General features: G+C 63.6%; 39 protein-coding genes and 1 pseudogene (1 of these 40 running past the window's edge). 26 read left to right on the forward strand and 14 right to left on the reverse strand.

What is annotated here, in order from left to right; genetic code table 11:
- The 9 genes from ACW5W4_RS13400 to ACW5W4_RS13440 all read left to right on the forward strand — a co-directional run.
- Window positions 1-962, forward strand: the 3' portion of a protein-coding gene (locus ACW5W4_RS13400) for a type II secretion system F family protein (protein WP_456689711.1). It extends 262 nt beyond the left edge of the window; 962 of the gene's 1,224 nt are visible here — the last part of the coding sequence; its start codon lies beyond the left edge, outside the window; it ends in the stop codon at window positions 960-962.
- A 247-nt stretch (window positions 963-1,209) separates the two neighbouring features.
- Window positions 1,210-1,680 carry a hypothetical protein gene (locus tag ACW5W4_RS13405; protein ID WP_456689712.1) on the forward strand — a complete coding sequence of 157 codons (471 nt, stop codon included), beginning with the start codon at window positions 1,210-1,212 and terminating at the stop codon, window positions 1,678-1,680.
- A 79-nt stretch (window positions 1,681-1,759) separates the two neighbouring features.
- Entirely contained in the window at window positions 1,760-2,428 is a 669-nt protein-coding gene (locus tag ACW5W4_RS13410; protein ID WP_456689713.1) for a type II secretion system protein, read from the forward strand.
- Between the two features lie 27 nt (window positions 2,429-2,455).
- Complete coding sequence (locus ACW5W4_RS13415; protein ID WP_456689714.1) at window positions 2,456-2,914, forward strand: prepilin-type N-terminal cleavage/methylation domain-containing protein; 459 nt, start codon at window positions 2,456-2,458, stop codon at window positions 2,912-2,914.
- Between the two features lie 62 nt (window positions 2,915-2,976).
- Complete coding sequence (locus ACW5W4_RS13420) at window positions 2,977-3,456, forward strand: pilus assembly FimT family protein (protein ID WP_456689715.1); 480 nt, start codon at window positions 2,977-2,979, stop codon at window positions 3,454-3,456.
- Window positions 3,443-4,075, forward strand: coding sequence for a type IV pilus modification PilV family protein (locus tag ACW5W4_RS13425; RefSeq protein WP_456689716.1), 633 nt, complete (start codon window positions 3,443-3,445; stop codon window positions 4,073-4,075). Before ACW5W4_RS13420 ends, ACW5W4_RS13425 begins: the two co-directional genes overlap by 14 nt.
- On the forward strand, window positions 4,075-4,971 hold the full coding sequence (locus ACW5W4_RS13430) for a PilW family protein (RefSeq protein WP_456689717.1): 897 nt from the start codon (window positions 4,075-4,077) through the stop codon (window positions 4,969-4,971). Before ACW5W4_RS13425 ends, ACW5W4_RS13430 begins: the two co-directional genes overlap by 1 nt.
- The gene (locus tag ACW5W4_RS13435) at window positions 4,961-5,422 is read left to right on the forward strand and encodes an MSHA biogenesis protein MshP (protein WP_234888187.1); all 462 of its coding nucleotides are present in this window, start codon (window positions 4,961-4,963) and stop codon (window positions 5,420-5,422) included. Before ACW5W4_RS13430 ends, ACW5W4_RS13435 begins: the two co-directional genes overlap by 11 nt.
- A gap of 25 nt (window positions 5,423-5,447) precedes the next feature.
- Window positions 5,448-9,443, forward strand: a complete 3,996-nt coding sequence (locus ACW5W4_RS13440) for a DUF6701 domain-containing protein (protein ID WP_456689718.1) — start codon at window positions 5,448-5,450, stop codon at window positions 9,441-9,443.
- A 613-nt stretch (window positions 9,444-10,056) separates the two neighbouring features.
- On the opposite strand, the gene ACW5W4_RS13445 is transcribed toward ACW5W4_RS13440, so the two are convergent.
- A complete protein-coding gene (locus ACW5W4_RS13445) occupies window positions 10,057-10,380 on the reverse strand; it encodes a hypothetical protein (protein ID WP_456689719.1) in 324 nt (107 codons plus the stop codon).
- On the opposite strand from ACW5W4_RS13445, the gene ACW5W4_RS13450 reads away from it, so the two are divergent.
- The 9 genes from ACW5W4_RS13450 (at window position 10,375) to tldD (ending at window position 24,533) form a co-directional block, all read left to right on the forward strand.
- Window positions 10,375-13,473, forward strand: a complete 3,099-nt coding sequence (locus ACW5W4_RS13450; RefSeq protein ID WP_456689720.1) for a DUF6701 domain-containing protein — start codon at window positions 10,375-10,377, stop codon at window positions 13,471-13,473. The two genes, ACW5W4_RS13445 and ACW5W4_RS13450, sit on opposite strands and share 6 nt — an antisense overlap.
- Window positions 13,474-13,669: 196 nt before the next feature.
- Window positions 13,670-14,710, forward strand: coding sequence for a rod shape-determining protein (locus tag ACW5W4_RS13455; RefSeq protein WP_005308111.1), 1,041 nt, complete (start codon window positions 13,670-13,672; stop codon window positions 14,708-14,710).
- 41 nt (window positions 14,711-14,751) lie between these two features.
- A complete protein-coding gene (gene mreC / locus ACW5W4_RS13460; protein WP_456689721.1) occupies window positions 14,752-15,645 on the forward strand; it encodes a rod shape-determining protein MreC in 894 nt (297 codons plus the stop codon).
- Entirely contained in the window at window positions 15,645-16,130 is a 486-nt protein-coding gene (gene mreD, locus ACW5W4_RS13465) for a rod shape-determining protein MreD (RefSeq protein ID WP_427262448.1), read from the forward strand. The genes mreC and mreD overlap by 1 nt, the downstream gene beginning before the upstream one ends.
- Before the next feature lie 2 nt (window positions 16,131-16,132).
- Window positions 16,133-16,720 carry a Maf family protein gene (locus ACW5W4_RS13470; protein WP_456689722.1) on the forward strand — a complete coding sequence of 196 codons (588 nt, stop codon included), beginning with the start codon at window positions 16,133-16,135 and terminating at the stop codon, window positions 16,718-16,720.
- An 85-nt stretch (window positions 16,721-16,805) separates the two neighbouring features.
- The gene (rng, locus tag ACW5W4_RS13475) at window positions 16,806-18,275 is read left to right on the forward strand and encodes a ribonuclease G (RefSeq protein WP_042001162.1); all 1,470 of its coding nucleotides are present in this window, start codon (window positions 16,806-16,808) and stop codon (window positions 18,273-18,275) included.
- Entirely contained in the window at window positions 18,275-22,174 is a 3,900-nt protein-coding gene (locus tag ACW5W4_RS13480) for a YhdP family protein (protein WP_456689723.1), read from the forward strand. Before rng ends, ACW5W4_RS13480 begins: the two co-directional genes overlap by 1 nt.
- A 33-nt stretch (window positions 22,175-22,207) precedes the next feature.
- Window positions 22,208-23,014: a carbon-nitrogen hydrolase family protein gene (locus ACW5W4_RS13485; protein WP_456689724.1), complete on the forward strand. Its 807-nt coding sequence runs from the start codon at window positions 22,208-22,210 to the stop codon at window positions 23,012-23,014.
- A gap of 70 nt (window positions 23,015-23,084) precedes the next feature.
- Complete coding sequence (gene tldD / locus ACW5W4_RS13490) at window positions 23,085-24,533, forward strand: metalloprotease TldD (protein WP_456689725.1); 1,449 nt, start codon at window positions 23,085-23,087, stop codon at window positions 24,531-24,533.
- 144 nt (window positions 24,534-24,677) lie between these two features.
- Here the strand turns inward: tldD and ACW5W4_RS13495 are convergent, their stop codons facing one another.
- The 3 genes from ACW5W4_RS13495 to ACW5W4_RS13505 form a co-directional block, all read right to left on the reverse strand.
- On the reverse strand, window positions 24,678-24,881 hold the full coding sequence (locus ACW5W4_RS13495) for a hypothetical protein (RefSeq protein ID WP_427262453.1): 204 nt from the start codon (window positions 24,879-24,881) through the stop codon (window positions 24,678-24,680).
- A gap of 159 nt (window positions 24,882-25,040) precedes the next feature.
- Complete coding sequence (locus ACW5W4_RS13500) at window positions 25,041-25,757, reverse strand: MarC family NAAT transporter (RefSeq protein ID WP_456689726.1); 717 nt, start codon at window positions 25,755-25,757, stop codon at window positions 25,041-25,043.
- A gap of 197 nt (window positions 25,758-25,954) precedes the next feature.
- Entirely contained in the window at window positions 25,955-27,271 is a 1,317-nt protein-coding gene (locus ACW5W4_RS13505; protein WP_456689727.1) for an MFS transporter, read from the reverse strand.
- A 152-nt stretch (window positions 27,272-27,423) separates the two neighbouring features.
- Here ACW5W4_RS13505 and ACW5W4_RS13510 point away from each other — a divergent pair, with 152 nt between their 5' ends.
- Window positions 27,424-28,140, forward strand: a complete 717-nt coding sequence (locus tag ACW5W4_RS13510) for a Dph6-related ATP pyrophosphatase (RefSeq protein WP_456689728.1) — start codon at window positions 27,424-27,426, stop codon at window positions 28,138-28,140.
- 93 nt (window positions 28,141-28,233) lie between these two features.
- On the opposite strand, the gene ypfJ is transcribed toward ACW5W4_RS13510, so the two are convergent.
- Both ypfJ and ACW5W4_RS13520 read right to left on the reverse strand, forming a co-directional pair.
- Window positions 28,234-29,094 (reverse strand): KPN_02809 family neutral zinc metallopeptidase, encoded by an 861-nt coding sequence (ypfJ, locus tag ACW5W4_RS13515; protein WP_427262456.1) that lies wholly within the window; start codon window positions 29,092-29,094, stop codon window positions 28,234-28,236.
- Between the two features lie 79 nt (window positions 29,095-29,173).
- The gene (locus ACW5W4_RS13520) at window positions 29,174-29,458 is read right to left on the reverse strand and encodes a hypothetical protein (RefSeq protein ID WP_456689729.1); all 285 of its coding nucleotides are present in this window, start codon (window positions 29,456-29,458) and stop codon (window positions 29,174-29,176) included.
- Between the two features lie 146 nt (window positions 29,459-29,604).
- Between ACW5W4_RS13520 and ACW5W4_RS13525 the strand changes: the two genes are divergently transcribed.
- Window positions 29,605-30,126: a GNAT family N-acetyltransferase gene (locus ACW5W4_RS13525; RefSeq protein ID WP_456689730.1), complete on the forward strand. Its 522-nt coding sequence runs from the start codon at window positions 29,605-29,607 to the stop codon at window positions 30,124-30,126.
- 117 nt (window positions 30,127-30,243) lie between these two features.
- Here ACW5W4_RS13525 and ACW5W4_RS13530 read toward each other — a convergent pair whose 3' ends face one another.
- Window positions 30,244-30,420, reverse strand: a complete 177-nt coding sequence (locus ACW5W4_RS13530; RefSeq protein WP_084205547.1) for a hypothetical protein — start codon at window positions 30,418-30,420, stop codon at window positions 30,244-30,246.
- A gap of 494 nt (window positions 30,421-30,914) precedes the next feature.
- Between ACW5W4_RS13530 and ACW5W4_RS13535 the strand changes: the two genes are divergently transcribed.
- The gene (locus tag ACW5W4_RS13535) at window positions 30,915-31,385 is read left to right on the forward strand and encodes an Lrp/AsnC family transcriptional regulator (RefSeq protein ID WP_042001133.1); all 471 of its coding nucleotides are present in this window, start codon (window positions 30,915-30,917) and stop codon (window positions 31,383-31,385) included.
- A gap of 210 nt (window positions 31,386-31,595) precedes the next feature.
- On the opposite strand, the pseudogene ACW5W4_RS13540 reads toward ACW5W4_RS13535, so the two are convergent.
- A pseudogene (locus ACW5W4_RS13540) lies at window positions 31,596-33,557 on the reverse strand (LTA synthase family protein); the annotation flags it as partial.
- Window positions 33,558-33,815: 258 nt separating this feature from the next.
- On the opposite strand from ACW5W4_RS13540, the gene ACW5W4_RS13545 reads away from it, so the two are divergent.
- Both ACW5W4_RS13545 and ACW5W4_RS13550 read left to right on the forward strand, forming a co-directional pair.
- Entirely contained in the window at window positions 33,816-34,088 is a 273-nt protein-coding gene (locus ACW5W4_RS13545; RefSeq protein ID WP_456689731.1) for a DUF2442 domain-containing protein, read from the forward strand.
- Between the two features lie 124 nt (window positions 34,089-34,212).
- Window positions 34,213-35,823 carry an alpha-amylase family glycosyl hydrolase gene (locus ACW5W4_RS13550; protein WP_456689732.1) on the forward strand — a complete coding sequence of 537 codons (1,611 nt, stop codon included), beginning with the start codon at window positions 34,213-34,215 and terminating at the stop codon, window positions 35,821-35,823.
- A gap of 59 nt (window positions 35,824-35,882) precedes the next feature.
- On the opposite strand, the gene ACW5W4_RS13555 is transcribed toward ACW5W4_RS13550, so the two are convergent.
- Window positions 35,883-37,256 (reverse strand): PepSY-associated TM helix domain-containing protein, encoded by a 1,374-nt coding sequence (locus tag ACW5W4_RS13555; protein ID WP_456689733.1) that lies wholly within the window; start codon window positions 37,254-37,256, stop codon window positions 35,883-35,885.
- Between the two features lie 234 nt (window positions 37,257-37,490).
- On the opposite strand from ACW5W4_RS13555, the gene ACW5W4_RS13560 reads away from it, so the two are divergent.
- Window positions 37,491-37,874 (forward strand): hypothetical protein, encoded by a 384-nt coding sequence (locus ACW5W4_RS13560; RefSeq protein WP_456689739.1) that lies wholly within the window; start codon window positions 37,491-37,493, stop codon window positions 37,872-37,874.
- Window positions 37,875-37,980: 106 nt separating this feature from the next.
- Here the strand turns inward: ACW5W4_RS13560 and ACW5W4_RS13565 are convergent, their stop codons facing one another.
- From ACW5W4_RS13565 to ACW5W4_RS13585, 5 genes are all read right to left on the reverse strand, one after another.
- Complete coding sequence (locus ACW5W4_RS13565; RefSeq protein WP_456689734.1) at window positions 37,981-38,271, reverse strand: YkgJ family cysteine cluster protein; 291 nt, start codon at window positions 38,269-38,271, stop codon at window positions 37,981-37,983.
- Between the two features lie 90 nt (window positions 38,272-38,361).
- Window positions 38,362-39,741 carry an ATP-dependent RNA helicase DbpA gene (gene dbpA / locus ACW5W4_RS13570; RefSeq protein ID WP_456689735.1) on the reverse strand — a complete coding sequence of 460 codons (1,380 nt, stop codon included), beginning with the start codon at window positions 39,739-39,741 and terminating at the stop codon, window positions 38,362-38,364.
- Between the two features lie 192 nt (window positions 39,742-39,933).
- Complete coding sequence (locus ACW5W4_RS13575) at window positions 39,934-43,404, reverse strand: beta strand repeat-containing protein (RefSeq protein WP_456689736.1); 3,471 nt, start codon at window positions 43,402-43,404, stop codon at window positions 39,934-39,936.
- Window positions 43,405-43,986: 582 nt separating this feature from the next.
- Window positions 43,987-44,478 (reverse strand): metal-dependent hydrolase, encoded by a 492-nt coding sequence (locus ACW5W4_RS13580; protein WP_408793469.1) that lies wholly within the window; start codon window positions 44,476-44,478, stop codon window positions 43,987-43,989.
- A 323-nt stretch (window positions 44,479-44,801) separates the two neighbouring features.
- On the reverse strand, window positions 44,802-45,254 hold the full coding sequence (locus ACW5W4_RS13585; RefSeq protein WP_456689737.1) for a YaiI/YqxD family protein: 453 nt from the start codon (window positions 45,252-45,254) through the stop codon (window positions 44,802-44,804).
- A 130-nt stretch (window positions 45,255-45,384) separates the two neighbouring features.
- On the opposite strand from ACW5W4_RS13585, the gene zntB reads away from it, so the two are divergent.
- Complete coding sequence (gene zntB, locus ACW5W4_RS13590; RefSeq protein ID WP_427262467.1) at window positions 45,385-46,350, forward strand: zinc transporter ZntB; 966 nt, start codon at window positions 45,385-45,387, stop codon at window positions 46,348-46,350.
- 2 nt (window positions 46,351-46,352) lie between these two features.
- A complete protein-coding gene (locus ACW5W4_RS13595; protein WP_042001105.1) occupies window positions 46,353-46,871 on the forward strand; it encodes a mechanosensitive ion channel domain-containing protein in 519 nt (172 codons plus the stop codon).
- Window positions 46,872-47,000 lie beyond the last annotated feature (129 nt).

Here is a 47,000-nt window from a genome sequence, read left to right on the forward strand (position 1 = left end):
TCGCCGGGCTGGAGGAGAGTGCCCACAGCAAGGCGCTCAAGCGGGCCCTGCACCAGCTGGGGGAGGATCTGGGCAATGGTCGGCCGCTGTCGAGCGCCATGCAGAACCATCCCAAGGTATTCAGCAGCCTGTTTATCGCCATCATCCACGTCGGGGAGAACACGGGTCAGCTGGAAGAGGCCTTCCTGCAGCTCGCCAACTACTTCGATCTGGAGCTGGAGACCCGCAAGCGGATCAAGGCCGCCATGCGCTATCCCCTCTTCGTGATGGTCGCCATCGGTATTGCCATGGTGATCCTCAACATCATGGTGATCCCCGTCTTCGCCAACATGTTCGCCAAGTTTGGGGTGGAACTGCCTCTGGCCACCCGGATCCTGCTCGCCACCTCCCACTTCTTCGTCCACTACTGGTGGCTGCTGCTGGCCGGGCTGGTGGCTGGGGCGCTGGGCTGGCGCCACTGGGTGCGTACCCCTGGCGGCCAGTTGCGCTGGCACAGATGGCAGCTGAGGCTGCCCATCGTCGGATCCATCATAGATAGATCCCTGCTGGCGCGTTTCGCCCGCAGCTTCTCCATGATGCTCAGGGCCGGGGTTCCCCTCAACCAGGCGCTGACCCTGGTGGCCGAGGCGGTGGACAATGCCTACATGAGCGAGCGGATCCGCGAGATGCGCGGCGGCATAGAGCGCGGCGAGAGCCTGCAGCGTACCGCCGGCGCCAGTACCCTGTTTACCCCTCTGGTGATGCAGATGATCGCCGTGGGGGAGGAGACGGGTCAGGTGGACGAGCTGTTGCACGAGGCGGCCCAGTATTACGAGCGGGAGGTGGATTACGACCTCAAGAGCCTCACCGCCCGCATCGAACCCATCCTGATCGGCATAGTGGCGGTCATGGTGCTGGTGCTGGCGCTGGGTATATTCACCCCCATGTGGGACATGATGAGCGCGGTACGAGGTGGCCGGTGAGCCACGACAGGACAGGGCATCTTCACCCTCTCGCCATGGCGGGACAGGATGGGCGCGGTAAGAGGTGGCCGGTGAGCGGCTGCGGCAATCGGGATGGGCATCTTCACTCTCTCGCCATGGCGGGACAGGATGAGGGCGCTGCGAGGTGGCCGGTGAGCCACGATAGGATAGGGCATTTTCACCCTCTCGCCATGGCGGGACAGGATAAGCGCGCTGCGGGGTGGCCGGTGAGCAAGGGGACCGGACCATGAGCCGCCAGGGAGAGCAGGATGCTCGCTGGCTGTCGGGTTACCGGTTGCTGGCCGCCATCCTGGTATTGCTGGTGCTTGTTGCCACCCTGGTGGGCGGTTACGGCCACCAGCGTGAACAGGCGCTGGGCACCCAGCTGACCCTGATGGGGCAGCAGTTCGCCGAACGGGTGCAGCGCCTCCATGGTCGCTGGCTCGACGAGCGCAGGCCGGACCTGCTCCATGCCGAGGGGCTGGGCTGGCAGTTTGACGAGCGGGGCTGGCCCCTCGGCGTGGTGCCTCTGACCACGCCATCTCGCAACTGCCAGCAGTTGTGGCAAGGCATCATGGGGGAGGTGCAGCCGGGTCGTCTGCCACTGCAATTTTGGGGAAGACTGGATGGCTGCCTCATCGGCAGCGAGACGCACTGGCTGCACTATCGCTTCGCCGATGGGTCGGTTCGCCCCTGGCATGATGAGGCGCCACCTTAATGGCAGCTTGATGATTAGCATGGAACCGCATGATTTTATTATCTTTACATGAAACAATATCGCTTCTGATGGAGGAGCCATGACATATCACAAGCCCAGAGTATTCACCACAGGCCCGAGCCTGCCGCGAGGCGCCGCGGGCTTCTCGCTGATCGAGCTGGTCATCGTCATCGTCATCCTGGGCATATTGGCGGCGACCGCCTTGCCGCGCTTTCTCGATGTCACCAACGAGGCGAAAAAAGCGAGTGTGGAAGGGGTATCGGGCGGTTATGCTACGGCCGTTTCTTTGGTGCGGGCCCAGTGGGAGGCCGAGGGGCGGGCCAAGCAGGATGCGCGCAACACCGTGCTCTATGACGGTACCCGCTTCTACCTGACCACCCCCACCGACAGCCAGGTAGCCAATGGGGAGCTCTCTCCCGGCTATCCCATGGACACGGGAAACGGGGCGACCGACGTCGACCCGGCCAATCTGACGGCTGAACGCTGTCTGCGAATTTGGGACGGATTATTGCAAAATCCCCCCAAGGCTACCGCCAGCTTCAGCGAGGTGCGCGGTAGTGGTAATGACCTGAAATACTATGCCACCGTATCCAGCAACGGCCTCGACTCCGTCTGCCGCTACTACCTGGTCAATAGTCTGAGTAAGGGCAGTGATGGGCAGTACCAGGACCCGCAAGGGAGCACGGACGCATACATGAGTTTCAGTTACCGACCGGCCTCCGGTCAGGTGACCACCAATATCAACTGATTTCATTATCCAAAGAGGGCAGTAAACATGAAGAAGCAAGCGGGTTTTACCCTGATCGAACTGGTTATCGTGATCATCATCCTGGGTATTCTGGCGGTCACCGCCGCACCCAAGTTCCTGAATCTGCAGGATGATGCTCGTACCGCCACCCTGAAAGGCGTGGAGGGCTCCCTGAACTCCGCCGGCGCCATGGTGTACAGCAAAGCCGTTATCGCGGGCAAGGATACTGCCGAAACTGAAAGTCTGGATATTGGCAATGGCGTCAGTGTGGCTATCGCCTATGGCTACCCCCAGGCAACCGAGGCGGATCTCAAGAAGGTGCTCGAGCTGAGCACGGATGACTGGAGCTTCGGTGCTGAAGCATCCGGCAGCATCCAGATCTTCCCGGCCGGCATTTCCTCTGCCACCGCCTCTAACTGCTTCGTCACCTATACCCAGGCGGCCTCGGGCTCTCTGCCGACCTCCGAAGTCACTGCCTGTAAGTAATTTCGATCCTTATCCCAGAGAGAGAGGGGCTGCCCTCTCTCTTTTTTCAGGAGTGCTGCGCCATGACGGCACAAGATGATGGTTTTACCCTGATTGAACTGGTCATAGTGATCCTGTTGCTCGGGATTCTGGCCGCCTTTGCCGTGCCCAAGTGGCTGGGCAAAGGCGGCTTTGAAACCCATACCCTGCGGGATGAGTTGGTGACCCGGCTGCGGCTGGTGCAGACCATGAACATGCACGAAGGGGTGGGTCGCTGCACCCAGCTGGTGGTGGAGGCCAACCGTTTCGCTCACCTGACCCAGACCGGGGACTGTGCTGCCACTGGGGGGATCGATGGCTGGCATCCAGACGCGCTGCGTCAGGGACGGGTCGTGACCGCCACTGGCGGTATCCAGCTCTCTCCCCTGGTCCTGACCTTTGATGAGTCGACGGGTCGCCCTTTGGGTGATTGTGCTGGCGGCTGCGACCTTGCGGTGAGCGGTGGCAGCGAGATTGCCCGGCTGCGCATTGAGGCGGAAGGATATGTTCATGCCCTCCGTTAAGCGCGCCCGGGGCTTCACCCTGATCGAACTGATTGTCGGCATAGTGCTGCTGTCGGTGGCGCTGACCGGGATCCTCGGCCTGCTGATCAACCAGGCCCCCCGCGCCGTGGATCCGGTGCAGCAGGTGCGCGCCGCCCAGCTGGCCCAGCGGCTGCTCGGGGAGATACTGCAAAAATCCTTCGATGAATACTCGGATCACAACGGCGGCCGCTACCGCTGCGGTGAGACAGTCGATGGGCAGTTTTATGGGGATTGCAGCTGTCCTCGCAATACACCCTCTTGTATCCAAAAACCACCAGAGTCAGCTATTGCCGGCTGGCAAGCAACCTATTATGGCCCCGATGGTGAGCCAGCCCCCTATGCCTACAACGACGTGGACGATTTCGATACCGCGGGCAACTGGGTGGCGGCCAATACATTTACCCGGCAGGGGAACCTGATCAGGGATGAGGAGTATCGCAACTACCGGGTGAAGATTGCGGTGACCGGCGTCGATTTTCAGGATGGCACTTTCCAGATCTGCGCTGCGCCCTGCTCAATAGGCAAGCGGATCGATCTGCAGGTGATGCTGCCGGATGAGACCGTGCTCGACTTCAGCGTCTATCGGGGGAACTACTGATGGGCAAGCCGATAGCCGTCCATCGCGCCGCCCCTGGATCCCGCGCGCTCGGTGCCAACCCGGTTCGTGCCTGCGGTTTTACCCTGGTGGAGCTGGTGATGGTGATCCTGCTGCTCGGGGTCATGGCCACCTTCGCCAGCCAGTTTATCGGCATCGGCACCCAGATCTACGGGGATGCCAGCCGCCGGGAGCAGCTGATGAGCGATGCCCGCTTCGCCCTGGAGCGGCTCAATCGCGAGGTGCGCGACGCCGTGCCCGGCTCGCTGCGTATCGAGGACGAGGCATATAACGCCCTGGATCAGGGCAGCTGTCTGCGCTTCTGGCCCATCGCCACCGCCAGCCGTTATCTTGCCCTTAACCTCGCCGTGTCAGACAGCGCATCGACACTGGCCCTGGTGATGGCGACGCCGGCCTCGGCGGCCAACCCACTGGGTGTCGATGAGAATGCCGTCAAGGCAGGGGATAAATTGGTGGTGTTTCCTGTGCCTGTGTCCAACACGGCTGAGCCCTTGCTGGAGGGGTGCGACTATGGCCGCTGCGTCGTGCAAGTGACGCAGGTGATGACCCCCCCCGTATCCGGCGCGCAGACCATCCACTACGACGGCCCGGGGCTGGATGGTTTCTCCCCCGCCAGCCGCGTCTATTTTGCCCGTGAGCAGGTGCGCTACTGCGTGACGGGCACCACCCTGACCCGGGCCAGCACCATCATCGGCGGGTCGCTGCCCGACCCGGGTGAGGGCGTATTGATGGCGGAGCATCTCCGTCCTCACTCCTATTACTTCTATCGGGAGGAGGGGGCCTTCAACGAGAGCGAGGTGGGGCTGCGACTGGAGGTGGAGCGCGGCGGTGAGCGGGTGCTCTTCAACCACACGCTGGAGCAGCTCAATGTCCCCTAGATCCCCGCGCGTCATGGCGCCCCAGGGCGGCAGTGCCATCATGGTCGCCCTGTTTGTCATCGTCATCATGGGGCTGCTCGCCGCCGCCATGGGACGCTTCCTGCTCGACAGCAGCGAGAAGAATACGGTGGAGGTGCGTGGCGTGCGGGCCCTGATGGCGGCCCAGAGCGCCGTCGAAATCGGGCTCTATCGCCTCTATCCCAACGGCCACTGGCAGGGGCAGAGCTGCAGCGATCTCAGCCTGGATCTCCCCGCCGATGCGCTGGGATTGGCGGGTTGCCGAGCCAGCCTGGGTTGTACAGAGGTGATCGTCGACCACAATGCTCGTACCACCAAGGGGTGGCGACTGACGGGTATCGGTCAGTGCGGGGATGACAGCGGCGGCGCCTCCCCCGATTTTGCGGTCAGCCGCAGCGTGATGGCGGAGGCCTTCGATGGCACCACGCCGTGAGACCCCTTGCAAGGAGCCCGCATTCATGACGTCAAGACAGCCTCTTTGGGGTCCCATGCTGTTCACCATGCTGCTGGGTGCGGCCTCGGTACAGGCGGCCGATCAGTGCACAGCCGCCTTTCTCTTCCCGGTGCAGAGTCACGCCACTCCCGGTGTGCTGAGCATGAGCAACGAGAGCAAGATCATCAGCTCGACGGTGGGAACCAGCTATCCCTTTCTCAGCAAGAACATCCAGTCGAACGCCAACTGCAACAGCGGCGGCTCTTGGGACGGGGGCACCTGGGTCTCCAACTGCAACGTCAGTGGCTCATTGGCCAGCCCGCTCAACAGTCTTGCATTTATCAGTGACCCCAATGACTTCCCGGCCAACCCCGAGGATTTTCCCTCCTACAGCGGACAAGGCGATCTGTCTTGTGATGGCGCTATCTCGCCTGCTGCAGGGGATTACAAGAGTGCATCTTGGGGTGGCAGTGAGTGCGTGGCGACCCTGAAATCGGGCCAGACCTATCGGTTCGATACCCTGTCTCTCTCCGAGGGGGCCGTGCTCAACCTCAATGGCGCGACCGTCTATGCCAGGACGCTGACGATCAAGAATGACAACAACAGCGGTTTCTATGGGGCGGGGAACCTCCATGCCAACGCGCTGATCGTCACGGGCAACGGCAAGTTATCTGGTGCGAGCGTCACAGTCTATGACCGACTGACACTCTCAACCAATTCGAGCGGCAATGTCACTGCCAGTTTCCAGCCCCATTATCTGGCTCGGGCCAGCCTGAGCGAGCAGAGCCAGATGCTCATGGCTGCGGGGGATTGGTCCATCAGAAACCTGGAGGTGCAGAACAACAGTGCCATGACCTTCCAGGGCCAGAGTACGCTGAGCGTCCATGGGCTCACAGTGGCGGGTCAGGGTCAGATCACGGCGGCGGGCAGTCGCAGCGATCTGGCCATCAAGCTCTATCAAACGGTGGAGACGGCCGACAATGCCGTCATCAATGGGTACCTGTCGGCGCATTATGTAAAAACGTTCAATATAGGGAGTTTTTCGAACCTGTACTTTAGTGGGGGCAGCCACTGGATCGATACATTGGACCTCAGCCGCAGCGGTTACGGGACCAGCTTGGTATTTCCTAGTGGCGACCAGGCCAGACTCTACCTCAAGAGTGATCTGACCCTGGCGCAAGGCCTGACAGTCAATGCCGGCGGCAAGGCCAACGACCTGATGTTCTACCACTTCGGCGAGGTGACCATGAGCGGGCAATCCAAGCTCAACGCCATCCTCTATGTGAATGCGGGTGATCTGGACATGAGCGGGGAGGCCCAGCTGACGGGGGCCGTGTCGGCGGTCAATGTCACCATGACGGATAACAGCAAGATCATCCATGAGCCCTTCGAGGGAGATTGGCCCGATATCTGCCCCTTCTCCAGCTGCAAGGATATCTTTACCGACCCTCCTACGGAAAACGCCAGTATGACGCCCCCGACGGGCGTGCTGGTGTCGCCCCTTGAAGATCTGGTGTGCAGCAAACAGGGGAGTGGAACTCGCTGTAGTGGCCATGGCAGCAACAGCTTCGCACCTGGGGATCATGACTTCAACAAGGGCAGCATCGGCAACCAGGCCGAGATTGTCGCCACCGGTGTGACGGCTCGGCTCTACTTCAACAACCTCGATCTGAGCAACGCCAGGCTCAACCTCCACAATCCACCCGAGAATCTCTTTATCTATGTGAAGGGGGATCTCTCCATCACAGGGCAGAACGAGATCAATGCCGTCCTCTATGTGGCGGGCAACATCAGGGTGGCCGGTAACGCCACGCTCGAAGGGGCGCTGGCGACGGGAGGCAACATCGATATCAGCGGGAACGGTGACTACTACTTCGATCAGGATGCCGTTGACAAGGTGGATCTCGGCGGAACCACCTGTGGGGAGGACATGGGGGGGACCAAGGTCGATCACTTCGAGCTCAGTCACTCCGGTCAGGCGCTCACGTGCAACCCGGAAACGGTGATGATCAAGGCCTGTGCCGATGAGAGCTGCTCCCAGCTCGTCACCGAGCAGGTCACCGCGACCTTGAGTGTCTCTCCCAGCACCGGCAGTAATGGCTGGAGCGACGGCAATCAGGTGACTTTCAGCGACGGCTCGACCTCGGCGCAACTGCGCAACAACACGGCGGGCGCCGTGACTATCGGTGTCTCCAGCTCGACCCCCGCATTTTTGCATGAAACCCTGTGTCGGGCCGCTGGCGGCGAGCCGAGTGTCGATGACTGCACCCTGGACTTTGCCGACAGCGGCTTCCTGTTCGATGTGCAAGATACCTATGCCAACAAGCCGCAGCAGGTGCTGATGAAGGCGGTCAAGAAAGATGACGCCAGCCAGCAGTGCGTGCCGGGCTTTGCCGATGTGAGCAAGCCCGTCAGCTTCTGGAGCGACTACATAGACCCGAATGGCAATACATTTGGCAGCAAGGTGACGGTCAATGGCAGTGCCGTCGCCACTAGCCAGGCGGCGGCCGCCACCACTGAACTGGCCTTCGATGCCCAGGGGGAGGTGACCCTGACGGTCAACTACCCGGATGCGGGCAAGATGCAGCTCAACGCCCGCCACGAGGGCAGCGGCGATAGTGCCGGGTTGGTGATGACGGGGGCGGATCAGTTTGTCTCCCGCCCGGCGGGGCTCTGCATCAAGGCGCCGCAGGGTGAGTGCGTGCGCGACGCCAATGCCACCAATGCTGACTACGCCAGCTGCCCGGTATTCAAAAAGACCGGTGAAGACTTCCCGTTGCATATCCAGGGGGTGGCCTGGCAGGCCGACGATGACGAAGATCTGTGCAGTGGCAACCTGGCGACCCCCAACTTCGTCCTGGCCGACATTGCGCTGGGCAGCGAACTGGTGGCGCCCAAGCCCGGTGTGGAGGCCGCCGTCGGCACGACCGGCTATGACCATAGCAACTCGGCCGACAACAATGACAACCTCAACCTCGTCAGCCAGTCGCTGGACGAGGTCGGGGTGTTCCAGATGACGGCGACGCCGCCCGCACTTGGCTATTTCGGTTACACCATTCCTCCGGCCAGGAGCTTGCCCATCGGTCGCTTCGTGCCGGTGGACTTTGCCTTGAGCAATGGGGTCATCACGCCTGCGTGCTACGCCGTCACCCACACGGGATACAGCTTCACCTATATGGGACAGCCCTTCACCGCCGGTTATACGTTGTCGGCCCGCAACCACCAGCAGAAGACCACCCTCAACTACCGTGACGAGTTTGCCAAGGGTCAGGTGGTCATGGTGGCGGCCAACGATCAGGATGGGGTGGACCGCTCGGCGCGGATCTCCTCGCTGCTCTCTCCCGAGTGGGCTGCCGGGGTGGCGTTGCTCGATGAAGAGCAACCCAACACTCGCTTCGAGCGTGGTGATGCGCCGGAAAATCCCCTCTCTCGGCTGGCCTTCGGGGTGAGGGTCGATGATCTGGACGGGGGCAATACCCTCATCGCCGCGCCGGACATGAATGCGGGCATTGCCGGGGATTGCGCTGCACAGTCCAACTGCGATGCGCGTCAGCTCGGCGTGCAGGATCTGCGCTATGGTCGTCTCAAGGTGGCGACCGAGCAGGGGGCGAGCAGCGCCCCCCTGGCCCTCAGGCAGGAGGTCGAGTTCTACCAGGGGGAATGGCGGATCAATGAGCTGGATGATTGCACCCTCCTCGACCTGAGCGGCTATGAGTTTACCGACCCGAACCAGGCCTATCAGGGGGCCAGCCAGACCCTGGCCTTTGACGGGGGCAGCTTAGACATTGGCCTGGGGCCGATGGCGCCGGGTTCGGTCAGTGCCAGGGTCGAGGGGGGGCTGACGTATCTGCAGCTGGGGGCGCCTAATCAGGTATTGCGGGTGCCCTATCGGGTCGATCTGTCGCAGCAACCGGACGAACCACTCTGGCTGTCGGATCCTGGCACGCTCGACGGGATCGGCATTTTTGGCAATAGCCGCGGCAACGATCGCATCATCTATCGCCGCGAATTTTTTGAATAAGGTGGTGGCGCTTTTCCCAGGGGCCGGAAATAGGAGGGGCTGGAGATAGCACTGCGCCGTTAAACAGCCTCATCTCGGCCTTTGCCTGTGGCGAGATGAGGGATACATATATTCTCATACGGTTCGTTTTTCTCACGGAGTCAGAGAGTGGTGCCTCATGATATTCATCCATGGGATGAGTCGGCATCGCGGTCTATTACGGCTGCGAATTCCAAGGAAGGAGTTTTATTTCAACGGACAGGTTGTCATTGTTGGTCAATGACGGCCTGTCCGGACTTTGTGGTATCCATCTCGAGTGGATATCGACGCCTTGGATGGAAATAGCTGACGAATGCGAAAAAATATCTTTCTCTCTTTATTGCTATGGCTCTTTGCCGCCTCTGCATCGGCCATAGATTGTAATTATGTCTTTCCGGGGCCGGCCCAGAGTCCCGACGGGGCAGGCACCCTTTATATGCAGGGCGAGTCACGCATTGAAGGCTATAGCGCTCGAGAGGTCTGTTTCAAGGAAGTGAACGGCTATCAGTGGGAGATGAGTGAAGAGGCCTGTGTCGAGGGGAAATGTGAAATCACCGGTATTCCCAGCCTGCCGCTGGCCAAACCCGATATCTTGTCAACCACCGACAGCCAGCAGCACACCATCGCCGACTGGACCGTGCCCAAGCTGGTGGTGGGCACGCAGAGCGGTTATGGCAAGGAGGTCGATAATACTCGCTGGGACATAGGTAATCTGAGTGTGTTCGGTGAGGTTAATTTTTCCGATGATTATGATGTTTATGTGATCGGAAATATGGATCTGCAAGGTGATGCCGTTGTTAATTTCAAGGCAGGGAAGACCTACTATATAGGCAATTTCAACAGCCCATCCTATGCCGCGATAAATATCATCGGCGATGAACCGATCAAGATCTTTTTCGGTGGGAACTTCTCCATGCATGGCGGGGCGACCATTTCGGGGGGCGAGCGGCTCGATATTTATGTCGGCGGCAACCTGACGGTCACCACGGCGGTAGAGATCGCCGGCTCCTATTATGTCGAGGGGGATGCCAACTTTGAAAACAAGACCATATTACGAGGTCGCATTAGTGCGCGAAACCTCAACCTCAAGGCGGGCAGCAAGATCATTTATGAGGTGGACTCCTCCTGGACCGGTGGTCCGGATCCCGAGCCGGAACCCGAACCCGAGCCGGAACTGACCTGTTACCGGGACGATTTTTCCGGCGCCCTCAGCGAAAACTGGGTGAGCAAGGTCAGTAACGGCAGCTTTACTCCCGCGATTGTCAACGGACGCCTGCGCCTGACGGAGGCGCAGAAACAACAGGCCACCTCCAGCACCTATCTCTGGCACTTTCCGGCGGCAGAGAACCTGATCACCATCACTTTTAACCACTATGCCTACGGGGGCACCTCAACCGGGGCTGATGGTATGGCCCTCGTTTTGTCTGATGCCGCCATATCCCCGGTTCCCGGCGCCTTCGGCGGTCCCCTCGGCTACGGTTTTGACAAGAAGAGCAAGCTCAATGGTTTTGCCGGCGGCTGGCTAGGGATAGGCCTGGATGAGTACGGCAAGTTCTCCAAAGAGGGTGGCTCTTACAGCCAGGGTAATCAGCTCAAGCAATCGGTGGCCCTGCGTGGCTCCGGCAAGGAGCAGGAGGGTTACCGTTACCTGACCGGTACATGTAACGATGCGACTAAGGATAAAACGTGCCTATCTCCTGCCGTGGATGGTAATGGGAGTGTTAATCATCTCTACGAGATTACTTATGACTCGCGTGACCCCTCCCAGGCGCTGGTCTCGGTCAGACGGGACACGGGTAATGGCATGGTGACCCTGGTTGAGCCCATCGATGTGCTGAGCCAGACGGGTCAGGCGCCGCTGCCGGAGCAGTTCATCCTCTCCCTGACTGGCTCGACCGGCGATAAAACCAACATTCACGAGGTCGACAATATCGAGGTGTGTGCGCTGGCATCCGAACCGGTGGGCACCCTGGTGGATCATTTCGAGCTGGTGCACAGCGGCCAGGGGCTGACCTGTAACCCGGAGCAGGTGACCATAAGAGCGTGTGCCAACCCGGCTTGCAGCGAGCTCATCACCGAGCCGGTCACCGTCCACCTGAGCCTGGAAGACAACGGCGGTGCCGGTCAGTGGGTGACGGGCGCCGATGTCACCTTCAGCGGGGGCAGCGTCACGGTCGAGCTGCGCGGCAACAAGCCGGGTGACCTTACCATGGGCGTGGCGAGCTCGGAGCCGGCCACCAAACCCTACAGCGAAACCCTGTGCCGAGCCGGGAGCGGCGAGCCGAGCGCCGATGCCTGCACCCTGACCTTCGCCGACAGCGGCTTCGTGGTGGCCATCCCCGACGGCTATGCCAACGAGCCGCTCAATGGCCTGCTCAAGGCGGTGAAGAAAGACGACGTCTCCCAGCGCTGCGTACCTGGGTTCGCCAATGTGACCAAGCCGGTGGCGTTGTCGAGCCACTATGTGGCGCCCCAGGACAACCCCTATGGCCATCAGGTCATCATCAACGATGAAGCCGTGGGGACCGCCCCTGTTACCCTGGCCCTGGCGTTCGATGACCAGGGAGAGGCGCCCCTCAGGGTGCGCTATCCCGATGCCGGCCAGATGCAGGTATCGGCCCGCTATGAGGGCACGGGCGTCGAATCCGGACTGGAGATGGAGAGTCAGGAGGGGGGCGGCATATTCGTTACCCGGCCGGTGGGCCTCTGCATCACGACCGAGCAAGGGCGGTGCGAGGCCGGTGACGTGAGTTGTCCCCTCTTTCGCAAGGCGGGGGAGAGCTTTCCCATGACCCTGCGAGCCATGGCGTGGGAGAAGGAGGAGGATGCGGACATCTGCAACGGCAATGGCACCACCCCCAACTTCGAGATGGCCAATATCGCGCTGGACAGCGAGGTGGTGGCGCCGAGCAGCGGTGTCAATGCCGATGTGCAGACTCCCGTCTACCAACACCAGCGGGCGCCGGACAGCCGCAACGATCTGGTGCAGTCACTGGATGACGTGGGGGTGTTTCGCCTGACCGCGACCCCCCAGGAGGCCTACTTTGGCTATCCCATTCCCCCTGCCCGCAGCGACCCCGTCGGGCGCATAGTGCCGTGGGACTTCGAGTTGAATGAGCCCGAGATCACCCCAATGTGCGCCGGCTTCATCTACATGAGCCAGCCGTTCAACAGCGCCTTCATCCTCTCGGCTCGCAACAAGGTGGGCGGGGTGACCTACAACTACCGGGATGAGTTTGCCAGGGGCGAGATCTCGCTGGTGGCAGCCAACCAGAGGGATGGGGTGGATCGCTCCGCTCGGCTGACCCTGAGCCCGGACGGGCAGTGGGCCTCCGGCCTCTACCAGGTCGAGCGAGGGGAGCAGCAGCTGCTGCTCAATACCCGCTTCGATCGGGGCGAGGGGCCGGAAGATCCGTTGATCGAGCTGGCGTTCGGGGTGCGTATCGACGATCGGGACGGCGGTGTCTCGGCGCTGGCGGACCTGGACATGAATCCGGCCTGGCGAGGGGATTGCCGGGAACAGGGCAACTGCGATGCCCGGCTGCTGGGGCAGGATGAGCTGCGCTACGGCAGGCTCAAGGTGGCGACCGAGCAGGGGGCGAGCAGCGAGCCCCTGGCCCTCAGGCAGGAGGTCGAATTCTACCAGGGGGGGTGGCGGCGCAATCAGGATGACAGCTGCACCGAGCTGGATCTGAGCGGCTATGAGTTTACCGATCCGGGTCAGGACTATCAGGCGGCCAGCCAGGCCCTGAGCTTCAACGGCGGCAGCATCAGCATTGGCCTGGGGCAGACGGCATCGGGATCGCGCATCGCCAGGGTCGAGGGGGGGCTGACGTATCTGCAGCTGGGGGCGCCCAACCAGGTGTTGCGGGTGCCCTACAAGGTGGCGCTGTGGCAGCAACCGGACGAGCCGCTCTGGCTGTCGGATCCTGACACACTCGAGGGGGTTGCCATCTTCGGCAACAGCCGCGGTAACGATCGCCTCATCTACCGGCGAGAATACTTTCGCTAGGCCGGGCTCGCCGGGGGGCTAACTCCTTTGTGGTCAGGAAGATAAGACGGGAACGGCGCCAAACAGTGAGTGATGACTCGCATTTATTGTCGCGCAGGGGGGCTTGCCATCCCCTTGCGCCCTTGCTCATTGGGATAGGCATTGGTAAAGTTAGCCGGTTTTCTGCTCCCCCAAATTCTTAGGATTTCCCGTAGCCATGTTCAAAAAGCTCAGAGGCGTCTTTTCCAACGATCTGTCGATCGATTTGGGAACTGCCAACACCCTGATCTACGTAAAAGATCAAGGGATCGTCCTTAACGAACCCTCAGTTGTCGCCATTCGCCAAGAGCGCGGGAATGCCAAATCCGTCGCGGCTGTCGGTCATGCCGCCAAGCAGATGCTGGGTCGAACCCCGGGCAACATCTCCGCTATCCGTCCGATGAAGGACGGCGTCATCGCCGACTTCTACGTGACCGAGAAGATGCTGCAGCACTTCATCAAGCAGGTTCACGACAACAACTATTTCCGCCCCAGCCCCCGTGTGCTGGTGTGCGTGCCGTGCGGCTCAACCCAGGTGGAACGTCGCGCCATCAAGGAATCCGCCCTGGGCGCCGGCGCCCGCGAGGTTTACCTGATCGACGAACCCATGGCTGCCGCCATCGGTGCCGGCCTGCCGGTCTCCGAAGCGACCGGCTCCATGGTGGTGGACATCGGTGGCGGTACCACTGAAGTGGCCATCATCTCCCTGAACGGCGTGGTCTACTCCCAGTCCGTGCGCATCGGTGGCGACAAGTTTGACGAGGCCATCATCAGCTACGTGCGTCGCAACTACGGCAGCCTGATCGGGGAAGCCACCGCCGAGCGCATCAAGCACGAGATCGGCTCCGCCTACCCGGGCGAAGAGGTGCGCGAGATCGAAGTGCGCGGTCGCAACCTGGCCGAGGGCGTGCCCCGCAGCTTCACCCTGAACTCCAACGAGATCCTGGAAGCGCTGCAAGAGCCGCTGTCCGGCATCGTCTCCGCCGTCATGGTGGCCCTGGAGCAGTCCCCGCCCGAGCTGGCGTCCGACATCTCCGAGCGCGGCATGGTGCTGACCGGTGGTGGCGCCCTGCTCAAAGACATCGACCGTCTGCTGATGGAAGAGACCGGCATCCCGGTCGTCGTGGCCGAGGATCCCCTCACCTGCGTCGCCCGCGGCGGCGGCAAGGCGCTGGAGCTGATCGACATGCACGGTGGCGATCTGTTCCACTACGAATAAGACCCAAAGCCGGCCGAGCGCCGGCTCTTTTTTGACGACTCATGAAACCCATTTTTGGTAGAGGCCCTTCGCTTCAGTTACGGTTGTTTCTCGCCGTCATCATCTCGGTTGCTGCCATCGTCGCGGATTCCCGCTTCGGTGTGTTCAGCCACGTCCGCGTTTATCTGAGCTCCCTGGTCAGCCCGCTGCAATACATGGCCAACGCCCCCGGCACCCTGCTCGACACCATGTCGACCCAGGTGCAGACCCGTGCCGACCTCATCGAACAGACCAAGCAGCAGGAGCAGCAGCTGTTCACCCTGCGCTCCCGTCTGCTCAAGATGGATCATCTGGAACACGAGAACCAGCGGCTGCGGGAACTGCTCGGTTCTCCCGTCCATAACGAGTCCCGCAAGATGGTGGCCGAGCTGCTGTCAGTGGATTCCGATCCCTTCAGCCATCAGGTGCTGATCAACAAGGGGGCGCTGGACGGCGTCTACAACGGCCAGCCGGTGATCAACGATCAGGGGGTGGTCGGTCAGGTGCTCCATGTGGGCTCCACCACCAGCCGGGTGCTGCTCATCACCGACGCCAGCCACGGCATTCCGGTGCGGGTGCTGCGCAACGACTTGCGCGCCATCGCCTCCGGCAGCGGCGAGCTGGACAAGCTGGAGCTGCGCAACCTGCCGCGCAACACCGACGTTCAGGTCGGCGATCTGCTGGTCACCTCGGGTCTCGGCGGCCGCTTCCCGGAAGGCTACCCGGTGGCGACCGTAACCCGCTCGGACTACGTGGAGGGCAAGCCCTTCGCCCAGGTCGAGGCCAGGCCCCTGGTGGCGCTGGACAGGCTGCGCTACCTGCTGCTGCTGTGGACCGACAAGACCCCTGAGGTCCATGACGAGGAGGCGAGTGCCCCGACCACGCCTGTCGCCCCGGCCGCGGGGGCGACCCCCTGATGCTGCAACCCGCGAGCGGGCGGTTCTGGATCTGGCTCTCGGTCATGCTGGCCCTGAGCCTCTCCATCATGCCGCTGCCCCATCAATTCGAACCGTTTCGCCCGGACTGGCTTGCCATGGTGCTGATCTACTGGGCGCTGGCGCTGCCCCACAGGGCCAATGTCGGCACCGCCTGGGTGGCGGGCCTGCTGCTGGACGTGCTGCTCGGCAGCACCCTCGGCGTGCGGGCCATGGCCATGGCCATCACCACCTATCTGGCCGCCTTTCAGTTCCAGAAGATCCGCAACTTCTCCCTCTGGCAGCAGGCCTTCATCATAGGGCTGCTCTCCCTGGTGGGTAAGCTCACCATCTTCTGGGCCGAGCATCTGTTCGGTCGTGCCAGCCTCAATTTTGCCTATTTTTGGTCCACCCTCTCCACGATGTTAATATGGCCCTGGGTGTTTCTGGTGCTGCGCAAGGTGCGCCGCCGCTTCAATATCAAGTGATTATGAGCAAACACAACGAACTGCAACTCTATCTCGCCTCCGGCTCGCCCCGTCGTCGTGAGCTGCTGACCCAGTTGGGATATCGCTTCGAGGTGCTCAGGCTGGATGTGCCGGAACAGCGCCTCGAAGGGGAGAAACCTCAGGACTACGTCTGCCGCCTCGCCCGCGACAAGGCGATGGCCGGTCTGGCCGTCGCGCCGAGCGCGCTGCCGGTGCTGGGTGCCGACACCATAGTGGTGCTCGGCGATCGGGTGCTGGAGAAACCATCGGATTTATTCGACACCAAGGATATGCTGGAGGCACTCTCAGGCAAGGTGCATCAGGTGATGACGGCGGTGGCCCTGGCCACCCCGGAGCGCTGCGACGTGCGGCTGGTCACCACCAACGTGGCGTTTCGCAAGCTGGACGAGGCCGAGATCGAGGCATACTGGCGCACCGGCGAGCCCTGTGACAAGGCCGGGGCCTATGGCATTCAAGGGATAGCGGGCAAGTTCGTCAGCCGCATCGAGGGGAGCTACAGTGCCGTGGTCGGCCTGCCCCTGCTGGAGACGGATCTGTTGATCAAGGGACATCTGGAACAGGCGGGCTGAGTCTCCTCGCGTTCTACCCCGTTACCTCCTCCGCCCTGCGCCGGATGGCTGCCCAGAATTCAAACTAGAACAGACAAGGTAACTTATGTCGGTAGAACTGCTGGTGAACGTCACCCCCTCAGAGACCCGGGTCGCCCTGGTCGAAAACGGCCTGCTGCAGGAAGTGCATGTGGAGCGCCAGGCCAAGCGCGGCATAGTGGGCAACATCTACAAGGGCAAGATCAGCCGGGTGCTGCCCGGCATGCAGGCCGCCTTCGTCGACATCGGCATGGACAAGGCCGCCTTCCTGCACGCCTCCGACATAGTGCCCCACACCGAATGCGTGGCGGTGAAGGAGAAGGAGCAGTTCCAGGCGGGCAACATCGCCGAGCTGGTGCGCCAGGGCCAGGACATCATGGTGCAGGTGGTCAAAGACCCGCTCGGTACCAAAGGGGCCCGCCTCACCACCGACATCACCCTGCCTTCCCGCTATCTGGTGTTCATGCCGGGCAGCGCCCACGTCGGCGTCTCCCAGCGCATCGAGTCCGAGGCGGAGCGCGAGCGGCTCAAGCGCACCGTGGCCGGCTATGTGGACGATCTCGGTGGCTACATCATCCGCACCGCCGCCGAAGGGGTGGGGGAGCAGGAGCTGGAGCAGGACGCCGCCTTCCTCAAGCGGCTGTGGCGCAAGATCCTCGAGCGCAAGCAGAAGTATCCCCCCTGCAAGATCCTCTACGAGGATCCCAGCCTGGCGTTTCGGGTGGTGCGGGACTTCGTCGGCGCCGAGCTTGACAAGATCCGGGTGGATTCACGCCAGAGCTTCGAGGCGCTCAAGCGCTTCACCGAGGAGTACGTGCCCGAGCTGGCCGGCAAGCTGGACTACTACGCGGGCGAGTCCCCCATCTTCGATCTCTACGACGTGGAGAACGAGATCCAGCGTGCCCTGGAGCGCAAGGTGGAGCTGAAATCCGGCGGCTACCTCATCATCGACCAGACCGAAGCCATGACCACGGTGGACATCAACACCGGCGCCTTCGTCGGCCATCGCAACCTGGAAGAGACCATCTTCAACACCAACGTCGAGGCGACGGCGGCCATCGCCCGACACCTGCGCCTGCGCAACCTCGGCGGCATCATCATCATCGATTTCATCGACATGCAGTCCGAGGATCACCGCCGCCGGGTGCTCCACAGCCTGGAACTGGCGCTGGCCAAAGACAGGGCCAAAACCAACGTCAACGGCTTCTCCCAGCTCGGCCTGGTGGAGATGACCCGCAAGCGGACCCGGGAGAGCCTGGAGCACGTGCTCTGCTCCGAGTGTCCCGAGTGCAAGGGCCGCGGCCGGGTCAAGACGGTGGAGTCGGTCTGCTTCGAGATCCTGCGGGAGATCATCCGGGTCAACCGCGCCTACGACGCGGATCAGTTCACCGTCTACGCCGCCCCGGCGGTGTCCGACTATCTGCGGGGGGAGGAGTCCCACAGCCTGGCGGAGCTGGAAGTCTTCATCGGCAAGCAGGTGCGGGTCATCAGTGAACCCCTCTGCGGCCAGGAACAATTCGATGTGGTGATGATGTAGTGATCTATCGCTGGTTGAGTCGGGGCTGGCTGGCCCTGGGCATCTTCTTCGTACTGCTGGCCATCCTGGTCAGTCTGGTACGGGTAGGGGGGCCTTTGCTCAACCAGCATCGTCAGGCCCTGCTCGATCAGCTGCTGATGGATACCCAGCTCGAGGCCAGCGTGGCCGCGGTCGGGCTGGACTGGACCCGGCGCGGACCGGCGCTGACCCTGAGCGATTTCACCCTGGCCCGGGATTCGGGGCGCTTCTCGGTTCGCTTCGGCAAGGTGTGGGCCCACCTCGATGCCTGGCAATCCCTGCAACGACTCAGGCCTGTGTTTGGGGAGTTGCAGCTCGGTGACGGGGACATTCACCTCGATCTGAGCCAGCCGGCCGGTGCCAGCACCGATCGGCCAGACGATCAACAACGGGCTTTGCTGCGCTTCCTGCTGACCCAGCTCGACACCTTCGATGTGCACGACACCCGCGTCAGCGTCACCACGGCGTTGGGGGCGGTGCGCGCCCTCAATGTGGCGAGCCTGCGCTGGCAAAACGGCGGCAGTCGTCATCAGGGGGTGGGCAAGGCCTACCTGGTGGAGGGGGTGGGAGAGAGCACCCTGGACCTTATCGTCGACGTGACCACCCCCTCCCACCGGCTCGATCGGCTGGAGGGGCAGATCTATCTGGGGGCAAACCGGCTCAACCTGGGGCCCTTGCTGGCCCGCATTCACCGGGGCGAACCCAGGGTGGAGGGCCAGCTCGACTTCCAGCTGTGGAGCAGGTTCGCCGACGGCCGGGTGGGGGACTCCCTGCTGGCGTTTGGCGATAACTACCTCATCTGGCAGGACCCCAAGGACGGGGCCCATCGCCTCGACCTCAAGGATGGCAAGGTGCAACTGCGCCGGGACGGGGATGACTGGCAGCTCGCCAGCCACGAGATGACCTTCAGGCTCGATGGCAGGCCCTGGTTGCGCAGCCGGTTGCAACTGGAGCGGACAGGCAACCGGATCCAGGGCTATGTGCCCTCGGTGGATCTCGCGCAGATCGCCAACCTGAGCCAGCTGGTCTCCGGCCTCTATCCTCGCCTGACCGAGACCCTCAAGCAGACCCGACCCGAGGGACAGCTGCAGTATCTCATCCTCCAGGCCGATGGGGACTGGCAGGGGCTCTCCCTGAACGGCCGCCTCTCCCACCTCAAGGTCACCGCCTGGCAGGACGTGCCGGGGGTGAGGGATCTGAACGGCGAGTTCTGGCTCACCCCCAGCGGCGGCAGCGCCCGGCTGGCGATGCACAAGGACAAGCTGGATCCGGCCCGCCACTTCAAGCGGGTCATTCCCATCGACGACTTCTCGGCGCGGCTCGACTGGTGGCAGGCGCCACAGGGCTGGGTGCTCTACGGCCGGGACATCGCCCTGGACAACCCGGACCTGACCCTCGCCAGCCGCTTTCGACTCGACTTGTTCGAGCACCCCTTCCTCGCCCTGACCGGGCGCATCGACGTCAAGAATGCCGCCCATTCCGACGGCTACTTCCCGTTGCAGGTGATGGACAAGAGCCTGGTGGACTACCTGAGCGGCGCCATCCAGGGGGGGCAGGCCAAGGGGGCGGATCTGCTCTGGTACGGTGAATTCAAGGATTTCCCTTATGCCAAGGGAGAGGGCATCTTTCAGGTGGCCGTGCCCCTCGAGGGGGCACGTTTCCAGTTCGATCCCGGCTGGCAGCCCCTCACCGATCTGCAGATCGATCTGCTGTTCCAGAACGCCAGCCTCGACATGCGCAGCCGCGCCACCCGGCTTGGCAAGGCGAGTTCCGACGATGTCCATGCCTGGATCCCGGATCTCTACCCCGGGGCCCACCTCCTGATCGACGCCAGGGTGGCCGGGGAGGGCAAGGCCATCAGCGACTATCTGCAGGCGTCTCCCCTGAAGGGAACCGTGGGACAGGCCCTGAGCGCGCTGGAGGTGCGCGGTCCACTCAAGGGGACCGTCAAGCTCGATATTCCGCTGGATGGTGAAGGGGAGGTGAAGGCCGAGGGCCACGCCGACTTCAACAACAACCGGGTGCGGGTGGCGGCCCTGGATCTGCCCCTGACGCGGGTGCAGGGCCGGCTCGACTATGACAACGAGCAGACCCGTTTTCGCGGCCTCAAGGCCAGCCTGTGGGATCAGCCCCTGACCCTGGACTATCTGGGCAAGCAGACGCCTGGAGGTTATCGGGTCGATCTCGGCCTCAAGGGAAGCTGGGACAGCACCCGTCAGCCGGCTCAGATCCGCAACCTTGCCATCTTGCAGGGGCGCAGCGACTGGCATGGCAAGCTGGTGCTGAACCTGCCGGAAGGCAAGCCGTTCAACTTCCAGTTCGGCCTCGACAGCAACCTGCAGGGCATGGCCCTCACCCTGCCCACCCCCCTCGCCAAGGCGGCGGGGACGCGTCAGCCCCTCAAGGTGAGCGTGCGCGGTCAGGAGGGGGTGGCCGAGATCCACGGCGCCCTCGGGTCGGACGTGACGCTGCAGAGCAGCCTGGTCTATGGCGAGGCGAGTCCCTACCTGCGGCGGCTGCGGCTGGACGTGGGGCGGGCGGGCAATAGGGTGCTGCGGGACAAGCCCATGGTGATCGCCATCAATCAACCCGGCGCCGATGTGGCGGGCTGGCTCGCCGCGCTCGGTCGCTGGCTGCCGGCGCGAGCCGATGGCGCCGCCGCCCTGGTGGGGCCCTCCTTCCTGCCCGAGGAGTGGTGGGTGGATGGCCAGATCGCCCAGGCGCGGCTGGGCAGCGCCCTGCTCAAGGCGGTGCAGTTCACGGTCGGCCCCGTGGCCGGAGCCACCGAGGTGATGATTGACAGCCCGGACGTGATGGGGGTGGTGCGCATCCCCCTGGCGGCCGGGCAGCCGGTGGATGCCAGGTTCGCCCGCATCCACTGGTCCGGCAGTAGCCAGGATCTGCGGCCCAGGGCCGACGCGAGCCAGGACAGGGCCATCATGGCCGCCGTGCCCTGGCTCACCTTCAATTGCGTGGATTGCCGCTTCGGCGAGCTGCCCCTGGGCGCGATCAAGGGGGAGCTGGTGCCCTCCGTCGGCAAGGTGAGCCTCAAGGGGTTCGAGATGGCGCTGGCCAACAGCCGCCTCGGTGGCAGCGCCGACTGGCTCGCCACGGCCACCGGCATGGAGACCCGGGTGCGGCTTGAGGCGAGCAGCAAGAACAGCGAGCTGCTGCTCAAGCGGCTCGGCTACACCTCCCCCATCGGCGATGCGCCGGGCAAGGCCAAGGCGAGCCTCAGCTGGCAGGATGTACCCTACCGCCCCCAACTCGGAAGCCTGGCTGGCAAGGTCGACTATCAGCTGGAGGGGGGCACACTGCGGGAGGTCAACGACAAGGGGGCGCGCCTGCTCTCCCTGCTGAGCCTGGACTCCTTGCTGCGCAAGCTGCGCCTCGATTTTCGCGACGTGTTCGACAAGGGCTTCTACTTCGAGTCCATGTCCGCCAGCGCCGACATCAACCAGGGGGTGGCCCGCAACAATGACTTCTACATGAAGGGCGCCGCGGGTAATCTCAGGGGAGAGGGGGTGCTGGATTTCGTGCGCTGGCATGTGGATTACGACCTCAGCTTCTCCCCCAATCTGGGAGGCACGCTGCCGGTGGTGGCGGCCTTCTCCCTGACCCCCATCACCGGACTCTATGTGCTGGCGCTCTCCAAGCTGCTCGAACCCGTGGTGGACGTGATCACCCGCATCGATTTTCGGGTCTCGGGCCCCATCGATTCCCCCAGACTGATCGAGGCGGGCCGCAACCGGGCCATGATCAAGCTCAATCAGGAGCAGAAGCAGGCGGTGGACGCCGTGGCGCCGACCCTGGCGCCCGAGAGTCAGGAGGTGAGCCCCTTCCTGCTCAACCCCAAGCATGATGGCCCGTCCCAACGCTGAGACCCCATCCTGGTAACGAACAAGGAGTGTGTCATGTGGTTATGTGCGATGCAGCTGGTCTCTGGCAGGAGCTGGGCCGATAACCGGGTCCGGATCGCCGAACAGCTGGCGGCCCTGCCCCCCGAACGGCCCTTGCTGGTGCTGCTGCCGGAAAACTTCGCCCTCTTTGGCGAACGCCAGGGCTATCTGGACGGCGCAGAGGCCCTGGGGGAGGGCCCGATCCAGACCCAGCTGGCCGCCTGGGCGCGGGAGTACGGGATCTGGCTGCTGGCCGGAGCCATGCCCACCCGCATCCCGGGGGCTCGCCATATCCACACCAGCTCCCTGGTGTTCGATCCCAACGGCGAGCTCAAGGGCCACTACCACAAGATCCACCTGTTCGACGTGGACGTGGCGGACAATCACGGTCGCTACCGGGAGTCGGAGACCTTCAGCCCGGGGGATGCGCCTGTGCTGGTGGACTCCCCCTTTGGTCCCCTCGGCCTTTCTATCTGTTATGATCTGCGCTTCCCCGAGCTCTATCGTCAGCTGGCCCGGGCCGGCGCCCGGGTGCTGCTGGTGCCCGCCGCCTTCACCGCCGTGACCGGCGAGGCCCACTGGGAGCCGCTGCTGCGGGCCCGCGCCATCGAAAACCAGTGCTACGTGGTGGCCGCCAACCAGGGGGGCACCCACGAGACGGGGCGCCAGACCTGGGGCCACAGCATGGTGATCGACCCCTGGGGCCGGGTGCTCGCTTGCCAGCCGACCGGCTGCGGCCTGGTGTTGGCGAAGATGGAGCTTGGGCTTATCGACGAATTGCATCGCACCATGCCGGTGCTGACCCATGCCCGTTTGTTGTGATGGTGTGGCTTGTTGCCAACCCGTCGGCAAGACGATTTAAAACAGCTCGTTACGAGAGTGGAGAAGAAGATTGAGTCTATTGAGCCAGGTGAGTGCCTCCCTGTTGGCCCCGAACGACCTCGACGAAGGGCGGCTGCAACAGCTGCTCGGCAGCCTGATGAGCCATCAGGTGGAGTTTGGTGATCTCTATTTCCAGCGCAGCTGGCACGAGTCCTGGATGCTGGAGGACGGCATCGTCAAGGATGGCAGCTACAACATCGATCAGGGTGTGGGGGTGCGCGCCGTCAGCGGCGAGAAGACCGGCTTCGCCTACTCGGACGAGTTGAGCCTGCGGGCCCTGACCCAGTCCGTCACCGCCGCCCGCGGCATCGCCGCCGCAGGGGGAGAGGGCAAGGTGAAGGCCTGGGCCAGAACCTCGGCCAACCTGCTCTACCCGGCGCTGGATCCCCTGCAGACCCTGGACAAGCACCAGAAGATCGCCCTGCTCGAGCAGATGGACAAGTTCGCCCGCAGTCTGGATCCGGCGGTGAGCCAGGTGATGGCCTCCATCAATGGCGTCTACGAGGAGATACTGGTGGCGGCCACCGACGGTACCCTGGCCGCCGACGTGCGCCCCCTGGTGCGGCTCTCGGTCACCGTGCTGGCGGAGCGGGACGGGCGGCGGGAGCGGGGCAGCGCCGGTGGCGGTGGCCGCTTTGGCTACGACTGGTTCCTGGAGCTGGATGGCCTGAAGAGCCGGGCCTTTGGCTATGTGCGTGAAGCCGTGCGCCAGGCCCTGGTCAACCTCGACGCCATCGATGCCCCGGCCGGCACCATGCCGGTGGTGCTCGGCGCCGGCTGGCCCGGCGTACTGCTGCACGAGGCGGTGGGCCACGGCCTGGAGGGGGACTTCAATCGCAAGGGCTCGTCCGCCTTCTCGGGGCGCATCGGCGAGCAGGTCGCCTCCAAACACTGCACCATAGTCGATGACGGCACCCTGCCGGGGCGTCGCGGCTCCGTCTCCATCGATGACGAGGGGACGCCGGGGGGTTACAACGTGCTCATCGAGAACGGCATCCTCAAGGGCTACCTGCAGGACAAGCAGAACGCCCGCCTGATGGGGGTGCCGCTCACCGGCAACGGCCGGCGCGAATCCTACGCCGCCCTGCCGATGCCGCGCATGACCAATACCTACATGCTGGCGGGTCAGTACGATCCGGCGGAGATCATCGCCTCGGTGAAGAAGGGGATCTATGCCCCCAACTTCGGCGGCGGCCAGGTGGACATCACCTCAGGCAAGTTCGTCTTCTCCGCCTCCGAGGCCTACCTCATCGAAGACGGCAGGATCACAGCGCCCATCAAGGGGGCGACCCTGATCGGCAACGGGCCCGAGGCCATGAGCCAGGTCTCCATGGTGGGTCACGATCTTGCCCTGGATCGCGGGGTCGGGGTCTGCGGCAAGGAGGGGCAGAGCGTGCCGGTCGGGGTCGGCCAGCCCACCCTCAAGCTGGATCAATTGACCGTGGGTGGCACCCAGTAGCCTGGGTCAGCCGCGTAGCGGAATCCGACAAAGTCAGTGGCAGTCAAACCCCGGCCGGTGCCGGGGTTGTCCTATCTGGCTGGCGCCGAGCCAACAAAAAACCCGGTCAGTTGACCGGGATGGGCGAGCCGGGGTGACGGCGGGTCAGTTGGCCGAGATGGCCTTGGCATCTATGTAGAACCGCGCCTTGCCTTGGGGATCGACCCTGATCTGGGCCAGCAGACGGTTGGATCGCTTGTACTCCCATCTGGTCTGGATCCGGGTCAGGGCAGGACTGGCAGCACCGACCACATTCAGATATTCATGAAACAGGCTGTAACTGCCAATCTCGGTCAGCGTCTTTTCCATTTATCTCTCTCCTGGAGTGACTGGGGTCCGGGTGCAACGCTAACAGCCGCTCCCTGAACCGCCACTGTATGAAAAATGAGCCGAGTGAGCGGCGTGCCCATAATGTGATCGGGCGCACCCGTGGCGATGGCTGCCGGGGTGACATGACACCGTCTTCAGTCAGGGGTGGCGGGCTTCTTGCCGCTGTTCGAGAGCCCCGGCGACCTGGGGCAGGGAAGGGGCCGCCTGGGTCATGGTTGCGCCGTGGAACACGGGATCCTGTGCCACCTCCTTGACCCCGTTGATGCAGAACTGCATGCCCATGCACACCAGCAGGAAACCCATGATGCGGGTCATGGCGTCGATGCCGGTGGCACCGAGCAGCTTGCAGACCGGATCCGCCAGCTTGAGCACGCCCCAGCTGATCAGACTCATCAGGGCGAACGCCGTGACCACGGCGCCGTAGATGACGACGCGGTTGTCGTCGGCGGGCAGCTCGGCGATCTGGGCGGCGCCGCTGATCACCAGGGCCATGGTACCCGGGCCGCACATGCTGGGCATGGTGAGGGGCACGAAGGCGATGCTCTGGTTGATGTCGGCGTCTCCCCCCTGGGTCGGGGCGGGGAACAGCATGCGAAAGCCGATGAAGGCGATGATGAGGCCACCGGCCAGGCGCAGGCCCGGGATGGAGATCCCGAACAGATCCAGGATCGAGGAGCCGATGAAGAAGCTGACGCAGAGGGTGGCGAACAGATAGAGGGCGGCCAGGTTGATCTGGCGGCGCAGGTGTTCGCGCGACATCCCCTTGCTCAGCCCCAGCAGCAGGGTGGCCGTGGTGGGCGGGTTGACCATGGGCAGCAGCGCCAGCAAGGCGAGAAATACGACCTGAAAGAACATCTTGAGCCTCGAATGAGTTGAATGGGGACCAGCCCGGCAGCGCCTGGCTCAGGGGAAGGCTAGCTTATGTCGGCCATGCTGAACACAGGCCATATAGCCGCGCCCCGACCGGAGTCGGGACGCGCGTTATCGGACGGATTGAGACTGGCGTTGCCGCTGACTGCGTTGCCGCAACCAAAGGGCCATGCCTGGGTGCATCAGGCCGCCTGTGGCACGACCTGACGCTGGCTGCGCTGCCGGGACCAGAGGAAGAGGCCGAGCAGGAAGCCGAGGGCCGACAGGGCCATCACATAGTGGGAGGGCGCCAGTACGTCGTGCTTCATCCAGAGCGTGACCAGCATGGGGGTGAGGCCACCGAAGATGGCGTAGGCCACGTTGTAGGAGAACGACAGCCCGGAGAAGCGCACCACGGCCGGGAAGGCGTTGACCATCACATAGGGCACGGCGCCGACGATCCCCACCGCGAAGCCCGCCAGGGTGTAGAGGGGAACCAGCTGCTCGGTGCCGGCCTGCAGACCGTGGTAGAAGGCGTAAGAGGCGCCGGCCAGCAGCAGTGAGCCCAGCACGAAGGTGGGGCCGCTGCCAAGGGCATCGATGAGGCGACCGTAGAAGATGCAGCCCAGGGTGAGGGCCAGGATGGCCAGGGAGTTGGCGGTCAGGGCATCGGCCGGGCTGACTCCGTGCAGCTTCTGCAGATAGGTGGGGGTCATCAGGATCACCACCACTATGCCGGCGGAGAGCAGCCAGGTCAGCAGCATGGAGACGATGACGCTGCCCTTGTGCTCGCGCAGCACCGTCTTGAGAGGCAGCTCCTCGGCCAGGGTCTTGTTGGCCTGCATCTCGGCGAACACCGGGGTCTCGTGCAGCCAGCGGCGCAGGTACATGGCGACGATGCCGAACACGCCGCCGAGGATGAAGGCCAGGCGCCAGCCCCACTCGCTCACCTCCAACGGGCTCATGCCGCGGTTGATGGCGGTGGCCACCAGGGAGCCGAGCAGTATGCCGGCGGTCAGCCCGGCGGTGAGGGTGCCGCAGGCGACCCCGATGCGGCGGGCGGGCACATGTTCGGCCACGAAGACCCAGGCGCCCGGCACTTCACCGCCGATGGCGGCCCCTTGCAGGATCCGCAGCAGCAGCAGCAACAGAGGCGCCGCTATGCCGAGGGCGGCATAGGTGGGTAGCAGACCGATCAGCAGGGTGGGCAGCGCCATCATGATGATGCTGAGGGTGAACATGCGCTTGCGGCCGATGAGATCGCCGAAGTGGGCCATGATGATGCCCCCCAGGGGGCGGGCCAGGTAGCCGGCGGCGAAGATGCCGAAGGTCTGGAACTGGCGCAGCCACTCGGGAATGTCGGCGGGGAAGAAGAGTTCGCCTATCACTACGGCGAAGAAGACGAAGATGATGAAGTCGTAGAACTCGAGGGCACCGCCGAGGGCGGCAAGACTCAGGGTCTTGTAATCCTGCCGGTTGAGTGGACGGGCATGGCCATCTGATTGGGCGACTGTTGTCATATCCTTATGTTTCCCCATTATTTTTTCATTATTGTTCCCCCTTGTACTGGGGTACGCTCACCCTCGAGAGTATGCTTTTGTGTCCCTGGGTGTAAATCGCGCAATGTGCAACACAGTCTTGCAATCCTGTGGTGCCATGAGGAGAGAAACGAATGAAACAACGGGATGTCGCCCCCACACGGGTCCTGCTCTCCTGGAGTAGCGGCAAAGACAGCGCCTGGGCCTTGCATCGCCTGCGCCAGGATCCGGACATCGAGGTGGTGGGCCTGTTTACCACCCTCAACCAGGCGTTCGAGCGGGTGGCCATGCACGGGGTACGCAAGCAGTTGCTGATGGAGCAGGCCGAGTGCGTGGGGCTGCCACTGCACTGCATCGATCTGCCCTGGCCCTGCAGCAACGAGGAGTATGGCCGGATCATGAGGGGCTTCATCGCGGGCGTGGTGGCCAGTGGAGTCCGCCATATGGCATTTGGCGATCTCTTCCTCGAGGACGTGCGCGCCTATCGAGAGAAACAGCTCGAAGGGACGGGCATCAGCCCCCTGTTCCCGCTCTGGGGCAGCGATACCGCGCAACTCGCCCGGGAGATGATGGCCGCCGGGCTCAGGGCCCGCATCAGCTGCCTGGATCCTCGCAAGCTGCCGGCCACCCTGGGGGGTCATGCCTTCGATGACGCCTTGCTGGCGGCCCTGCCCGCGGGGGTGGATCCCTGCGGTGAAAACGGCGAATTCCACACCCTGGCCTTTGATGGCCCCATGTTCCGGCGGCCGCTGGCGATACGGGTGGGGGAGAGCGTGCTGCGGGATGACTTCCTGTTTACCGATCTGCTGCCGGCAGACCCGGAGGAGGGGGCGGCCTGCGCGCCCGCCTGACGAGGGCGATCGGATGGGGATCCCTCGGCGCCGAGGGGGAACCTGTGACGAAAGGGGCCCGCTCCATGCAGGATCCGGCCCCGTTGTGTGGGGTCAGCGGGCGGCGAAGGTGTCGCAGCGGGCGGGATCCCCGCTGTCAAAGCCCCGCTTGAACCACTCCAGGCGCTGGGCCGAGCTGCCGTGGGTGAAGCTGTCCGGCACCACGCGCCCCTGGCTCTGCTGTTGCAGGCGATCGTCGCCGATGGCCTGGGCGGCGTTGAGGGCCTCCTCCAGATCGCCGCGCTCCAGCACCTGCTCCCGTTCCATCTGGTGTCCCCAGACCCCGGCGAAGCAGTCCGCCTGCAATTCGAGTTTGACCGACAGCTGGTTCTGGCGCGCCTGGCTCAGTCCCTGCTGCTGTTGGCGCACCTTGGTGGAGATGCCGAGCAGGTTCTGGACATGATGGCCCACCTCGTGGGCGACCACGTAACCCTGGGCGAAGTCACCATCGGCCCTGAGCTTGGTCTTCATGTCCTGGTAGAAGGAGAGGTCTATGTAGACGGAGCGGTCGGCGGGGCAGTAGAAGGGACCCATCACGGCCTGCCCCTGGCCGCAGCCGGTGCGGGTCGCGCCGCGGTAGAGTACCAGCTTGGGGGGCTGATACCGGCTGCCGGCACTCTGGAAGATGGCGCCCCAGGTGTCTTCGGTCGAGGCCAGCATCACTGAGGTGAAACGCGCCAGCTCGTCATCCGCGGCGGACTTGCCCGGCTGGCCTGCCGGTTGCTGCGACATGGACTGACCCGGATCCGAGCCATTGAGCAGGGGGCCGAGATCCACACCGTAGTAACCGGCGACCATGACCACCACCAGCAGGATCAGGCGCCCCTTGCCGCCCAGGGGCAGGCCCCCGCCACCACCGCCCTGCTGACGGCGATCCTCGACATTGTTGCTCTCACGACGGTTTTGCCAACGCATGTTCGATACTCCTCAATCCGGTGGGGGTTAATGATAACGGTTGTGGCGGGATCCTACCTGAACGAGGTGGCGTCCCGGTTCACTCGGCCCAGGGCATCTCGGGCAGGGTGTCGAGGAATTGCGCGTAACGCTCGACGTTGAAGGGGCCCTGATCCACCTCCATGGCCATCAGCTCGGCGCCCAGGGCGCAGGCGATGTACTGCAGCGCCTCCTCCCGCGGGGTGCCCTTCATCACCAGCCGCATCAGGGTCGCCTTGACCTGGAGCGGGTGGCCGTCGAGCAGCTGGTTGTCGACCATCTCCAGCAGGGTCTTCTCGTCGAAAAATTCGGTGTCGTTGGCATCGTCATGGGGAATGTCGTTCATGGGATCATCTCGGGCTATCTCAGAAAAGGGCGACCAGTATAGCCTGCCCAAGGGGAAGCGTCCGATCCGAGTGCGGGCCCTTGCCATCGACCCCTTCCGGGGGCAGTCTGGAGTGGCCCCATCCATGGCCTGCTGTGAGAGACCCCATGATTGTTACCGATCGCCTGATCCTGCGCGAGCTGACCTGCGCCGATGCTCCCTTCATCCTCGCCCTGCTGAGCGACGCCGACTTCCACCGCTACATCGGCGATCGCGGGGTACGCACCCTGGCCGATGCCGAGCATTACATACAGCAGGGGCCCGCCGTCAGCTATGCCCATCACGGCCACGGCCTCTATCTGGTCGCCCGCCGCAGTGACGGCGTCAAGCTGGGGATCTGCGGCCTGATCAGGCGCGACAGCCTGCCCTGCGAAGACATTGGCTACGCCTTCCTGCCCGCCTGGCGCGGCCAGGGTTATGCCATCGAGGCGGCGCAGGCGGCGCTGCGGGATGGTCGGGAGCGGCTCGGGATCGCCCGGGTCATCGCCATCGTCACCCCGGGCAATGCCCGCTCGCTGGCGCTGCTGGCCAAGCTGGGGCTGGTGCAGAGTCGTCTGGTGAAATTGAGCGAGGATGGGGACGCGTGTCTGCTACTGGAGGCTGGCGGAGCTGAAACCAGTCTGGTCTGAGCCAGATGGCGACAGGCTGCACTGGCAGGCTGCGGGTAGAAGGCGAGTGGTTGGACAAGGAGGGCCGCCGTGAGTTGCGGCCCTTGTGCATCGTGCGCTGCCGAAGGGCAGGCGGGATCAGTTGAGGTCTTCGATGGAGAACTCGCCGGCGATACCATCACAGGAGATGGCAAAGCCGCCGCTGAAGCGGGTGCTGAACTGGATCAGGAACGCATCGGAATCCTGCTCTTGCGGGGGCAGGTTGATGGGTTTGCTGCGACGCAGGGGTTTGTGTGTCTGTATGGCTTTCATCATGGTATTTCTCTATATAAATTAAGTGTTTGCTCCTTGTATTTGCAAATGTCAGGTCAATGGGCGTGGTCAGATCCACGCAGGAATACCCAGCCCTGTCAGGGGCGTCTGCACTGTTTCAAGGAATGCGCCAAGGACTATGCGGTTGCATAGTGAATTTGGGTGGGCAGATCGGGTCTGCACCGTGAGAGCCGGGCAACGCAGGCAGACAGCCTGACGGTTCTCAAGGCGAGTAAATCAGAAGAAGGTTATGTGGGTACTGGCAGGATTCATCTTACGTTGAAGCATTGCGAACATAAACAGGGCTGATTGACTAGCCGGCGCACACTATGGCGGCAACCTGGGCAAAAAGCAAACATTTATTGACAAAAATCGCCATGATGCCGGCCAGCCCGGCTCGCAGCGGTGTCAGGTCGCGGCCCCTGGCGTCTTGCGCGTTGTGTTTGCGGCGCTTGTCGGGCAGAGTTGGGACAATTTGATCGGTTCAAGGAGTAGAGATGAGAAACCTGGATCAGCTGGATCTGGATATCCTGGCGCACCTGTTTCGTGATGCAGGCATGACCAACAAGGACTTGGCGGCCCTGGTCGGGGTGGCGCCCTCCACCTGCCTGGAGCGGGTGCGCAAGCTGCAGCAGGATGGGGTGCTCAAGGGGGCCCACTGCGAGGTCGATCACCAGGCCCTCGGCGGTCATATCCAGGCCATGGTCTCCTTGCAACTGGCGCGCCACAGCCGCCAGATCATCGACGAGTTTCGCGATGCCATCCTGCTGCTGCCCGAGGTGATCAGCCTGTTCCACATGGGGGGCAAGGATGATTTCCTGGTGCATCTGTGCGTCGCCGACACCGAGCATCTGCGCAATTTCGTGTTCGATCACTTCACCTCCCGGGAGGAGGTGGTGCACCTCGAGACCTCCCTGGTGTTCGAGCACAGATTCAGCCGATCCCTGCCCTGTTTTCTGACCACCTGACCGCCTCGCAGACCATGAAAAAACCCGCCTGTTGGCGGGTTTTTTCATGGTACATGGCGGGCACTATCTGACGGCGGTATCGGCGTCTTCTGGGGAGCGATGGCCCCCCTGCTGGTTGGCGGCGGTCTCTGTGGTGTCGGCGGTGCGATGATTCCCCTGCTGGTTGGCGGCGGCATCGGCGGGGTCGGCGGTGCTATGGCCCCCCTGCTGGTTGGCGGCGGCATCGGCGGGGTCGGCGGTGCGATAGAGCCCCTGCTGGTAGGCCATGCTCCCCCACAGCGCCAGCCCCAGCGCCTGCTCCTTCATGGCATCTGACTGGGGGGCCGGCCGCAGGGTCTGGGCGGTCGCGTCATAGACGAAGCCTTCGGCCGCCTGCTCGGGTTGCAGTATCACCACATCCTTGCCCCGCATCAGGGCGAAGTTCTTGTCGTACTGCATGATGGCGCGTCCGGGCCAGTCGTCCGGTGTGCGGGTCAGATCCTGGCCCAGCATGGGGTAGCTGGCGCTTATGCCCATCAGGGAGAGCAGGGTCGGCGTCATGTCTATCTGGCTGACGATGCGCCTGTCCTGTTTCGGCGCTATGCCGTCCCCCACTATGACCCCGGGGATATGGAAGCGGGGGATGGGCACCAGGCTGGCGCCCCCGACCCGGCTGTCGTGATCGGCAATGACCAGGAACAGGGTGTCTTGCCAGTATTCGGATTGCTTGGCCTGCCTGAAGAACTCGCCGATGGCATAGTCGGCATACTTGGCGGCGTTGTTGCGGGTCGCCTTGGGCTGCTCGTACAGTTCGATTCGATCATCCGGGAACTCGAACGGATCATGGTTGCTGGAGCTGAACACCAGGCTGAAGAAGGGTTTGCCCTCCCGGTGCAGCGCCTCGAAGGTGTCGTTGGCCTTGGTCATCAGATCCTCGTCGGAGGCCCCCCAGGATCCCTCGAACACCGGATCCTTGAAGTCCTTCTGCTCGACTATCTGACTGAAGCCGTTGCCGAGGAAGAAGCTGCGCATGTTGTCGAAGTGACTCTCGCCGCCATAGATGAAGCTGGTGCTGTAGCCGCGCTGCTTGAGCAGATCCGCCAGGGTGAAGAAGTTGGTCTGGCTCTTGCCAAGCTTGACCACGGCCTGGGCCGGGGTCGGGGTAAAGCCGGTGACGACCGCCTCTATGCCGCGTACCGAGCGGGTGCCGGTGGCATAGAGCTGCTCGAAGGCCCAGCCCTGCCGGGACAGGGCATCTATGTTGGGGGTGAGGGGCAGGCCGCCGAGGGAGCCGACGAACTGGGCCCCCAGGCTCTCTTGCAGCAGGATCACCAGATTTTTCGGCTTGCCCTGATGGCTGGCGGGGTTGAAGCTCTGGCTCGGCAGGCTGACCGAGTCGAAGGCGGCCGCGGGACGACCGCTCTCGGCCCGGGCTATTTCGATGACCCGCTCATCCGGTAGGGTGCCGTACATGCTGGCGGCATCTTCCTCGTTGCCGAGCTGCTTGATGGCAAAGAACAGGGAGTAGGAGGAGTTGACCGTCAGGGCATTGACCAGGGGATCGTCGGCGAAGGCGACCATGGCGGGGTTGAGGGCCCTGTGCCCCAGACTGGAGCGGGCGCCGAGAAAACCGATGGCCAGGATCAAGAGGGCAAACGCCGGGCGCAGCGTCCAGCGCGGCAGCGACAGCCCGCGGAGCAGGCGCCCCGACAGACGCCAGCCACCCCAGAGGGTCAACAGGCTGACCAGGACCGCCAGCAGCAGTTCGCCCTTGCGGCCCGTCCACAGCATGGAGAGCACCTCCTTCGGATAGATGAGGTATTCGATGTAGAGACGGTTGGGCCTGACCCCGTATTCGGTGATGAAAGCCGGGGTGGAGATCTCCAGAAACACCATGAGCCAGAGGCTCAGGGTCAGCCAGACCCGCATCAGGGAGAGCCAGACCCGGCCCGCGCCGTGGGGGCCGGCCAGCAGCATGGTGAACATGGCGGGAATGCCCCACACCCAGCAGAGGGTGGCGAAGTCGACCCTGAGCCCCTGCAGCACTATGGTGCCCCAACCATCGACCGCGCTGACGCGATCCGCCTGCCAGAGGGCAAGGCCGAGGCGGGAGAGACTGAACAGACAGAGGGCGAGCAAGGAAAAACAGGCAAACGGCCAGAAAGGGCCGAGCCATCGTTTGAGCTGATTCATTTGGATTCCTGATATGAGTCTGTATATGCCTGTTTCCTCAGGCATTATTTTATTGTCGTTGGTAAGACATGGGGAAAAGGGAAAGGTTGCGTGTCCCTGTCATTTAAATGGATCTTTTGCCCTGAGCATCGGTTTGTCGCGCCTGGCGATCAGGGGGGCGGGCAGCATAAACGACTGGGAAAACTGTGATCCCGCCTGTACAGCGAGGAGGGGGGCCTGCCTATAATGGCGCCGAATTTTCTCAATCGGAGCCGAAGGATGCCGGTCTTCATCGATGTGGAGTATGTGCAGGGCGGGCGCCTGTTCGTGGTGCTGTCAGACGGCACCACCGGGGTGCTGGATCTCACCCCCTGGCGCAGCCAGCCCCTGTTCGCGACGCTGGATACGGATCGGCGCTGTGCCCGGGTCTTCATCAATCGCCGTCACCAGCTGGAGTGGCCCTCTGGCTGCACCCTGTCGGCCCATGATGTCTACCACCTGATCAAGCCCATCGACGAGCGCGAGGCCTTCCCCGATCGCAGTCCAGGCTGAGTGTGGCAGGCTAACGCCTTGAGTCAGGTAACGTTTTCAGTCACAGACCCGCTTTGGCGAGGCCGCTATCATGGCCTCAGGGTGGCGCATTTTGCGCCAATCTCACCACAGCGGGAAGATAACAATGAAACATGGAACGTTGCGTCGTGGCGGCCTCATCGGGGCCGCCCTGTTACTGTCGGCGTGTGGCGGCGGGGGATCCGGCGGCGAGCCCCAGCCCCTCGTCACCAACCCGTTGCCGGCCACCGCCAGCCGCGCCTGCCATGGCGATGACCAGCCCGCCTGCAACCTGCGCACCTATCAGGTGATGGTGGAGTCCTTCGTCGATGGCGACGGCAGCGCCGACTACGGCGTCGGCTACGGCCCCTCCCGGCACAACGGCGATCTGCAAGGGATCATCGACAGCCTGGATCACATCAAGAGCCTCAACGTCAATGCCATCTGGCTGACCCCTGTGTTCGACTCCTGTGCCGGTCAGGGCGGGGACGACAGGCTGGATGCCACCGGTTATTTTGCCTGCGATTTTTTCAACGTGGACCCCCACTTCGGCAGCAACGCCCGGCTCAAACAGCTGGTGGACGCGGCCCACCAGCGCGGGCTTTATGTCTTCCTCGACGGCGTGTTCGGCCACGTCAACAGCGCGGGAGTGAGCAAGCCCTCCCCCGAGGGCCGGCTGCCCGCCCTCAAGAGCGGCGGCGCCGGCTACCCGGGTCAGCTGGTGGATTACGACCAGCCCGAGAGTCTGGCCTACTTCAAGGAGGTGGCCCGCTACTGGATAGAGCAGGTCGGCATCGATGGCTGGCGCCTCGATCAGGCCTATCAGTTGGGGCTGGACGATTGGCGCGCCATCCGCACCGAGGTGGAGCGGGCCAGCGCGGCGCGCAAGGCCGCCGGCCAGCAGTGGGGCACCCTCGGCTACATGGTGGGGGAGGTGTGGAAGGGAGCCGACGAGATCCGCGCAGAGGCTTATGGCAGCAGCGACAACCCGGCGCTCGCCTCGGCGTTCGACTTCCCGCTGCGCTACGGTATCGTGCAGGCGCTGGCGGTGGAGGAGTCCGGCAAGGGCGGCCAGGGGGCCGGCGTGCTCGACGCCAGCTGGAACAAGCTGGAGAACTACCCCAATCACGCCATGCCGAACCTGATGCTGGGCAACCATGATCTGGTGCGCTTCGGCGATCTGCTGGAGCGCGGCAACTTCAATCAGGCGGACTACTGGCAGCGCCACAAGGCGGCCTTCAGCTTCCTGGCGGCCCGCTCCGGCCCCATTACCTTCTACTATGGCGAGGAGTTTGGCGACGAGGTGCCGGGCTTTGCTGCCCAGGTGAGCGGCGACTGTGCGGCCCAGGGTCTGTGCGACGATCACGTGGCCCGCAGCGACGGCAAGGTGCCCGGCGTCACCGGCTTCGTGCCGAGCAGCGAGCAGGCCGAGCTCAGGCAGTGGCTGAGCGACTTGCTGGCCCTGCGCGCCAAGCACCCGGCCCTCTATCGGGGGGAGCGGGTCAAGCTGGTGGCCGAGGGCAGCGTCTATGGCGACATCAAGCAGACGGCGGCGGAGCAAATCGTCTACCTGCTCAACGTCTCCACCACGCCCCAGAGCTACAGCCTGCCTCTGGCCAAGCTGCGCAGCGGCAGCGCCCTGGTGGACCTGCAGAGCGGCGAGCGCCTGGCCATGGGGGGCAGCAGCTTGACGGTAGATCTGCCGCCCCTCACCGGACGCCTGCTGCGGCTGGAGTAGCCGAGCCTTGCTATGAACAGAAAAGGGCCCCAATGGGGCCCTTTTTGATGGCGGCTGGTTTACCTCAGCCGAGCCAGGGGCGCGCCCAGGCGGGTGAGCAGCAGGCTGTCGAGCAGCCAGATCACCAGCATGGAGGCGCCGACCAGGGGGAAGGCGAGGCCAAGCAGGATCAGCAACACCAGGGCGCCACGCAGGGAGGGCAGCGGACTGGGCAGGGGAGGCACCCCGAGGCGACCCGCCGGACGACGGCGCCACCAGATCCAGAGGCCGCTGACCGAGCTCAGCAAGATCATCAGGCAGATGAGCAGCATGGCCAGCTGATGGGGCCAGCCGTACATCTTGCCCATGTGCAGCATGACGCCGGTCTCGACCGCCTTGGCGACCGGGCCGTAATCCTGCCAGCGCACATCGGCCAGCACCTTGCCGCTGTATTGATCCAGGTGCAGGGTGGCATCGTTGCGCGGGTCGTCGGCAAAGACAGAGAGGGTGAATACCCCTCTGGATCCCGCTGGCGGCGTGATGCTGTAACCGGGTTGCACCTGGCGACCGGAGGCGGTTGCCACCACCTGTTGCCAGCTGATGCGGCCGGGTTCGGCCGGGGCGGCGGCATGGCCCATGGCACTGTGGTCATGGGTCGCGGATTCCGGCATGGGCAGGGTTTCCACTGCCCAGGGCACCGTCTGTTCATGGGCGTGATTCAGGGTACGGGTGAGCGGGGTGGAGGTGGGGACCTGGTTCCACATCTGGGCCGGGAAGCGGTTCCAGACCCCGGCGAACTTGTCCCCCCACAAACCGGTCCAGGTCATGCCGGTCAGCAAGAGCAGTATGAGGAAACCGGCGCCCCAGAAGCCAACCACGGCGTGCATGTCGCGCCACCAGAGGCGGCCCTTCTGATCCCGCCTCGGCCAGCGCAGCCCCTGCATGCCGGGCCCCTTGCGGGGCCACCACAGATAGAGACCCGTGCCGACCAGCACCAGGCCCCAGCCGGCGGCGAGCTCGATCAGTCGATCCCCTGTGGTGCCCAGCATGAGGTCGGCGTGCAGGGCGCGCGCCATGGCCTGCAGGTTGTAGCGATTGTCCTGGCTGCCGAGCAGGGTGCCGCGGATGGGGTCGATGAAGAGGGTCAACTCCTGGCCCTGATGGCGAACCACCAGCTGATCGCTGCGATCCGGCGCCGGGGCGGGGATGTATTTCACTATCTCGCTGCCGGGCAGGGAGCCGTGAGCCTTGTTGACCAGGAAGTCGGCATCCATGCGCTGCTGGCCAGGGGTGACGGTCTGCAGCTCGGCATACATGAGGCGATCGAGCTGGGGCTGAAACAGATAGATGATCCCGGTCAGGGAGAGCAGGATCAGGAAGGGGGCCACAAACAGACCGGCATAGAAGTGCCAACGCCATATTCTCTGATAACGACTGACATCCTGATTATTCACACGACACTCCTGGGGAAGAGGGTAAACCTTATGGCTGGTGGAAGGTTTGGCGTGCGCATCATAGCAGCAGGGTTTTGTTAACTGCAATGTTACAAGGTGCGGCAGCCAGGGCCGCTGACGGATGAGAAAGGCGCGGGCACCGCACGGCTGGCATCTTGGTGTCAAAATCATCAGAATGGCGACCGAAACAAGCCGCGAGAGGGATGCAGGGTGCAGGTGCATGGTCAGTTCGAGATGGAACAGGTGGGGCGGATATTGATATGTCGGCCGAAGGGGCCCTTCAATCTGGCCGGAGCCAGATCCTATGAGGCCGATTTTCAGGCCAGGGTGCAGGGGTTGGGTAGTGCTGCCTGGGCCGTGCTCGAAGATGCCACCGAGTTCGAGGGGGCAGGGCCCGAGGTGCTGGCGCATTTTCGTAACCAGTTTGCCTGGTGTGCCGCCCATGGCTGCGCATACCTGGCCGTGGTGCTATCGGGTCATTTCAAGCGCTATCTGGCCGAGCAGGTGTGTGGTGCCTTGCCGTTCAAGGCCATCCATTACACGCAAAGGGCCGATGAGGCATTACGCTGGCTGGAGCAACAGCTGGGGGCTGAGTCGAACGGCCTCACGCCAGCTTGATAAACCACTTGTCCCGCTCGTCGACGCAACCTGGTTCGCCCATCTCGCATTCACGGCAGATGAGTGGCCGCACCTCACGGGGCGAGCAGATGGCGGCATCTGGGCCTCACGCCAGCTTGATAAACCACTTGTCCCGCTCGTCGACACAGTCGGGCTCGCCCATCTCGAACTCGCGGCAGATCAGCGGCCGCACCTCGTAGATGCGGCACATCATGGTGTTGCGGTCGAGGGCCGCGCACCAGCCATCTTCCAGCCGGCGCATCACGGGGATTTCCCCTTCCCTGTCGAGCACATAGCGATCCGGCACGCCGGTATCGGTAAAGAGCATCACTTCGAGGCGGCAGCAGCAGGCTTCGCAGTTCTGGCAGCTCACGTCGGTTTGGATTGCTTGGGTCATGGTGCCTGTCTTGCCGCATGGCGGCATCGAAATATATGAAACAGGCGCCTGTCAGGCGCCTGTGGTCTGGCTAAGGGCTTGTGAAGAACCTTAGCCCAGTTTGCGGGCGCGGTAGGTGCGCCCCTTGATCTTGCCTTCCTGCAGCCGCTTGAGGGCGGCGCTCGCCACCTGACGCTTGACCGCCACGTAGGAGTACTGCTCGGAGATCTGGATCTTGCCCACATCGGCGCCGGCAATGCCACCTTCGCCGGTCAGGGCGCCCAGGATGTCACCGGCCCGCACCTTGGTCTTGCGACCCGCATCGATGGAGAGGGTCACCATCTGCGGTGCTATCGGCTTGATGTCGCGGCCAATGGTGTCGAGATCCCCCAGCGGCATCGGCGCCTGCTGGTACTCCTCGATCAGGTTGACGCGCTGGGCTTCGTTGGGCTGATACAGGCTCAGGGCCAGGCCCTGCTGGCCGGCACGACCGGTACGACCGATGCGGTGCACATGCACTTCAGGGTCATAGGTCAGCTCGTAGTTGATGACGGCGCCCAGCTCTTTGATGTCGAGGCCCCGGGCCGCTACGTCGGTCGCGACCAGTATGGTGGCGCTGCCGTTGGCAAAGCGCACCAGCACCTGATCCCGCTCCCGCTGTTCCAGATCGCCGTTCAGCGCCAGGGCCGAGAAGCCCTTGGCGGCCAGGTGATCGGCCACGTCGTTGCAGGCGCGCTTGGTGTTGCAGAACACCACGCAGGAGCTCGGCTGATGGTGGCTCAGCAGCCAGGTGAGGGCGTCGAGGCGCTGACCGGCGGGCACTTCATACAGCTTCTGTTCGATGGCGCTGCCCTCGTGCAGGGACTCCACGCTTACCTCCACCGGGTTGCGCTGCACACCGCGGCTCATCTGGGCTATCCCTTCCGGGTAGGTGGCGGAGAACAGCAGGGTCTGACGGCGCTCGGGGGCATGGCTGATGACGCGGTTGATGTCTTCGCCAAAGCCCATGTCCAGCATGCGATCCGCTTCATCCAGCACTAGCGTCTCCAGGCTGGAGAGCTCCAGGGTACCCTGCTCCAGGTGCTTGAGGATGCGCCCCGGGGTACCGACGGCGATGTGGGCGCCGAAGCTCAGGGTGGCGGACTGAGGTGCGGTCGGGGTGCCGCCACACAGGGTCACCAGCTTGACGTTGGGCAGGGCGCGGGCCAGACGACGGATCTCCTGAGCCACCTGATCTGCCAGTTCGCGGGTCGGACAGAGCACCAGAGCTTGTACGTCGACACGGTTGACGTTGAGGCGGGAGAGCAGGCCGAGGGCGAAGGCGGCAGTCTTGCCGCTGCCGGTTTTTGCCTTGGCAATCAGGTCTTTGCCTTCGAGTACCAGGGGCAGGCTCTGGGCCTGGATCGGGGTCATCTGCAGGTAACCCAGGCTGGTGAGGTTCTCTTGCAGGGCGGGGGAGAGATTGAGGCTGCTAAATTCGCTGTTGTTCACAAAAGGACTCTATTTACGGAGAAAACGGGGATGCGTCATGCGCTAAGGGCGCGCATTGTACCAGAACCCGGTGCGGGATGCGGTGAATTTTTGAACGCTTGCGCCGAAGAGAGGAATGGGGCCCGGCTTTGGCGCCAGCGCCATGAAAAAGGGCTCCGTAACGGAGCCCTTCGAGTGGGAAGTGAGGGGGCGCTAGAGGCAATCGGCGAGGGCGGTCACGGTGCCGCTCAAGCCATCCTTGCTGGCGCCATAGGTGACGGCATCGCTCAACAGCACGGTTCTGGTCGAGCCGAGGTTGACGCTGATGGGGGCGCCGTCCTGGGTCCAGCTCGCCACGTTGGTGAGATCCTGGCTCGAGCCGTTGTTGTATAGACCCGTGGCCTGCAGGCTGATCAGGTTGGCGACCGGGATCCCCAGCAACTCGACCACCAGCCCCTTGGTGCAGGTCACCGTCAGGCTGCTCAGCGAGGCGGCAGACACCGTAAATGCCTGGCTGCCACTGACGCCGGAGTAGGTGCCCGTGATGGTGGCCGCGCCCGGGCCGACGGCGGTGACCAGGCCTTGCTGGGTCACGGTCAATACGCTGCTGTTGCTGCTGACCCAGCTGGTGAGGTTGGTCACGTCCTGCGGGGTGCCCACGCCGCTCAGGCCGGCCTGGGCGGAGAGTTGCACGCTGGTGCCGACGATCAGTGTGCCCGAGCTGCCGCCCGCAATGGCCATCGTGTTGACCACAGAGGGGGCCGCCGTGATGGGGGCCGTCGGCAGGCTGTTGATGCCATTGAGGCTGGCGCTGATGGTGGCCGTGCCGCTGCTGGCCTTGGCCTCTATCCGCCCCTTGTTCGACAGGTTGCCAACGGCGATCACGCTCGGGTGGCTGCTGCTCCACTGGGCCTGATCGGTGACATCGACCGGCGTCGCCGAGTTGGAGTATTTGGCGAAGGCCCTCAGCTGACGCTGGATCCCGAAGGGCAGGTCACTGAGATCCCCCTGTACCGTCAGGCTGTCCAGGCTGGGATTGCCGACGTTGAGGGTGACAGTGTTGCTGATCCCCCCTACTTCGGCCGTCAGGGTCACGGAGCCGGGCAACAGGCTGGTGACCAGCCCATTGACCACGGTCGCCACCAGCGGATTGCTGCTGCTCCAGTTCGCCTGACTGGTGACATCCACCACCAGACCGTTGTTATAGACGGCATTGACCCTGAGCTGGGAGAGCAGCCCGGCGACCAGGTTGACGGGGACATCCAGGATATCGAGGTGATCCAGGGTGGCTGAGGTGATATCCAGCTGTGCCAGGTTGCTGTCGATGCCGTTCAGGGTGGCCTTGACCGTGCCCCCCACAGTGGGCAGCAGGGCCGTCAGCAGACCGTCGGCACTCACCAGGGCGGCATCGACCGGGGCGACCGTCCAGGCCACCAGATCCGTGATGTCCGAGGTGGTGCCGTTATCGAACAGACCGACGGCCACCAGGGGCTGGGTCAGATCTTCAATCAGGCTGATGACGGGCGGGGTGAGCTGGATACCGGTCAGCACGGTGGACGTGACCGCGATGGTCAGTGCCTTAGACTGCCCTGCGTAGTTGGCGGTGATGCTCGCGCTCCCCGGTGCCACGGCGGTGATGAGCCCGCTGGGGGAGACGGTGGCGACCCCGGTATTGCTGCTGTTGGGGGCCGACAGGGCGGTCACGTTCTGGCTGCTGCCATCGCTGAAGGTGGCGCTGACGGTCAGCTGGGTGGTCGTGCCGACGGGCAGGGTGTTGAGCAGGGCTGTCGTGCTCAGTTCCAGGCCATCGTTGACCAGGGTGGCACTGGTGACAGTGACCAGTATGGTGGCGCTTTGTCCGCCGAGGGTTCCCGTGATGGTGGCGGTACCCGGGGCGATGGCGCTGACCAGGCCGGTATGCAAGCCGACGGTGGCAACGGCCCCATTGCTGCTGGTCCAGCTGACATTGGTGGTGACATCACGGCTGCTGCCGTCACTGTAGCTGCCTCTGGCCGCGAGTTGGCCGGTCAGGCCGGCGGCCAGGGTCAGGGGCGGGGTGGTAATGGTCAAGCCGCCCCCGTTGAGGATGGCGCTGGTGACCGTGACCAGGATGGTCGCCGTCTGGCCATCCAGGGTGCCCGTGATGGTGGCGGTGCCGGGGGTGACGGCGCTGACCAGGCCGCTGGGGCTCACTGTGGCCACGGCGGTATTGCTGCTGGACCAGGCGACACTGGCAGTGACATCACGGCTGCTGCCGTCACTGTAGCTGCCTCTGGCCGCGAGTTGGCCGGTCAGGCCGGCGGCCAGGGTCAGGGGCGGGGTGGTGATGGCCAGGCCTCCCGTATTGAGGGTGGCGCTGGTGACGGTGATCAGCAGGGTTGCGCTCTCGGCGCCCAGGGTGCCCGTGATGATGGCGGTACCCGGAGCGACGGCGGTGACCAGACCGGTGGCGCTGACAGTGGCGACGGACGGATCGTCGCTGCTCCAGCTGACATCGGCGCTGACATCCCGGCTGCTGCCGTCGCTGTAGCTGCCGTTGGCAGTGAGCTGTCCGGTCAGACCGACGGCCAGGGTCAGCGGGGGGACCGTGATGGTGAGCCCGCCCGCATTGAGGGTGGCACTGGTGACCGTGACCTGGAGGCTGGTGCTCTCACCGTCCAGGGTGCCCGTGATGGTGGCTGTACCGGGAGCGACGGCGCTGACCAGACCGGTCAAGCTCACGCTGGCAACGAGGGGGTCACTGCTGGTCCAGCTGACGCTGGCGGTGACGTCGATGGTGCTGCCATCGCTGTAGTTGCCCGTGGCGGCGAGCTGGGCCGTCAGGCCGGCGGCCAGGGTCAGGGGCGGGGTGGTAATGGTCAGGCCACCGCTATTGAGGGTGGCATTGGTGACGGTCAGGTTGATGCTGCCCGTGACCCCCAGCAGGCTGGCCGAGAGGGTGCTGGCTCCGGGGGTCAGCGCACTGACGAGCCCCAGGTTGCTGATGGTGGCAACGTTGGTGGCACTGCTGAGCCAGGCGACCTGGCTGGAGACGTCCTGAGTGGTCTGATCGCTGAGCTGGGCCATGGCGACCAGCTGGCCACTCATGCCCTTGGCCAGGGTCAGGGAGGAGGGGAGGATCTGGATCTGGCTGATGGTGGCATTGGTGACCGAGATGCTGATCTGCCCGGTCACCTCCTGCAATCCGGCGGTGACGGTGGCGACGCCGACGGCCTTGCCCGTCGCCTCTCCCTTGTTGTCGACCGTGAGCACCTCGGGCTTGTTGCTGGTCCAGCTGGCCTGGGACGAGACATCCTTGACGCTGCCATCCGAGAAGGTGGCCCTGGCGGTGAGCCGTTGCTTGAGCCCCTTGGCCAGGGTGGGAGGGGAGGTGCTGATCTGGATCCGGGTGACGATGGCATTGGTCACCTCGAACCTGGACTCATTGCTTGTCTTGCCCTGATGGCTGGCCGAGATGATCGCCTGTCCCAGACCGTGGGTCTTGGCCATCCCGGCCTCATCGACCGTCACTATGGCGGTGTCTGAACTGGCCCAGGTCACCTCTTTGGTGAGATCCGCCGTGGTGCCATCGCTGTAAGTCCCGATGGCCTGATACTGGCTGTTGATGCCCATGGGGACCCGGGGATCCACGGCCCCGCGGGCCCCGGATCCTGTGTCATCGGCGGTGATCTGGAGGCTGCTCAATGTCTTGGCTGAGCCTGGACTCGGGGTGCTGGCATCGTCGCCTCCCCCTCCTCTACCGCCGCCGCAGGCATATAAGGTGAGTGTGAAAAGAAATGGGAGTAATATATTCAGCATCCTGCTCATGGTATTTCTCCTTGTCATTGTTCAATCGGAATCAATTAATATGAGTGCGCATTTTTTTGGGCAAAAATATCCCATCACCATCCTCTTGAATTAATGGCGGCTGTATCGTCCATGTGTTTTTTAATAGCGGCAGAGTATTGCGTCACCGAGCGCCGCCGCTTGAGAGGGCAGCTCCATAGGCATTAAGCCGCACAAAGAATAAGGATTTCGTCCTTGTACCCCTATTTACATAAGCAATGCCCTCATCAAGCAATATCTATTGAGTTATATATTAATGTGAGTGATTTATATGTTTAGGTGAGAGGGGGATATCTGTCCAATTGCTATTGATATAATAAAAATTAGTGATTTTCTGGAAGCCTGCTACCCAGATGATAATAGATCCAGAGTGGTGTTGATGGAGTCCCTTTATGGCCATGCAGGCGGGCGAGCAGGGTGGGAAATAGAGGTTGGTCCCCCTCAGTAAGTCCAGTAACCCGCGATCAGCAGGCTCAGGGTGCAAAAACCTGTCTCCATGGCTCCGCCGCTGGGCAGGGGCCAGCCGGGCAGGCGAAAACGTCGCTTCATGGGCCAGAACAAGGGGATGCCTGCGGGGGTGAGCCAGTCCCCCAGCAGGTGACTCAGGTAGCCCAGGATCAGGGCATCCTTGACCGCGGCGGGCATCAGGCCGGTCATGGCATCGCTGCCCAGCCCCCAGGCACAGAGCGCGACGGCCAGCAGGCTGTGGGTGAACCCCCTGTGGCCGAACAGGCGGGAGAGGGGCACAGAGATCCAGCGCACCCTCTGTCCCAGCACCGATTTGGGATGGTCGAGGTCCGGCAGCAGGGAGGTGGCCAGGGCGGCCAGCACGGTCTGGCCAAGATTGGCATCGGCCAGGGCTGGGGTGAGTGGCAGCTTGTGAGCCAGCAGGGCGCAGGTCACAGCAAACAGCAGATGCCCTTGGGCGGTCATGGTGGTTACGGCATGGGGAAATGGCGGCGCATCTTACCAGTGTCGTGGGCCATTGCAGCAAAAATCGGGCCGACCCTGTCATTCGCGGCTGGGATCTGCCGCCTCTATCCCCATGACCCCCGTGTTACCCCGCACCATGGCGCGCAGCCGATAGCAGTGGATGAGCCTGTGCCTCAGGGTCACCAGGGCCCGGTGTTATGCGCTAGCGGTGTAAACCCCTCAGGGCAGTGACGAGGATCTCCTGGGCCTCCTCCATCCTGTTCGCTTCCCTGAAGGGCGGCAGCGCCAGGCGTCAGGACGCAAGGAAGCGTGCAGCCTCGGGGTCAGCTCAACTTGCCCTTGAGCAACCATTTGTCGAGGGCGTTGGCGAAGCGCTGCTTGTCGGCGGCGTTGAAGGGGGGCGGGCCGCCGGTCTGCACCCCGGCCGAGCGCAGCTCCTCCATGAAGTTGCGCATGCCGAGCCTGGCCTGGATGGTCTCCCGGGTGTAGATCTCGCCGCGGGGATTGAGGGCCTCGCCGCCGGCGTCTATGACCCAGGAGGCGAGGGGAATGTCCCCGGTGATCACCAGATCGCCCGGTGTAACCTGCTGGGCGATGACATGATCCGCCACGTCGAATCCCTTCGCCACCTGCTGGGTCTTGATGTAGGGGGAGGGGGGCACCCTCAGCCCCTGATTGGCCACTAGCGTGGTGACGACCCGGGCGCGGTGGGCGGCGCGGTAGAGGATCTCCTTGACCGGAAGGGGGCAGGCATCGGCATCGACCCAGATGGGCATGGTGGTATCTCCAGGCAGTGATGAGGGCGCATCTTACCACGGCCAGGGCTGAGACGGTCCCGGCTTTGGTGTAAGCTGGGCCACTGCTGCCCCGGCCCCGCCGAGGCATCTCATCAATCAAGGAGGTGGCGTGGATCGGGTACCCAGTGAGCTTATCTATGGTCTGAGTCTGGACGGCAAGGGGGGCATGCAACCCCTGGCGGCCGATGCGCAGCTGCCCGCGAGCCAGCCGAGCTGGCTGCACCTGGATTACGGCAACCCCGAGGCGGCCCGCTGGCTGTTGCAGACCCCCCTGCTGGGGGAGGCGGCCCGGGAGGCCCTGCTCGGCCAGAGCAATCGCCCCAAGCTGGTGCGCATGGGGGAGACGGTGCTGCTGATCCTGCGGGGCATCAATCACAACCAGGATCACAGGCCCGAAGAGATGGTGGCCCTGCGCATCTTCATCACCCCGGACCTCATCATCAGCAGTCGCCGTCGCCCCCTGCTGTCGGAGAAAGATGTCTATGAGCAGCTGCGGCTGGAGGCCGGGCCCGACAACCCGGCGGACTGGCTGGTGGAGATCTGCGACGCCCTCACCGACAGGGCGGGGGAGTTCGTGGAGGAGCTGCACGATCAGATCCTGACCATAGAGGAGCAGGTGCTGGAGCGGGAGCTGCCGACCATGGGCCGCCTGGCGCGCATTCGCAAGCAGCTCATCATGATCCGCCGCTACCTCTCCCCCCAGCGGGATCTCATCGCCCGCCTCGCCAGCGAGAAGATCGGCTGGTTTGACGAGGATGACAGGCGCCGCCTGCTGGACATCGCCGACCGGCTGCGCCGCTGGCTGGACGATCTGGATGCCGGCGTGGCGCGCACCGCCGTGCTGGCGGACGAGATCAACAACATGGTGGCCGAGGCGACCAACCGCCGCGCCTACCAGATGTCGGTGATGGCACTGCTGTTCCTGCCAGCCAGCTTCCTGACCGGCCTGTTTGGCATCAACCTGGGGGGCATGCCAGGGGCACAGAGCCCCGTCGCCTTCTGGGTGTTCTGCGCCAGCCTGGGTGGCCTGGCGCTGGCGCTGGCCCTCTGGCTCAAACACAGACGCTGGTGGTGACCATGACTTTATGGCAATCGTTCGGGCTGACCCTGCTGGTGCTGCTGGGCCATGGCATCATCAGGCGGATCATCAGGCGCAGCCTGCTGGCCCTGGGGCGCCATAAGCAGGTGAGCGAGAATCGAGTGCTCTATGTGGAGCATGTGTTCCATTTCCTGCTCGGCAGCGCCACCCTGCTGATCCTGGCGGGGGTGTGGGGCCTCGACTTCTCCCGGCTGGTGGTGCTCGCCTCCTCCTTCTTCGCCGTGCTCGGGGTCGCCATGGTGGCCCAGTGGTCGATCCTCTCCAACATCACCGCCAGCATCACCATCTTCTTCGCCTTCCCCTACCGGATAGGCGACCGGATCCGCATCCTCGACAAGGATGATTCCGTGACCGGCGTCATCACCGAGATTGGCCTCTTCTATCTGAGGGTGCGGGACGACAATGGCGACCTGGTCACCTACCCGGCCAACCTGATCCTGCAAAAACCGGTGCGCCGGCTGGAATCGCCTCCCCAGGTGCCGAGCCAGCCGGAGTAAGGCGGCCTGCATGGGCCAAAAAAAGACCCCGCCTCGGCGGTAATGCCGATCAGTTAAGGATCCATTGACCGATCCTCCTGATGTGTAAAAATCCGAAACCTGTTGATTTGGTTTCGGATTTTTTATGCG

This window comes from Aeromonas crassostreae, from assembly GCF_054052445.1.

What these genes read in the sequence shown, in the direction of transcription:
- ACW5W4_RS13405 (WP_456689712.1), top strand. Translation starts at nt 1,210, where the DNA reads ATGAGCCGCCAGGGAGAGCAGGATGCTCGCTGGCTGTCGGGTTACCGG.
- ACW5W4_RS13410 (WP_456689713.1), top strand. Translation starts at nt 1,760, where the DNA reads ATGACATATCACAAGCCCAGAGTATTCACCACAGGCCCGAGCCTGCCG.
- ACW5W4_RS13415 (WP_456689714.1), top strand. Translation starts at nt 2,456, where the DNA reads ATGAAGAAGCAAGCGGGTTTTACCCTGATCGAACTGGTTATCGTGATC.
- ACW5W4_RS13420 (WP_456689715.1), top strand. Translation starts at nt 2,977, where the DNA reads ATGACGGCACAAGATGATGGTTTTACCCTGATTGAACTGGTCATAGTG.
- ACW5W4_RS13425 (WP_456689716.1), top strand. Translation starts at nt 3,443, where the DNA reads ATGCCCTCCGTTAAGCGCGCCCGGGGCTTCACCCTGATCGAACTGATT.
- ACW5W4_RS13430 (WP_456689717.1), top strand. Translation starts at nt 4,075, where the DNA reads ATGGGCAAGCCGATAGCCGTCCATCGCGCCGCCCCTGGATCCCGCGCG.
- ACW5W4_RS13435 (WP_234888187.1), top strand. Translation starts at nt 4,961, where the DNA reads ATGTCCCCTAGATCCCCGCGCGTCATGGCGCCCCAGGGCGGCAGTGCC.
- ACW5W4_RS13440 (WP_456689718.1), top strand. Translation starts at nt 5,448, where the DNA reads ATGACGTCAAGACAGCCTCTTTGGGGTCCCATGCTGTTCACCATGCTG.
- ACW5W4_RS13450 (WP_456689720.1), top strand. Translation starts at nt 10,375, where the DNA reads ATGCATGGCGGGGCGACCATTTCGGGGGGCGAGCGGCTCGATATTTAT.
- ACW5W4_RS13445 (WP_456689719.1), bottom strand. Translation starts at nt 10,380, where the DNA reads ATGCATGGAGAAGTTCCCACCGAAAAAGATCTTGATCGGTTCATCGCC.
- ACW5W4_RS13455 (WP_005308111.1), top strand. Translation starts at nt 13,670, where the DNA reads ATGTTCAAAAAGCTCAGAGGCGTCTTTTCCAACGATCTGTCGATCGAT.
- mreC (WP_456689721.1), top strand. Translation starts at nt 14,752, where the DNA reads ATGAAACCCATTTTTGGTAGAGGCCCTTCGCTTCAGTTACGGTTGTTT.
- mreD (WP_427262448.1), top strand. Translation starts at nt 15,645, where the DNA reads ATGCTGCAACCCGCGAGCGGGCGGTTCTGGATCTGGCTCTCGGTCATG.
- ACW5W4_RS13470 (WP_456689722.1), top strand. Translation starts at nt 16,133, where the DNA reads ATGAGCAAACACAACGAACTGCAACTCTATCTCGCCTCCGGCTCGCCC.
- rng (WP_042001162.1), top strand. Translation starts at nt 16,806, where the DNA reads ATGTCGGTAGAACTGCTGGTGAACGTCACCCCCTCAGAGACCCGGGTC.
- ACW5W4_RS13485 (WP_456689724.1), top strand. Translation starts at nt 22,208, where the DNA reads ATGTGGTTATGTGCGATGCAGCTGGTCTCTGGCAGGAGCTGGGCCGAT.
- ACW5W4_RS13495 (WP_427262453.1), bottom strand. Translation starts at nt 24,881, where the DNA reads ATGGAAAAGACGCTGACCGAGATTGGCAGTTACAGCCTGTTTCATGAA.
- ACW5W4_RS13500 (WP_456689726.1), bottom strand. Translation starts at nt 25,757, where the DNA reads ATGTTCTTTCAGGTCGTATTTCTCGCCTTGCTGGCGCTGCTGCCCATG.
- ACW5W4_RS13505 (WP_456689727.1), bottom strand. Translation starts at nt 27,271, where the DNA reads ATGACAACAGTCGCCCAATCAGATGGCCATGCCCGTCCACTCAACCGG.
- ACW5W4_RS13510 (WP_456689728.1), top strand. Translation starts at nt 27,424, where the DNA reads ATGAAACAACGGGATGTCGCCCCCACACGGGTCCTGCTCTCCTGGAGT.
- ypfJ (WP_427262456.1), bottom strand. Translation starts at nt 29,094, where the DNA reads ATGCGTTGGCAAAACCGTCGTGAGAGCAACAATGTCGAGGATCGCCGT.
- ACW5W4_RS13520 (WP_456689729.1), bottom strand. Translation starts at nt 29,458, where the DNA reads ATGAACGACATTCCCCATGACGATGCCAACGACACCGAATTTTTCGAC.
- ACW5W4_RS13525 (WP_456689730.1), top strand. Translation starts at nt 29,605, where the DNA reads ATGATTGTTACCGATCGCCTGATCCTGCGCGAGCTGACCTGCGCCGAT.
- ACW5W4_RS13530 (WP_084205547.1), bottom strand. Translation starts at nt 30,420, where the DNA reads ATGATGAAAGCCATACAGACACACAAACCCCTGCGTCGCAGCAAACCC.
- ACW5W4_RS13535 (WP_042001133.1), top strand. Translation starts at nt 30,915, where the DNA reads ATGAGAAACCTGGATCAGCTGGATCTGGATATCCTGGCGCACCTGTTT.
- ACW5W4_RS13545 (WP_456689731.1), top strand. Translation starts at nt 33,816, where the DNA reads ATGCCGGTCTTCATCGATGTGGAGTATGTGCAGGGCGGGCGCCTGTTC.
- ACW5W4_RS13550 (WP_456689732.1), top strand. Translation starts at nt 34,213, where the DNA reads ATGAAACATGGAACGTTGCGTCGTGGCGGCCTCATCGGGGCCGCCCTG.
- ACW5W4_RS13560 (WP_456689739.1), top strand. Translation starts at nt 37,491, where the DNA reads ATGGAACAGGTGGGGCGGATATTGATATGTCGGCCGAAGGGGCCCTTC.
- ACW5W4_RS13565 (WP_456689734.1), bottom strand. Translation starts at nt 38,271, where the DNA reads ATGACCCAAGCAATCCAAACCGACGTGAGCTGCCAGAACTGCGAAGCC.
- ACW5W4_RS13580 (WP_408793469.1), bottom strand. Translation starts at nt 44,478, where the DNA reads ATGACCGCCCAAGGGCATCTGCTGTTTGCTGTGACCTGCGCCCTGCTG.
- ACW5W4_RS13585 (WP_456689737.1), bottom strand. Translation starts at nt 45,254, where the DNA reads ATGCCCATCTGGGTCGATGCCGATGCCTGCCCCCTTCCGGTCAAGGAG.
- ACW5W4_RS13595 (WP_042001105.1), top strand. Translation starts at nt 46,353, where the DNA reads ATGACTTTATGGCAATCGTTCGGGCTGACCCTGCTGGTGCTGCTGGGC.